Origin of the sequence: Marinobacter pelagius, from assembly GCF_900114925.1 — a bacterium.
In the GTDB taxonomy this organism is placed as follows: domain Bacteria; phylum Pseudomonadota; class Gammaproteobacteria; order Pseudomonadales; family Oleiphilaceae; genus Marinobacter; species Marinobacter pelagius.
Genome location: NZ_FOUR01000006.1, coordinates 230,686 through 288,183, shown reverse-complemented (window position 1 = coordinate 288,183; position 57,498 = coordinate 230,686). Strand labels below are relative to the sequence as shown.

Annotated in this window: 47 protein-coding genes (2 of these 47 cut by a window edge); 23 read left to right on the top strand and 24 right to left on the bottom strand. The window is 60.9% G+C overall.

The annotated features are described in order from the left end of the window. Window positions 1–999 carry the 3' portion of an FAD-dependent oxidoreductase gene (locus BM254_RS13550; protein WP_092004664.1) on the top strand. Its footprint begins 615 nt before the window's first position, so 999 of the gene's 1,614 nt are visible here — the last part of the coding sequence; its start codon lies off the left edge, out of view; it ends in the stop codon at window positions 997–999. Window positions 1,000–1,081: 82 nt separating this feature from the next. Beyond that, window positions 1,082–2,740 carry an acetolactate synthase large subunit gene (locus tag BM254_RS13545; RefSeq protein WP_092004661.1) on the top strand — a complete coding sequence of 553 codons (1,659 nt, stop codon included), beginning with the start codon at window positions 1,082–1,084 and terminating at the stop codon, window positions 2,738–2,740. Window positions 2,741–2,827: 87 nt separating this feature from the next. Here BM254_RS13545 and BM254_RS13540 read toward each other — a convergent pair whose 3' ends face one another. The 8 genes from BM254_RS13540 to BM254_RS13505 all read right to left on the bottom strand — a co-directional run bounded on the left by BM254_RS13540 (window position 2,828) and on the right by BM254_RS13505 (window position 12,391). Next, the gene (locus BM254_RS13540; protein WP_092004658.1) at window positions 2,828–4,516 is read right to left on the bottom strand and encodes an AMP-binding protein; all 1,689 of its coding nucleotides are present in this window, start codon (window positions 4,514–4,516) and stop codon (window positions 2,828–2,830) included. Window positions 4,517–4,569: 53 nt separating this feature from the next. Then, on the bottom strand, window positions 4,570–5,145 hold the full coding sequence (locus BM254_RS13535) for a peroxidase-related enzyme (protein ID WP_092004655.1): 576 nt from the start codon (window positions 5,143–5,145) through the stop codon (window positions 4,570–4,572). Between the two features lie 69 nt (window positions 5,146–5,214). After that, window positions 5,215–6,123, bottom strand: coding sequence for a hydroxymethylglutaryl-CoA lyase (locus BM254_RS13530; RefSeq protein ID WP_092004652.1), 909 nt, complete (start codon window positions 6,121–6,123; stop codon window positions 5,215–5,217). Beyond that, window positions 6,123–8,111 (bottom strand): acetyl/propionyl/methylcrotonyl-CoA carboxylase subunit alpha, encoded by a 1,989-nt coding sequence (locus tag BM254_RS13525; RefSeq protein WP_092004649.1) that lies wholly within the window; start codon window positions 8,109–8,111, stop codon window positions 6,123–6,125. Before BM254_RS13525 ends, BM254_RS13530 begins: the two co-directional genes overlap by 1 nt. Window positions 8,112–8,116: 5 nt before the next feature. Next, on the bottom strand, window positions 8,117–8,920 hold the full coding sequence (locus BM254_RS13520; RefSeq protein ID WP_092004646.1) for an enoyl-CoA hydratase-related protein: 804 nt from the start codon (window positions 8,918–8,920) through the stop codon (window positions 8,117–8,119). A gap of 15 nt (window positions 8,921–8,935) precedes the next feature. Beyond that, the gene (locus BM254_RS13515; RefSeq protein WP_092004643.1) at window positions 8,936–10,543 is read right to left on the bottom strand and encodes a carboxyl transferase domain-containing protein; all 1,608 of its coding nucleotides are present in this window, start codon (window positions 10,541–10,543) and stop codon (window positions 8,936–8,938) included. A gap of 190 nt (window positions 10,544–10,733) precedes the next feature. Then, window positions 10,734–11,900 carry an isovaleryl-CoA dehydrogenase gene (locus BM254_RS13510; protein WP_092004638.1) on the bottom strand — a complete coding sequence of 389 codons (1,167 nt, stop codon included), beginning with the start codon at window positions 11,898–11,900 and terminating at the stop codon, window positions 10,734–10,736. Window positions 11,901–11,944: 44 nt separating this feature from the next. Beyond that, window positions 11,945–12,391 carry a MerR family transcriptional regulator gene (locus BM254_RS13505; protein ID WP_092004635.1) on the bottom strand — a complete coding sequence of 149 codons (447 nt, stop codon included), beginning with the start codon at window positions 12,389–12,391 and terminating at the stop codon, window positions 11,945–11,947. A 103-nt stretch (window positions 12,392–12,494) separates the two neighbouring features. Between BM254_RS13505 and BM254_RS13500 the strand changes: the two genes are divergently transcribed. From BM254_RS13500 to BM254_RS13490, 3 genes are all read left to right on the top strand, one after another. Further along, entirely contained in the window at window positions 12,495–13,256 is a 762-nt protein-coding gene (locus BM254_RS13500; RefSeq protein ID WP_092004632.1) for an SDR family NAD(P)-dependent oxidoreductase, read from the top strand. An 84-nt stretch (window positions 13,257–13,340) separates the two neighbouring features. Then, window positions 13,341–14,492: an acyl-CoA dehydrogenase family protein gene (locus BM254_RS13495; RefSeq protein ID WP_092004630.1), complete on the top strand. Its 1,152-nt coding sequence runs from the start codon at window positions 13,341–13,343 to the stop codon at window positions 14,490–14,492. A 186-nt stretch (window positions 14,493–14,678) separates the two neighbouring features. After that, a complete protein-coding gene (locus BM254_RS13490; RefSeq protein ID WP_092004627.1) occupies window positions 14,679–15,860 on the top strand; it encodes a thiolase family protein in 1,182 nt (393 codons plus the stop codon). A 161-nt stretch (window positions 15,861–16,021) separates the two neighbouring features. Here the strand turns inward: BM254_RS13490 and BM254_RS13485 are convergent, their stop codons facing one another. Beyond that, window positions 16,022–17,947, bottom strand: coding sequence for a sigma 54-interacting transcriptional regulator (locus BM254_RS13485; protein ID WP_092004624.1), 1,926 nt, complete (start codon window positions 17,945–17,947; stop codon window positions 16,022–16,024). Between the two features lie 302 nt (window positions 17,948–18,249). Here BM254_RS13485 and BM254_RS13480 point away from each other — a divergent pair, with 302 nt between their 5' ends. The 4 genes from BM254_RS13480 to cynS are packed head-to-tail and all read left to right on the top strand — an operon-like array spanning window position 18,250 to window position 21,941. Next, window positions 18,250–19,674 carry an ABC transporter substrate-binding protein gene (locus tag BM254_RS13480; RefSeq protein ID WP_092004621.1) on the top strand — a complete coding sequence of 475 codons (1,425 nt, stop codon included), beginning with the start codon at window positions 18,250–18,252 and terminating at the stop codon, window positions 19,672–19,674. Between the two features lie 2 nt (window positions 19,675–19,676). Beyond that, on the top strand, window positions 19,677–20,504 hold the full coding sequence (gene ntrB, locus BM254_RS13475) for a nitrate ABC transporter permease (protein WP_008170590.1): 828 nt from the start codon (window positions 19,677–19,679) through the stop codon (window positions 20,502–20,504). Between the two features lie 57 nt (window positions 20,505–20,561). Beyond that, window positions 20,562–21,470, top strand: a complete 909-nt coding sequence (locus BM254_RS13470; RefSeq protein WP_092004618.1) for an ABC transporter ATP-binding protein — start codon at window positions 20,562–20,564, stop codon at window positions 21,468–21,470. A 27-nt stretch (window positions 21,471–21,497) separates the two neighbouring features. Continuing rightward, window positions 21,498–21,941, top strand: a complete 444-nt coding sequence (cynS, locus tag BM254_RS13465; RefSeq protein ID WP_092004615.1) for a cyanase — start codon at window positions 21,498–21,500, stop codon at window positions 21,939–21,941. 480 nt (window positions 21,942–22,421) lie between these two features. On the opposite strand, the gene BM254_RS13460 is transcribed toward cynS, so the two are convergent. Both BM254_RS13460 and ilvG read right to left on the bottom strand, forming a co-directional pair. After that, a complete protein-coding gene (locus BM254_RS13460; RefSeq protein ID WP_092004612.1) occupies window positions 22,422–22,700 on the bottom strand; it encodes an ACT domain-containing protein in 279 nt (92 codons plus the stop codon). Next, window positions 22,697–24,397, bottom strand: a complete 1,701-nt coding sequence (ilvG, locus tag BM254_RS13455) for an acetolactate synthase 2 catalytic subunit (protein WP_092004608.1) — start codon at window positions 24,395–24,397, stop codon at window positions 22,697–22,699. The genes BM254_RS13460 and ilvG overlap by 4 nt, the downstream gene beginning before the upstream one ends. 344 nt (window positions 24,398–24,741) lie before the next feature. On the opposite strand from ilvG, the gene BM254_RS13450 reads away from it, so the two are divergent. The 3 genes from BM254_RS13450 to BM254_RS13440 are packed head-to-tail and all read left to right on the top strand — an operon-like array spanning window position 24,742 to window position 29,682. Next, the gene (locus BM254_RS13450; protein WP_092004605.1) at window positions 24,742–25,824 is read left to right on the top strand and encodes an efflux RND transporter periplasmic adaptor subunit; all 1,083 of its coding nucleotides are present in this window, start codon (window positions 24,742–24,744) and stop codon (window positions 25,822–25,824) included. A 5-nt stretch (window positions 25,825–25,829) separates the two neighbouring features. Further along, window positions 25,830–28,919 carry an efflux RND transporter permease subunit gene (locus BM254_RS13445; RefSeq protein WP_092004602.1) on the top strand — a complete coding sequence of 1,030 codons (3,090 nt, stop codon included), beginning with the start codon at window positions 25,830–25,832 and terminating at the stop codon, window positions 28,917–28,919. 7 nt (window positions 28,920–28,926) lie between these two features. Beyond that, window positions 28,927–29,682, top strand: coding sequence for a pseudouridine synthase (locus BM254_RS13440; protein ID WP_092004599.1), 756 nt, complete (start codon window positions 28,927–28,929; stop codon window positions 29,680–29,682). Here the strand turns inward: BM254_RS13440 and BM254_RS13435 are convergent. Continuing rightward, window positions 29,649–31,136: an amidase gene (locus tag BM254_RS13435; RefSeq protein ID WP_092004596.1), complete on the bottom strand. Its 1,488-nt coding sequence runs from the start codon at window positions 31,134–31,136 to the stop codon at window positions 29,649–29,651. The genes BM254_RS13440 and BM254_RS13435 overlap by 34 nt on opposite strands. A 143-nt stretch (window positions 31,137–31,279) precedes the next feature. Between BM254_RS13435 and BM254_RS13430 the strand changes: the two genes are divergently transcribed. Then, entirely contained in the window at window positions 31,280–31,888 is a 609-nt protein-coding gene (locus tag BM254_RS13430) for a methyltransferase family protein (protein ID WP_092004593.1), read from the top strand. Window positions 31,889–31,906: 18 nt separating this feature from the next. Here the strand turns inward: BM254_RS13430 and djlA are convergent, their stop codons facing one another. Further along, window positions 31,907–32,686, bottom strand: a complete 780-nt coding sequence (gene djlA, locus BM254_RS13425; protein ID WP_092004590.1) for a co-chaperone DjlA — start codon at window positions 32,684–32,686, stop codon at window positions 31,907–31,909. A 50-nt stretch (window positions 32,687–32,736) separates the two neighbouring features. Continuing rightward, entirely contained in the window at window positions 32,737–35,565 is a 2,829-nt protein-coding gene (locus tag BM254_RS13420) for an HD domain-containing phosphohydrolase (RefSeq protein ID WP_092004587.1), read from the bottom strand. Window positions 35,566–35,649: 84 nt separating this feature from the next. Here BM254_RS13420 and alkB point away from each other — a divergent pair, with 84 nt between their 5' ends. Next, window positions 35,650–36,300, top strand: a complete 651-nt coding sequence (gene alkB / locus BM254_RS13415) for a DNA oxidative demethylase AlkB (RefSeq protein ID WP_092004585.1) — start codon at window positions 35,650–35,652, stop codon at window positions 36,298–36,300. An 11-nt stretch (window positions 36,301–36,311) separates the two neighbouring features. Here the strand turns inward: alkB and BM254_RS13410 are convergent, their stop codons facing one another. Then, on the bottom strand, window positions 36,312–37,592 hold the full coding sequence (locus tag BM254_RS13410; protein WP_092004582.1) for an MgtC/SapB family protein: 1,281 nt from the start codon (window positions 37,590–37,592) through the stop codon (window positions 36,312–36,314). Between the two features lie 238 nt (window positions 37,593–37,830). On the opposite strand from BM254_RS13410, the gene BM254_RS13405 reads away from it, so the two are divergent. After that, window positions 37,831–38,682 (top strand): universal stress protein, encoded by an 852-nt coding sequence (locus BM254_RS13405; protein ID WP_092004579.1) that lies wholly within the window; start codon window positions 37,831–37,833, stop codon window positions 38,680–38,682. Window positions 38,683–38,904: 222 nt separating this feature from the next. Beyond that, the gene (gene cfa, locus BM254_RS13400; RefSeq protein WP_092004576.1) at window positions 38,905–40,017 is read left to right on the top strand and encodes a cyclopropane fatty acyl phospholipid synthase; all 1,113 of its coding nucleotides are present in this window, start codon (window positions 38,905–38,907) and stop codon (window positions 40,015–40,017) included. 10 nt (window positions 40,018–40,027) lie between these two features. Here cfa and BM254_RS13395 read toward each other — a convergent pair whose 3' ends face one another. From BM254_RS13395 to BM254_RS13385, 3 genes are read right to left on the bottom strand one after another with little or no spacing between them, the layout of a single operon-like run. Further along, the gene (locus BM254_RS13395) at window positions 40,028–41,221 is read right to left on the bottom strand and encodes a BaiN/RdsA family NAD(P)/FAD-dependent oxidoreductase (RefSeq protein ID WP_092004573.1); all 1,194 of its coding nucleotides are present in this window, start codon (window positions 41,219–41,221) and stop codon (window positions 40,028–40,030) included. A 43-nt stretch (window positions 41,222–41,264) separates the two neighbouring features. Then, window positions 41,265–42,068: a PhzF family phenazine biosynthesis protein gene (locus BM254_RS13390; protein ID WP_092004569.1), complete on the bottom strand. Its 804-nt coding sequence runs from the start codon at window positions 42,066–42,068 to the stop codon at window positions 41,265–41,267. Then, window positions 42,065–42,382: a hypothetical protein gene (locus tag BM254_RS13385; RefSeq protein ID WP_092004566.1), complete on the bottom strand. Its 318-nt coding sequence runs from the start codon at window positions 42,380–42,382 to the stop codon at window positions 42,065–42,067. Before BM254_RS13385 ends, BM254_RS13390 begins: the two co-directional genes overlap by 4 nt. A gap of 204 nt (window positions 42,383–42,586) precedes the next feature. On the opposite strand from BM254_RS13385, the gene BM254_RS13380 reads away from it, so the two are divergent. Next, complete coding sequence (locus BM254_RS13380; RefSeq protein WP_092004563.1) at window positions 42,587–43,996, top strand: aminotransferase-like domain-containing protein; 1,410 nt, start codon at window positions 42,587–42,589, stop codon at window positions 43,994–43,996. On the opposite strand, the gene BM254_RS13375 is transcribed toward BM254_RS13380, so the two are convergent. Both BM254_RS13375 and BM254_RS13370 read right to left on the bottom strand, forming a co-directional pair. After that, a complete protein-coding gene (locus BM254_RS13375; protein ID WP_092004559.1) occupies window positions 43,993–44,643 on the bottom strand; it encodes a response regulator transcription factor in 651 nt (216 codons plus the stop codon). The genes BM254_RS13380 and BM254_RS13375 overlap by 4 nt on opposite strands. Beyond that, the gene (locus BM254_RS13370; protein WP_092004556.1) at window positions 44,640–46,142 is read right to left on the bottom strand and encodes a sensor histidine kinase; all 1,503 of its coding nucleotides are present in this window, start codon (window positions 46,140–46,142) and stop codon (window positions 44,640–44,642) included. Before BM254_RS13370 ends, BM254_RS13375 begins: the two co-directional genes overlap by 4 nt. A 154-nt stretch (window positions 46,143–46,296) precedes the next feature. Between BM254_RS13370 and BM254_RS13365 the strand changes: the two genes are divergently transcribed. Continuing rightward, on the top strand, window positions 46,297–47,925 hold the full coding sequence (locus BM254_RS13365) for an acyl-CoA synthetase (protein ID WP_092004553.1): 1,629 nt from the start codon (window positions 46,297–46,299) through the stop codon (window positions 47,923–47,925). Window positions 47,926–48,023: 98 nt separating this feature from the next. Here the strand turns inward: BM254_RS13365 and BM254_RS13360 are convergent, their stop codons facing one another. From BM254_RS13360 to BM254_RS13345, 4 genes are all read right to left on the bottom strand, one after another. Further along, the gene (locus BM254_RS13360; RefSeq protein WP_092004550.1) at window positions 48,024–48,611 is read right to left on the bottom strand and encodes a DUF6448 family protein; all 588 of its coding nucleotides are present in this window, start codon (window positions 48,609–48,611) and stop codon (window positions 48,024–48,026) included. A 205-nt stretch (window positions 48,612–48,816) separates the two neighbouring features. Beyond that, the gene (locus BM254_RS13355) at window positions 48,817–49,965 is read right to left on the bottom strand and encodes a helix-turn-helix domain-containing protein (RefSeq protein WP_092004547.1); all 1,149 of its coding nucleotides are present in this window, start codon (window positions 49,963–49,965) and stop codon (window positions 48,817–48,819) included. Further along, on the bottom strand, window positions 49,956–51,305 hold the full coding sequence (locus BM254_RS13350; protein WP_092004544.1) for an ATP-binding protein: 1,350 nt from the start codon (window positions 51,303–51,305) through the stop codon (window positions 49,956–49,958). The genes BM254_RS13355 and BM254_RS13350 overlap by 10 nt, the downstream gene beginning before the upstream one ends. Continuing rightward, on the bottom strand, window positions 51,295–51,960 hold the full coding sequence (locus BM254_RS13345) for a response regulator (protein WP_092004541.1): 666 nt from the start codon (window positions 51,958–51,960) through the stop codon (window positions 51,295–51,297). Before BM254_RS13345 ends, BM254_RS13350 begins: the two co-directional genes overlap by 11 nt. A gap of 164 nt (window positions 51,961–52,124) precedes the next feature. Between BM254_RS13345 and BM254_RS13340 the strand changes: the two genes are divergently transcribed. From BM254_RS13340 to BM254_RS13320, 5 genes are all read left to right on the top strand, one after another. Continuing rightward, the gene (locus BM254_RS13340) at window positions 52,125–53,429 is read left to right on the top strand and encodes a ferredoxin reductase family protein (RefSeq protein WP_092004538.1); all 1,305 of its coding nucleotides are present in this window, start codon (window positions 52,125–52,127) and stop codon (window positions 53,427–53,429) included. A 76-nt stretch (window positions 53,430–53,505) separates the two neighbouring features. After that, window positions 53,506–53,907 (top strand): PepSY domain-containing protein, encoded by a 402-nt coding sequence (locus BM254_RS13335; RefSeq protein ID WP_092004535.1) that lies wholly within the window; start codon window positions 53,506–53,508, stop codon window positions 53,905–53,907. A 72-nt stretch (window positions 53,908–53,979) separates the two neighbouring features. Beyond that, on the top strand, window positions 53,980–54,450 hold the full coding sequence (locus BM254_RS13330; protein WP_092004532.1) for a DUF2271 domain-containing protein: 471 nt from the start codon (window positions 53,980–53,982) through the stop codon (window positions 54,448–54,450). Window positions 54,451–54,472: 22 nt separating this feature from the next. Beyond that, on the top strand, window positions 54,473–56,701 hold the full coding sequence (locus tag BM254_RS13325; protein WP_092004529.1) for a PepSY domain-containing protein: 2,229 nt from the start codon (window positions 54,473–54,475) through the stop codon (window positions 56,699–56,701). Between the two features lie 214 nt (window positions 56,702–56,915). Continuing rightward, a protein-coding gene (locus BM254_RS13320; RefSeq protein WP_092004526.1) for a metal-dependent hydrolase crosses the window boundary here: on the top strand, window positions 56,916–57,498 show its 5' portion. It continues 251 nt past the right edge of the window; 583 of the gene's 834 nt are visible here — the first part of the coding sequence; its start codon is at window positions 56,916–56,918; the stop codon falls past the right edge of the window.

The following is a 57,498-nucleotide window of genomic DNA, read 5'->3' as shown; positions in this document are numbered from 1 at the left end:
CTGGCCACCGGCGGCATCAACGGTAGCCATGAGCAATGCCGGGCCAACTGGCCCGGTGACCGGCCACAACCCACCAGCATGCTGAACGGGGCTCACCCTTACGCGGATGGCCGAATGCATCACTGGGTCGCCGATAGGCTGAATGGCCAGATCACCCACGCGGGGGAAATGTGGAACTACGCCGCCGGTTTCCCGCACCCGTATCCGCATTTTCCCGGCCACGGCCTTTCCACCATCCCCTGCAAATCGGCCCTGTGGCTGAACCACTGGGGAGAACGGATCGGCCCGGAGCCCCTGGTGACCGGTTTTGACACCCACTGGCTGTGCCAGCGGGTGGCGGAGCAGGAAAAGCCCTGGACCTGGCACCTGCTGAACTGGCGCATTGCCGCCAAGGAATTTGCCATCTCCGGTGCCGAGCACAACGCCCGGATCCGGGACAAGCAATTCCCGTTATTCGTGAAAGAACTGCTACTGGGTAACCACGCCCTGGTTCGTCAGATGCAGCATGAAAGCCGTGATTTCCTGGTTGCGGATACCCTGGCCGACCTGGCCGGCAAAATGAACGCACTGACCTGCTCCCATGACGTCAACCCGCAGACGCTCCAGGCCACGGCAGATGCCTTCGACGCCAACTTTGCCACCGGCACCAGCCTTCATAACGACCCCCAGATCCGCATGATCGAGCATGCCCGGGAATGGAAACCGGACCGACTGCGTACCTGTAAACCCGCACCGCTGCAAAAACCGGGCGCCGGCCCCTACATTGCCATCCGCATGCAGCTGATTACCCGCAAGAGCCTGGGCGGCCTGCAAACCGATCTGCTCAGCCGAGTCCTGGATGGGCAGGGTGCACCCGTACAGGGTCTGTACTGTGTGGGAGAGGCCGCCGGCTTTGGTGGCGGTGGTGCCAACGGCAAACGCTCATTGGAGGGCACCTTCCTGCCCGGTTGCATCATGACCGCGCGGGCGGCAGTTCGCTCGATTGTTTCCGGAGGCTGACATCAGGTTGTCCAGAAATTGCAGATCCTTTAAGAACGAGAATATTTACTAATCCCGAATGCGGAAAGGTTGGAGAACAACAATGACAAACGGCGCACAAGCCCTGATGAAAACCCTGGTGGATGCCGGCGTGGAAGTGTGTTTCAGCAACCCAGGCACCAGTGAAATGCATTTCGTGGCGGCACTGGATGATGAGCCAAAAATGCGGGCGGTCCTCGCCCTGTTTGAGGGTGTAGCCACCGGCGCGGCCGATGGATACGCCCGCATGGCCGACAAACCCGCCGCCACCTTGCTGCACCTGGGCTGCGGGCTGGGCAATGGGCTGGCCAACCTGCATAACGCCCGAAAGGGTAAGGTGCCCGTGGTGAACATTGTTGGCGACCACGCCACCTACCACGTGAAATACGATGCTCAGCTGCAGTCCGATATCGAGACCGTCGCCCGCAACGTTTCTCCGGGGTTTGTGCGCACCGCAAAGAGCACGGAAACCCTGTGCCAGGATGCTGCTGAGGCCATCGCCGCGGCCCGGAGCGCTCCCGGCCAGGTGGCAACCTTGATTCTGCCGGCCGACGTTTCCTGGGGTGAGGGTGGGGTGCCGAGCGCGCCCCTTGCGCCACCAGTGCCACAGCGGGCGGATGATGACGTTGTGGAGGAAATTGCCTCCGTCATTCGCTCGGGCAAGAAAGTGGCCCTGCTGATGGGTGGGCGCGCCCTGCGTGAGCCCGGCCTGATGGCGGCAGCGAAACTTGCCGCCCACAGTGGCGTTACCCTGCTGGGGGAAACCTTCCCGACCCGCATGGAGCGGGGTGCCGGCCTGCCGTACGTGGAGCGTCTGGCTTACCTGGCCGAACTGGCCACGGTGCAGCTGACAGACGTGGAACACTTGGTGATCGTGGACTCCAAGGCGCCGGTTTCCTTCTTTGCCTATCCGGGCAAGCAAAGCTACCTGGTACCCGATAGCTGCCAGGTCCATACCCTGGCGGCGCCGGACCAGGACGTGACGGCAAGCCTGGACAAGCTCAACAAAGCCCTGGGCGCTGTCGAAGCCCAACCGCAGCTGCAGGCGGAAAAACGCCCCGGCCGGCCGCGGGGCAAGCTCACGGCAGAAAAAGTCTGCAAAGCCGTCGGCCACCTGATGCCTGAAAACGCCATCATCGTGGACGAAGGCATCACCTCCAGCCTCATGCTCTCGGTCATGACGGCAGGCGCACCCCGCCACGACATGATCACCCTCACCGGGGGCGCTATCGGTCAGGGACTGCCGAACGCGGTCGGCGCCGCCGTGGCCTGCCCGGAGCGGCCGGTAATAGCGCTGATCGGCGATGGCACCGCGATGTACACCATCCAGGCGCTGTGGACCATGGCCCGGGAACAGCTCAACGTCACCTCCATTATTTTCAACAACGCCTCCTATTCGGTGTTGAACATCGAGCTGGAGCGGGTGGGCGCGGAAGAGGCAGGCGAAAAAGCCAAGTCCCAGCTGGACCTGCGCGGCCCGGTGATCAATTTCGCGGAAATGGCCAACGGCATGGGCGTCCACGCTGTGCGGGTACACACCGCCGAAGAGATGGCAAAAGCCCTGGAATATGCCCAGAAAATGCCCGGCCCCCACCTGATCGAGGCGATGATTCCGGAGTCCCTGAGCGGCGTGAAGCGTAAGATTCTGCCGTGGATGCTGCGTTCGCTGCCAAGCCTGCCGTTATCGGTTTCGAAGGCATTGAAGCGAAAACTGGCGCCTTAAGCGGGAGTGGTTTTTCAGGTCAGTATGAAGAAGAAAGCCCCCGGCTGAATGCCGGGGGCTGTTGTTTTCCGGGGGCAGAATAGTGGATTACTTCTTCAGCCCCATCTCCTCGATCGAGATCTCCCGCATCTTGAACTTCTGGATCTTCCCGGTGACGGTCATCGGGAATTCGTCCACGAACTTGTAGTTCTTCGGGATCTTGAAGTGGGCAATCTTGCCCTTGCAGAAGGCCTGCAGGTCGTCTGCGTCTACAGGGTCCGCATCCGGGCGCAACTTGACCCAGGCAATCAGCTCCTCGCCGTATTTCTCGTCGGGGATGCCGGTGACCTGTACTTCCTCGATGGACGGATGGGTGTAAAGGAACTCCTCGATCTCTTTCGGGTAGATGTTTTCCCCGCCGCGGATCACCATGTCCTTGATGCGGCCAACGATCTGGATGTAGCCGTCCTCGTCCATGGTGGCCAGGTCGCCGGTGTGCATCCAGCCGGCGTCGTCGATGGCTTCGCGGGTTTTTTCCTCGTTGTTCCAGTACTTCAGCATCACGCTGTAGCCACGGGTACACAGTTCACCGATCTCACCACGGGGGACCACGTTACCGGTGCCCGGATCAACGATCTTGGTCTCCAGGTGTGGCTGGGTGCGGCCCACGGTGGTGACCTGCTTCTCGAACGGGTCGAGGGAGCTGGTCTGGGTGGAAACCGGGCTGGTCTCGGTCATGCCATAGGCAATCTGGACCTCCTTCATGTTCATCTTGCCGTTGACCTTCTTCATCACCTCTGCCGGGCAGATGGAGCCGGCCATGATGCCGGTGCGCAGGGTGGAGAGGTCGTAGGTCTCGAACTCGGGCTCGGCCAGTTCGGCGATGAACATGGTGGGCACGCCGTAAAGGGCGGTGGCCTTTTCCTGGTGCACGGCCTGCAGGACTGACTTGGGCTCGAAGCCTTCACCCGGGTAGATCATGGTGGACCCGTGGGTGATACAGCCCAGGTTGCCCATGACCATGCCGAAGCAGTGGTAAAGGGGCACCGGGATCACCAGGCGGTCTTTTTCGGTCAGGCGCTGGCTCTCACCCACGAAGTAGCCGTTGTTGAGGATGTTGTGGTGGGTGAGGGTGGCGCCCTTCGGATTGCCGGTGGTGCCGGAGGTGAACTGGATGTTGATGGGATCATCGAACTGCAGTTCGCCCTGGCGTTTTTCCAGATCAGCCTGGGGAACGTCGCTGGCGAAGCCGAGGAATTCCTTCCAGGTCCACATGCCGTCGTGCTTGTCTTCGTGCACGTTGATCACGGCACGTAGTTCCGGAACGTGGTCGGCCTTGAGCTTGCCGGGAGCACTGCGCTTCAGTTCCGGCGCCAGCTCGTAGATCATCTCCCGGTAATTGGATGCCTTGAAGCTGTCTGCGGTGACCAGTGTGGTGATACCGGCCAGGTTTAGCGCGTACTGCAATTCGTGCACGCCGTAGGCCGGGTTGATGTTCACCAGAATAGCGCCCACTTTTGCGGTGGCGAACTGGGTCACGGTCCACTCGTAACGGTTGGGGGACCAGATACCCACCCGGTCGCCACGCTTGACGCCGATGGCCATGAAGGCGCGGGCGGCCTCGTCGACCTTTTCCACGAACTCCTTGTAGGTCCAGCGGATGTCCTGGTGCAGGCACACCAGGGCTTCGGTATCCGGATACTTCTCCGCGGTACGATCCAGCATTTCACCGATGGTCATGCCCAGCAGGGGCACTTCTGCGGTTCCGCTGGTGTAGCTTGGTAGAGTCTTGCTCATATCTCTGCCTCCAATTGTTGTTGTATTCGAGGGCAAGCAAGTCTGCGTACTTGCTAGCGACTCTGGCTGTGATACTCGGGGTTTGGTTGCATATCGCTGGCAATGGCCACGCGGTTGGACATGTTGTAGAAGCCCACCAGGTTGCTCAGGTCCCAGATGCCCCGGTCGCTGAGACCGGCATCCCGCAGGGCCTGGATGTGGTCTTCGGTGACGGTGGCCGGTGAGCGGGTGAGGTGGGATGCGAAATCCAGCATCGCCCGCTGGCGCTTGTCGAGTTTGGCGCTGCGGTAGTTCATCACCATGTGCTCACCCAGCTGGGGATCGCCGCTCAGTACCCGCACGGCGGCGCCGTGGGCTACCAGGCAGTAGAAGCACTTGTTCTCGGAGGAGACCACCACGGCCACCATTTCCCGCTCGAGCTTGGAGAGTTCGCCTTCGCCGAGCATGAGCTCGTTGTAGAGGCGGGTGAAGCCTTCCAGCTGCTTGAGGTTCTGGCTGTAGGCGGTCAGTACGTTCGGGATCATGCCGAGTTTTTCCTGGCAGATCTGGAAGTACTTTTGGGTGTCTTCGGGCATGTCGCTGATCTCCGGGATGGGGAGATCGAGGGCTACTACATTTTTGTTGGTCATTCTTGGCTCCCAGCCTTCTTGTTTTTGGTGCTATGACGGGCGGGTACAGCTTCCCGCCCGCCAATTTAATCATTGGCAGTTACCGCCCATGGCCTGGCCGACTTTAGAGCCGTTATGGCGATTCAGCTGCTGGCAAATCCAGTCGCCGGTGGCCACGAGCTTCTCGAGATCGACACCGGTTTCGATGCCCAGACCGTTAAGCAGGTATAGCACGTCTTCGGTTGCCACATTACCGGAAGCGCCTTTGGCATACGGGCAGCCGCCCAGGCCGGCGACGGAGGCGTCGATTACGCTCACGCCTTCTTCCAGCACCGCGTACAGGTTGGCCAGGGCCTGACCATAGGTGTCGTGGAAGTGGGCAGCGAGGCGTTCCATGGGAACGTATGCGGCCACTGCTTCCAGCATACGCTTTGCTTTGAGCGGCGTACCTACGCCAATGGTATCGCCCAGGGAAATCTCGTAGCAGCCCATGTCGTAGAGGGCTTTGGCGACAGTGGCGACCTGTTCCGGGGCAATGTCACCCTCGTAAGGGCAGCCCAGGACGGTCGAGACGTAGCCCCGCACGGGGATGTTGTACTTGCGAGCTTCTTCGACCACGGGGGCAAAGCGCTCCAGGCTTTCGGCGATGGTGCAGTTGATGTTCTTCTTGGTGAAGGACTCGGAGGCGGCACCGAAAACGGCTACCTCGTCCACCTTCGCGGCCAGCGCGCCCTCGAAACCCTTCAGGTTGGGGGTGAGGGCGGAGTACCGGACGCCGGCCTTGCGGTTGATGCCGGCCATGACGGCGGCGGCATCGCCCATTTGTGGCACCCACTTGGGCGACACAAAACTGGCGGCCTCGATGTGGCTCAGGCCGCAGTCGGCAAGCTGGTTGATCAGGCCGGTCTTGATGTCGGTGGCGATGACCGGGCCGGGTTCGTTCTGCAGACCGTCCCGGGGGCTCATCTCCACCAGTCGAACCTGTTTCGGAAACGCCATCACTCAGCCTCCTCGGTTTCGATGGCAATGAGTTCGGCACCTTCGGAGACCTGGTCACCTTCGGCGAAGAAGATCTCGCTCACCACGCCGTCGGCCGGGGCCTTGATGGCATGCTCCATTTTCATGGCTTCCATGATGACCAGGGTCTGGCCGGCGCTGACCTTGTCGCCCACCTTGGCCTGAACCGCAACGATCGCGCCGTTCATGGGAGCAGCCAGGCTGCCTTCACCGGCCATTTCCTCGAAACCGTAGGTCTCGCGGTAGACGGTGCACTTGAAGGTGTCGCCTTCGTAGAACAGGACCAGCTGATCCTCGTGCAGGTTCCCGTGAACGCTGATCCGGTGGCCGTTGACCACCGCCTGCAGGTAGTCGTCGTCCAGTTTCGCGTTCAGGTGGTACACGCTGTCGCCCACGAACACCTGGTAGCGGTCGTCCCGCTCGAGGATCTTGAGTTCGTGGATGTCGTCACCCACCTGCAGTTTCAGCGGCTGGGCGTATTCCGAGTTCATGCGCCAGCTGTTCTTGCGGCTGAACGGCGACCAGGGGTCCGCGGTCACCGGCTCGGAGGATTTGCGCTGCTCCAGCACGAAGCCGGCGGCCAGTACCAGGGCCTTGTGGGTGTCGAGCCTGGATTTGGGGAACAGCAGTTCCTCGTGGGCGCTGATGAAGTTGGTGGTCAGGTCCGCTTCCCGGAACGGCTGGGCATCGGCCAGGGCGTGCAGGAACCGGATGTTGGTCTTCACGCCGGCGATGCGGTAGTGCTCCAGCGCCTGGACCATGCGGTTGATGGCCTGGTCCCGGGTTTCGTCCCAGACGATCAGCTTGGCGATCATCGGGTCGTAGTGGATGCTGATCTCGTCGCCTTCGGTGACGCCGGTGTCTACCCGCACGTGGGCGGATTCGTCCGGGGTGCTCAGGTAGCGCAGGGTGCCGGTGGCCGGCAGGAAGTCCTGGTCCGGGTCCTCGGCGTAGATCCGCGCTTCCAGGGCATGGCCGCGGGTTTTGACCTGGTCCTGGTGCAGCGGCAGGGGCTCGCCCCAGGCGACCTTGAGCTGCCATTCCACCAGGTCCTGGCCGGTGACCATTTCGGTGACCGGATGTTCCACCTGCAGGCGGGTGTTCATCTCCATGAAGAAGAAAGAACCGTCCACGTCGTACAGGAACTCCACGGTGCCGGCACCCACGTAGTTGATGGCTTGGGCCGCACGGACGGCGGCTTCGCCCATGGCCTTGCGGGTTTCCTCGGTCAGGCCCGGGGCCGGCGCTTCCTCCAGGACTTTCTGGTGGCGGCGCTGGACGGAGCAGTCCCGTTCGGCCAGGTAGATGCCGTTGCCGTCCTGGTCACAGAAGACCTGGATCTCCACGTGCCTGGGCTGGGTCAGGTAGCGCTCGATGAGCATGTCCGGGTTGCCGAAGGCGTTCCTGGCCTCACGCTGGGCGGCGGCCAGGGCATCGTCGAATTCGGACATGTTCTCGACCACCCGCATGCCCTTGCCGCCACCGCCGGCGACGGCTTTCAGCAGTAGCGGGAAGCCGCATTTCTCGGCTTCGGCGCGGAGCACATCCGGGGACTGGTCCTTGCCATGGTAACCGGGCACCAGAGGCACGCCGGCTTTCTCCATGATGGCCTTGGCGGCGGACTTGGAACCCATGGCCGCGATGGCGGAAGAGGGCGGACCGATAAAGACGATACCGTTGGCTTCACAGGCTTCGGCGAACCCGGTGTTCTCGGACAGGAAGCCATAGCCCGGGTGGATGGCCTGGGCGCCGCTCTGTTTGGCAATCTCGATGATCTTTTCGCCACGGAGGTAGCTCTCGGAGCTGGGCGCCGGGCCGATATGAAACGCTTCGTCGGCCATGGCCACATGCCGGGCGCTGGCGTCCGCGTCGGAGTAGACCGCGACACAGCGGATTCCCATGCGGTGGGCGGTCTGGATGATCCGGCAGGCGATCTCGCCCCGGTTGGCAATCAGAATCTTGCTGAACATTGTTGTTATTCCTCCGGAACCCAGTTGGCCTTGCGTTTGTTCAGGAAAGCGCTCAGTCCTTCCTGGCCTTCCACGCCCACTCGGATATCTGCGATGCGATGTGCGGTATCGTCGATCACGGTTTCATCGATTGGCTTGTGACTGACGGCAAACACTAGGTCTTTGGCGGCTTTCATGGCTTCGGGGCCGTTGCTGGCCAGCTGCTGGAGCATTTCGTTACAGCGCTGCTCCATGGCCTCCACGTCGTCGCACACGATGTGCACCAGGCCAAACTCCTGAGCCTGCTTTGCGGTAAAGACTTCGGCGGAGATGAAGTACCGGCGGGCCTGGCGTTCACCAATGGCGCGCACCACGTAGGGGCTGATGACCGCCGGAATCAGGCCGAGCTTCACTTCGCTCAGGCAGAAGCTGGATTTCTCGGTGGCGAGGACGATGTCGCAGCAGGCGGCAAGACCCACCGCACCGCCGAAGGCCGCGCCCTGCACCAGGCCGATCACTGGCTTGGACAGGTGGTTGAGTACACTCATCAGCCGCGCCAGTTCCCGGGAATCGTCCAGGTTTTCCTGGTGGGTATTCTCGGCCATGCGGCGCATCCAGCCCAGGTCCGCGCCGGCGGAGAAGTGTTTGCCTTCGGAGCGCAGGATCACCACTTTGGTCTGGCTGTCGGCATTTACGTCGGTCAGCGTATGGATAAGCTGCTGGATGATGACGTCGTCAAAGGCGTTGCGCTTGTCCGGGCGGTTCAGCACAACCTCGGTCACACCGCCTTCGCGGCGTCTCAGCAGAACCGCAGATTCCTGTTCTGACATGATCTTTCTCCTCGGTTACATGCGGAACACGCCGAAGCGCGTGGGCTTCGCGGGCCGGTTCAGCGTGGCGGACAGGCTCAGGGCAACCACTTCCCGGGTCTGGGCCGGGTCGATCACGCCGTCGTCCCAAAGGCGGGCACTGGCGTAGTAGGGGTGGCCCTGGTGCTCGTATTTGTCGGCGATGGGCTTCTTGTACGCCGCCTCATCTTCTTCGCTCCAGCTTTCGCCCTTGCGTTCGAGGCCTTCGCGGCGAACCTGGGCCATCACGTTGGCAGCCTGTTCGCCGCCCATGACGGAGATACGGGCGTTCGGCCACATCCACAGGAAGTCGGGACTGTAGGCGCGGCCGCACATGCCGTAGTTGCCGGCGCCATAGCTGCCGCCGATCAGCACGGTGATCTTGGGTACGTTGGCGCAGGCCACGGCCATGACCATCTTGGCACCGTGCTTGGCGATGCCTTCAGACTCGTACTTCTGGCCCACCATGAAGCCGGTGATGTTCTGCAGGAACAGCAGCGGGATGTTGCGCTGGCAGCATAGTTCGATGAAGTGGGCGCCTTTCTGGGCGGACTCGCTGAACAGGATGCCGTTGTTGGCGACGATGCCTACCGGGTAGCCGTGAATATGGGCAAAACCGGTGACCAGGGTCTGACCGTAGTAGCGTTTGAATTCGTCGAATTCGGAGCCGTCGACGATACGGGCGATCACGTCGCGCACGTCGAATTGCTTGCGCAGGTCGGTGCCGACGATGCCGTAGATTTCCTCCGGATCGTACAGCGGCGCCCGGGGTTTCTGGACTTCCACCGGAACCGGCTTGCGGCGGTTCAGGTTGGCCACGCAGCGGCGGGCGATTTCCAGGGCGTGGGCGTCGTTTTCGGCGTAGTGGTCGGCGACGCCGGAGATCTTGCAGTGCACATCGGCCCCACCCAGATCTTCGGCGGTGACCACTTCACCGGTGGCGGCTTTTACCAGGGGCGGACCGGCCAGGAAGATGGTGCCCTGGTTGCGGACGATGATGGATTCGTCGGCCATGGCGGGCACGTAGGCGCCCCCGGCGGTGCACAGGCCCATGACCACGGCGATCTGGGGGATGTCGTCGGCGGACATGCGGGCCTGGTTGTAGAAGATGCGGCCGAAGTGGTCGCGGTCCGGGAAGACTTCGTCCTGTCTTGGCAGGTTGGCGCCGCCGGAGTCGACCAGGTAGATGCAGGGTAGGCGGTTTTCCAGGGCGATTTCCTGGGCACGCAGGTGTTTTTTCACGGTGAGCGGGTAGTAGCTGCCGCCTTTTACCGTGGCATCGTTGGCGATGATCATGCATTCGGTGCCGGAGACGCGGCCGACGCCGGCGACGACGCCCGCAGCGGGGACTTCTTCGTCGTAAACGTTGTAGGCGGCGAACTGACCGACCTCGAGGAACGGGGAGCCGTCGTCGAGCAGGCGGTTGATGCGTTCCCTGGGCAGGAGTTTGCCGCGGTCGGTGTGGCGCTTCTGGTAGTCGGGGCCACCGCCTTGCTGGATCTTGGTGACTTTTTCCCGCAGGTCCGCTACGGCTGCTGCCATGGACTCTTTGTTGACCTGAAACTCTTCAGATCTTGGGTTTATTTTGCTTTGGAGTATGGTCATAAGTCTGACTTCCATGCATTCGGGGGCATCGGGCCTGGTGGCAGGGCGGTCCGGGAACCGCTACGGGCACGTCCGTGTGCGCTTGTTTCAGGCCATCCTTGGCCTTCAACATTCCCGGACCGCCCTGCCACCAGACCCTCGTCATACATTGGGTGCTGGTTTCCGCTCTCGAGCGGTGTTCGTCAGCGCCTTACTTGTTCAGGAACAGCTCGCGACCGATCAGCATTCGGCGGATTTCGGACGTACCGGCACCGATTTCATACAGCTTGGCGTCCCGCAGCAGGCGGCCTGTCGGGTATTCGTTGATGTAACCGTTGCCGCCGAGCAGCTGGATGGCGTCCAGGGCCAGTTTGGTGGCCATTTCGGCGGAGTAGAGGATGGCGCCGGCGGCGTCTTTGCGGGTGGTCTCGCCGCGGTCGGCGGATTGGGCCACCATGTAGACGTAGGACTTGGAGGTGTTCATGAAGGTGTACATATCCGCCACTTTGCCTTGTACCAGTTCGAATTCGCCGATGGCCTGGCCGAACTGTTTGCGCTCGCGGATGTAGGGGACGACGACGTCCATGGCGGCTTGCATGATGCCCAGGGGGCCGCCGGAGAGCACGAGGCGTTCGTAGTCGAGGCCGCTCATGAGGACTTTGGCGCCGTTGCCTTCGCCACCGAGGATGTTTTCCTTGGGAACCTTGCAGTCTTCGAACACCAGCTCACAGGTGTTGGAGCCGCGCATGCCGAGTTTGTCGAGTTTCTGGTGGCGGCTGAAGCCCGGGTAGTCGCGTTCGACGATGAACGCGGTAATGCCCTTGGAACCGCCTTTCGGGTCGGTCTTGGCGTAGATGACGTAGGTGTTGGCGTCCGGGCCGTTGGTGATCCACATCTTGTTGCCGTTGAGGACGTAGTGGTCGCCTTCGTCTCGGGCGTGGAGTTTCATGGAGACGACGTCGGAGCCGGCGTTGGGCTCGGACATGGCGAGAGCGCCGATGTGTTCGCCGCTGACCAGTTTGGGCAGGTATTTCTGTTTCTGTTCTTCGGTGCCGTTGCGGTGAATCTGGTTAACACACAGGTTGGAGTGGGCACCGTAGGAGAGGCCAACGGAGGCGGAGGCACGGCTGATTTCTTCCATGGCGATGACGTGGGCCAGGTAACCCATGTCGGAGCCGCCGTATTCCTCGCTCACGGTAATACCCAGCAGGCCCATGTCGCCCATTTTCCGCCACAGGTCCATGGGGAACTCGTTGTTGCGGTCGATCTCTTCGGCGCGCGGGGCGATTTCGGAGGCAGCAAAGCCGTTGACTTGCTCACGCAGCATGTCGAGGGTTTCACCGAGGCCGAAATTCAGCTCTGAGTATTGTGATTTCATCGTTGGCTACCTTCTTGTTAGGAACGCTTCGTGTTTGGTTTCCGTCACTTCTGGGCAACGGCTTCTTCTGTCTCTTTTGGCACCAGTCCCTGTTCTTTCTTCTTTTTCTCGAGGTCGGCCAGGGCTTCTCGGCACCGGGCCTCGGCGGTATCTATTTCCATTTCCGCCTGGGCTATGTCGTTCTTCTGCTGTTCCAGCATGGCCTTACGGGCTTCCAGAATTTCCAGCATTTTCAGCAGCTGTTTTTCATTGCCGGTCAGGGTCTCGTCCCAGAGGTCGAAAAGTTCCTTGGTTTCTGCAAGGGTGAAGCCCATGCGTTTGCCGCGGAGAATCAACTTCAGGCGCACCCGGTCCTTGGTGCTGAAAATGCGTGTCTGCCCGCGGCGCCTGGGTTTGAGCAGGCCCTGATCCTCATAGAAGCGGATGCTTCGCGTTGTGACATCGAACTCCTGGGAGAGCTCGCTGATGCTGAAGGTTCTTTTTTCGACCATGACGATTTCCTTTTTCGACTAAGGTTAGATAAAGTTTACGTAAACGTAAAGTGGTTTTCTGGTCCGATTTCACACAAGCGGATTACAAAAAGAGGAGTGAACGATGGATTTCAATAATGTACCGGCCATTGTAACAGGTGGAGCCTCCGGTCTTGGTGAGGCGTCGGCCCGCGCACTGGCGGCTGCAGGCTGCAAGGTGGCGATCCTGGATGTGAATAAGGAGCAGGGTGAGAAGGTGGCAGCCGAGCTTGGTGGCATCTTCGTTGAGTGCGACGTGACCTCTCCTGAGAGCGCCGAGGCAGCCCTCAGCGCGGCCCGGGATGCACACGGCCCCTGCGGCATCGCCGTCAACTGCGCCGGTATTGCCCCGGCCTCGAAGATTCTGGGTCGCGATGGCGTGATGCCTCTGGAGAAGTTCAGCAAGGTTATCCAGGTCAATCTGATTGGTACCTTCAATATCCTGAGACTGGCGGCAGCGGATATGGCCCAGCGTGAGCCCAATGCCGATGGCGAGCGGGGTGTGATCATCAACACCGCTTCCGTGGCGGCGTTTGAAGGCCAGATCGGGCAATCCGCCTACAGCGCCTCCAAGGGCGGTGTGGTGGCTCTTACCCTGCAGGCTGCCCGTGAGCTGGCCCGGGAAGGCATCCGTGTGAACACCATCGCGCCGGGTATCTTCATGACTCCCATGATGGCCGGTATGCCCCAGGAAGTTCAGGACAGCCTGGCCGCCACCCTGCCGTTCCCGAAGCGCCTTGGCAAGCCGGAGGAATTTGGCATGATGGTGGACCAGATGGTGCGCAACCCGATTCTCAATGGTGAGGTGATCCGCCTCGACTGTGCGCTGCGCATGGCACCCAAGTGATTTGACGAACAGGATCTGCCACAAGCGGATCCTCAATACCCACGTGATCTGCCAAAAGCGATCTGATAACCACAGGTGAGCGACATGACCAATCCTGTCGATCAAGAAGAACTGGCGATGTTCCGGGACTCTGTTATCAAAGCCCTGGAAACCGAAGTGGCGCCCCATTACGAAGCCTGGGAAAAGTCCGGCATCGTCCCCCGGGAACTCTGGAACACACTCGGCAACGCCGGGATGTTGTGCGTGGATGTGCCCGAGGAGTGCGGTGGCTGCGGCGCGCCTTTCCAGTACTCGGTTGTCGTCGGTGAAGAGCTGGCCCGCATGGGCTTCGGTGCGCTTTCCACCAACGTCATGGTGCATTCCGACATCGTCGCGCCGTACCTCAGCCACATCGGTAACGATGAACAGAAGCAGCAGTGGCTGTCGAAAATGGTCTCCGGCGAAGCCGTCGGCGCCATCGCCATGACCGAACCAGGCGCCGGCAGTGACCTCCAGGCCATCCGCACCAGTGCGGTCCGGGACGGGGATGATTACATCCTGAACGGCTCCAAGACCTTCATCACCAACGGCCAGCATGCCGACATGGTGATCGTCGCGGCCAAGACCGACCCGAGTGCCGGTGCCAGGGGTATCAGCCTGTTCCTGGTGGACACCTCTTTGCCGGGCTACAGCAAAGGCCGGAACCTGGACAAGATCGGCCAGCACTCCGGTGATACCTCCGAACTGTTCTTCTCGGACATGCGTATCCCGGCCTCGGCGTTACTCGGCGAAGAAGGGCAGGGCTTCGTTTACCTGATGCGTGAGCTGCCACGGGAACGCCTGGTTATCGGTGCCCTCGGCGTTGCCGCCGCCCGCGGCTCCCTGGACATGACCATCACCTACACCCAGGAACGGGAACTGTTCGGCCAGAAGCTGGCCCAATTGCAGAACACCCGTTTCGAAATCGCCCGCATGGAAACCGATTACCGGGTAAACAAGGCGTTCGTGGACCAGTGCATCCGAGAGTACGAAGAAGGCAAACTCGATGCCCCCACCGCTTCCATGGCCAAGTACAGCGCCACGGAAATGCAGTGCCGGGTGGCCGATGGCTGCCTGCAGCTGTTCGGTGGTTACGGCTACACCACGGAGTACCCGATTTCCCGCAACTTCATCGACGCCCGGGTGCAGCGGATTTACGGCGGTACGTCCGAAGTAATGAAAGAAATTATTGCCCGCTCTGTACTGGGCAAAGCCTGACATCCAGTCGTTTAACCAGGATTCGTTGAAGGCAACTCGAAATTCTGGGGTCCGAGCAGGGGGATGCCTTGCCGGGACCGTCCAAAACATGGATGTTTTGGTCGAGCGTACAGGGACGTATTCACAGCGTGTCTCGGCAAGGCATCCCCCTGATCGGGCCCTCCCCCAATTCAGGAGGATTACCAGATGAACAGCAATGACGTAGTAATCGCAGGATCAGCAAGAACCCCGATGGGCGGCATGATGGGCTCCCTGAGCTCCGTCCGCTCCCCGGATCTGGGCGCCATCTCCATCAAGGCGGCCATAGAACGTTCCGGTCTCCAACCGGCGGACATCCAGGAAGTCATCATGGGCTGCGTACTGCCCGCCGGTCTCGGCCAGGCACCGGCACGCCAGGCATCCCGTGCCTCGGGCATCCCCGACAGCTCCGGTTGTACCACCATCAACAAGATGTGCGGCTCCGGCATGCAGGCGGTCATCATGGCCCACGACCAGATCAAGGCCGGTACCAACAACATCATGATTGCCGGCGGCATGGAAAACATGAGCCAGGCGCCGTACCTGTTGCCGAAGGCTCGCGCCGGCATGCGCATGGGCCATGGCCAAGTGATGGACAGCATGTTCCTGGACGGGTTGGAAGACGCCTATGAAGGCGGACTGATGGGCGTGTTCGCCCAGCGCACCGCCGACAAGTTCGACATCAGCCGTCAGGCCATGGACGAATTTGCCATCGGCTCCCTGCAGAAATCCCTAGCCGCCATCGAAAACGGCTGGTTCAAGGACGAGATTGTTCCGGTGACTGTTTCCGGCCGTGGCGGTGACACCGAAGTGGATACCGACGAGCAGCCGGGCAACGCCAAGCCGGAGAAAATCCCCCAGCTGAAGCCGGCGTTCGCCAAAGACGGCTCCGTGACCGCCGCCAACTCCAGCTCCATCAGCGACGGCGCTTCCGCCCTGGTGCTGACCTCCGCGGCCGAAGCCGACGCTCGCGGTCTGACTCCCCAGGCCCGGATCGTGGCCCACGCCACCAATGCACGCCTGCCGTCCGAGTTCACCATCGCGCCGATCGGCTCCATCGAGAAGGTGCTCAAGAAAGCGGGGTGGACGCTGGACGATGTCGACCTGTTCGAGATCAACGAAGCCTTCGCCGTGGTCACCCTGGCGGCGATCAACGAGCTGAAGCTTCCGGCGGAGAAGGTGAACGTCCATGGCGGCGCCTGCGCCCTCGGTCACCCGATCGGCTCCTCCGGTTCCCGGATCATCGTCACTCTGATCAATGCGCTGAAACAGCGAGGGCTCAAGCGTGGCGTGGCTTCGCTCTGCATCGGCGGTGGTGAGGCCACGGCTGTGGCCATCGAACTGATCTGATTTGGCGTTTTGTTTCTTCTAGCCTGCTTGTATAGGGGCGGGCTTGCGGGGTGGCAGGTGGAGTTTTTCTTGGAAAAAGAACTCGCTTCGCTCAGACACCTTTTTCCAGCGAAAAATCCACCTGCCACCCCGCGCCGACGTACCTTGGCTGTTTCACGCAGTTAATGATTCCTCACCTGAAATTGTCGCGGTTCGATTTTCAGTTTTTTCAGGCGTGAGGACAGGGTGGTCGGTTTGACACCCAGCAGTGCCGCGGCACCGTCGTCGCCGAACACCCGGCCGCTACTGATTTTCAGGGCCTGTCTGAGGTTCTGTTTCTCCAGCTCCCTGAGCTCCTGTTCCGTCATCAGCTCACCGTTGAAATGCCTCGCCGGCGGTATGGGTTCCGACGTGGGTCTGGCCGCGGAATCCGGACCCTGCAGGTCCAGATCCAGCCGGCCATCGGCTGTGATCACCTGACGTTCGATCACGTTTTCCAGTTCGCGGACATTGCCCGGCCAGTGGTAGGCTTTCAGGGTTTCGACGTCCCGCTCTCGCAGTGCCAGTGTTGGCCGGTTGAATTTCTGACAGGCCCGATTCAGGAATTCCTGGGCGAGCATCGGGATGTCTTCCAGTCGCCGGCGCAGCGGCACGGATTCAATCGGGAAGACATTCAGACGAAAATAGAGGTCCTCCCGGAAGGTTTTCTGCTGAACCTCCGATTTCAGATCCCGGTTGGTGGCCGCGATCACCCGCACATCCACTGCCCGGGTGCGGTTTTCGCCCACGCGCTCGAACTGTTGATCCTGAAGCACCCGGAGCAGTTTGCCCTGCAGTTCCAGCGGGATTTCACCCACCTCATCCAGAAACAGGGTGCCACCGTCGGCCAGTTCGAACCGGCCGACGCGGTCACTGACGGCGCCGGTGAACGCGCCTTTGATGTGGCCGAAGAACTCGCTCTCGAACAGGTCCTTGGGAATCGCGGCGCAGTTTACCCGGATCAGGGGGCGGTCCCGGCGGGTGCTGGACTGGTGGATGGCGCGGGCAATCAGTTCCTTGCCGGTGCCGGATTCGCCGGTGACCAGCACGTTGGCATCGGTGGGGGCGACCATGCCGATCCGCCGGACGATGGCCTTGATGGCGTCGCTCTGGCCAAAGATTTCGTGGAAGTGGTATTCGGCGCTGAGTTCCTCCTGCAGGTAGGCGTTTTCCATTTCCAGCCGGTGCTTGAGACTCTCCACTTCCTCGAGGGCCTGCTGCAACTCCTTTTGTGCCTGCAGGCGGGGAGAAATATCCCGGAACACCACCACAGCACCCACCGGGTGGCCGTTATCCAGGATGGGTGTACTGGTGTACTCGACCGGAAACCCGGTGCCGTCCTTGCGCCAGAACCAGTCTTCGCCCACCCGTTTCACGCTGGCGTCCCGGAAGGCGGCGTAAATGGGGCACTCTTTCAGGGGGTAGAGACTGCCATCCTCGTGGGAGTGATGTACCACCCGGTGGATGACCCGGCCCATGAGTTCGTCAATACGCCAGCCGAGCATCCGTTCTGCCGCCGGGTTGGCGAAGGTCGTGCGGCCCTCGGCATCCACCCCGTAAATGCCTTCCCCCACGGCGTGCAGGATCAGCTGGTTTTCACGCTCCATGTCCTTGAACAGTTCCTCTACCCGCCGCCATTCCAGCAGGCCGCCCCGGTGGTAGTGGTTGGCGTCGTGCCGCTCGCGCAGTGTGCGCAGATGGCGCCGGTCGCGAAGCAATAGCAGCACGTTCTGGGATTCGGCCTCGCCAACCCGGGAGGAGGATATTTCCAGCTCTAGGGTGTGGCCGTCCCGGTGTTTGATCACGAAATCCCGGCTCCAGCCATGGCTGCGGAACAGGGTTTCCTCGGTGAAGGTAATGAGTTGTGGTCGCTGGTCCGCGAACAGGTGGGTGCAGGGGGTATCGGTCAGGGATTGCCGGTCGGTGCCGATCATCCGGCCCATGGCGCTATTTGCGGCGAGGATCAGATCCCGGGCGGCATCCACAAGTAGCGCCGCCTCTGGAAGGTGGTCAATCCAGCTTGTCGTTCTGATAGGGGCAATCGGGGCAATGGTGGTCTCGGTGTTCATGGGGGTGTCCTGTGCTGTTCCGAAAAGAACAGAACAAACCCCGTGCCAACTACGAAAATTCGGTGTTCCAGCCACGAAAAATCGTGAATTACGAAAAATCGTAGCTGTGCCCACTCGTCAGATCTTTCTGAAACATCAATAAAAACAGATAAATATAAAAACATCCGTAGTTGGCACGAACCCTGCGATAGCTCTCCCAGAACGCGTAGCCCGAGCCGAATGAGTCTTGCTGACGGTCCCGAGCCGCAACCTTGTCGCACCGTATGTGTGCAAAAACAGTCCGAGAGTAGGGAGAGTGCCCCATGACTACGAAAAGCCTTGGCAATCCGTTTGACGGTGACCAGTCACTGATCCACGCCAAAACCTGCGGTTGTCCGGAATGTAAACCCGGACAGGAAACGCCGTCGGTGTCTCTGAATCTTCAGCAATCACCAAGCCAGGATGCGGTGGTCTCTGAAAGCGCCATGGATTCCGAGGCCATGATGGATCGTGCCATCGAGAGCGCTGTGGTCCGATCCGTGTTCGGTCACAACGACCACAGCCGCCGGAGCTTCATGAAGATGATGGGGGCAGGCACCGCGGCCGCGCTGCTGGGCAGCGTGTTCCCCATGGAGAAGGCCAAAGCAGCCGTGAAGGAATCCCTGGGCAAGCTGGAGAAAACCAGGCTGAATGTCGGCTTTGTGCCCATCACCTGTGCCACTCCGATCATCATGGCACACCCCATGGGGTTCTATGAGCGCTACGGCCTGGATGTGACCGTCACCAAAACGGCGGGCTGGGCGGTGGCCCGGGATAAATCCCTGGCGGGCGAGTACGACGCGTCCCACATGCTCACACCCATGCCCCTGGCGATGACCATGGGCGCGGGCTCCACACCGGAGCCGTTCATCATGCCGGCGGTTGAGAACATCAACGGCCAGGCCATCGTTCTGCACGTGGATCACAAGGACAAGCGGGACCCGAAGCAGTGGAAAGGCTTCAAATTCGGCGTACCGTTCGAGTACTCCATGCACAACTTCCTGTTGCGCTACTACCTGGCCGAGAACGGCATCGACCCGGACAAGGATGTGCAGATCCGTGTGGTACCGCCACCCGAGATGGTCGCCAACCTGCGCGCCGGTAACCTCGATGGCTACCTGTCGCCGGACCCCTTCAACCAGCGTGCCGTGTGGGAGAAGGTAGGCTTCATCCACATGCTTACCAAGGACATCTGGGAAGGTCACCCGTGCTGCGCCTTTGCCTGCAGCCAGCAGTTCGCCACCCAGAATCCGAATACCTACGGGGCCCTGCTGCGGGCCATCATCGACGCCACCCAGTACTCCAACAACCCGGATAACCGCAAGGAAATCTCCGAGGCCATTGCCCCGAAGAACTACCTGAACCAGCCGGTGCCGGTGATCCAGCAGGTGCTGACCGGCTACTACGCCGATGGCCTGGGCGAGGTTCAGAGCGTACCGGATCGGATCGACTTCGACCCATTCCCCTGGCACTCCATGGGTGTCTGGATCCTTACCCAGATGAAGCGCTGGGGTTATATCGAGGGTGATGTGGACTACAAGGGCATCGCCGAGCAGGTATACCTCGCGGGCGAGACCGGCAAGCTCATGGAAGAAATGGGTTACACCGCTCCGGACAACACCTACAAGACCCACACCATCATGGGCAAGACCTTCGATCCGGACAGCCCGGAAGAGTATGCCCGCAGCTTCGCGATCGGGAGGGTGTAACCATGGCTTCCCTGAACGTCCGGGCAGCACTGCTGTCGGTGTCGTTCCTGATTCTGGCCCTGGGGCTCTGGGAAATGGCAACCCAGCCCCCGGAGGCCCAGACAGGACTGACTGAATACGAAATGCTGATGGGTGGTGTAGAGCAGGAATCCCGAGTGCCGCCACCCTCGGCGGTGATCAAGCTGGCCTGGGCGGAGTTGTCCGACCCGTTCTATGACGCCGGCGCCAACGACAAGGGTATCGGCATCCAGCTGGCCTATTCGGTGTACCGGGTGCTGACCGGCTACCTTGCGGCCATGGCCATTGCGCTGCCAGTCGGGTTTCTGATCGGCATGTCGCCGCTGATGTACAAGGCCCTGAACCCGTATATCCAGGTGCTGCGGCCGATCTCGCCGCTGGCCTGGATGCCCCTGGCCCTGTTCATTATCCAGGACTCTGATGCCTCGGCGATCTTCGTGATCTTCATCTGCTCGATCTGGCCCATGTTGCTGAACACCGCCTTTGGTGTGGCGAACGTGAGGCAGGACTGGGTCAACGTGGCCCGCACCCACGAACTCGGGCCGCTGCGCACTGCCATTACGGTGATACTGCCGGCCGCCGCGCCCACCATCCTGACCGGTATGCGCATTTCCATCGGCATTGCCTGGCTGGTCATCGTGGCGGCGGAAATGCTCGTGGGCGGCACCGGCATCGGCTACTACGTGTGGAACGAGTGGAACAACCTGGATCTTGCCAGTGTGATCTTCTCCATCCTGATGATCGGGGTGGTGGGCATGCTGCTGGACCTGGCCCTGGGCAAGGCCCAGAAACTGGTGGAATACAAAGAATGAGCGGCCCGGCACCGGGCAAACCGGTGCCGGCCTCAACCCTCCGAACGGAGACCTGTTATGAGTAAATCATTCCTGGAAGTAGATGGCCTGTCCAAAGTCTACCCGGACGGCCAGGGCGGCGAGCTGACCGTCTTCGAGGATATCCGCTTTGCCCTGGAGAAAGGCGAGTTCGTCTGCATCATCGGCCACTCCGGTTGCGGCAAGTCCACCATCCTGAACGTACTGGCAGGCCTGGACGAAGCCAGTGCCGGCAACGTGGTGATGAACGGCAAGGAAGTGAAAGGGCCGGGCCTTGAGCGCGGCGTGGTGTTCCAGAACTACAGCCTGCTGCCCTGGAAAACAGCCCTGAACAACATCGTGTTTGCGGTCCAGGCCCGCTGGCCCAAGTGGTCCAAGGAAAAGGTGAAGGAGCACAGCGAACGCTATCTGAAAATGGTGGGCCTGGACCACGCCCTCAATCGGAAACCGTCTCAGCTTTCCGGCGGCATGCGCCAGCGGGTCAGTATCGCCCGGGCCTTCGCCACCCAACCGGAACTCCTGCTGCTGGACGAACCCTTCGGGGCGCTTGATGCGCTGACCCGGGGCGTGATTCAGGACGAGCTGGTCAAGATCTGGGAAGAAACCCGCCAGACCGTGTTCATGATTACCCACGATGTGGACGAAGCCATCCTGCTCTCCGACAGGATCTTCCTGATGTCCAACGGCCCCAATGCCCGCATCGCCGAAAGCGTGAAAGTGGACATCCCTCATCCACGGGCCCGGGCCACCATCTTCCAGAACCCGGCCTACCACAAAACCCGGGACTACCTGGTGGACTTCCTGGTCAACCGAAGCGGTTCGGCCCTGCCGGAAAAAGACGGCAGCCCGAAATTCGTCGAGCCCGCCAGGGATGTCAGCCAGTCCAAGCCGGTGTCTGCCGGCTCTGAAACCGAATCTGAAACTGCCGCCCGTGCGGTGAATGCCTGACGTTAAAAGCCAAGAGAGGAAACAGCCATGATGAACAAAGAACTGATGACCGCAAAAATCCTGGAAGCCAAAGTGTCCAAAGGTATGACCTGGGAAGCCATCGCCGAGGCCATCGGCATGTCCCCGGTGTTCACCACCTCGGCGGCCCTGGGTATGAACAGCCTCACCGAAGACAAGGCTTTCGCCTTATGTGAAATCCTGGGCCTCGACAAGCCCGTGGCGGAAGCGCTGCAGGTGTGTCCAAAGAAAGCCTGGGACAGCGCCATCCCGCAGGATCCGCTGATCTACCGTCTGTATGAAATTGTCGGTGTCTACGGAGACACCATGAAGGAACTCATCCACGAGAAGTTCGGCGACGGCATCATGAGTGCCATCGATTTCACCATGGACATAGAGAAGGAGGAGAACCCCAAGGGTGACCGTGTGGTTGTGACCATGAACGGGAAGTTCCTGCCCTACAAGGCTTGGTGAACGGCCTTTTCACCGGAGTCTGCCTGTTTGGCCCGTCCCCAGACTGTTGATTTGAGGGCGGGCTTGCGGGGTGGCAGGTGGAGTTTTTCTTGGAAAAAGAACTCGCTTCGCTCAGACACCTTTTTCCGGCGAAAAATCCACCTACCACCCCGCGCCGACGTGCAACACGGGTTCACCGACTTAAAGACTTTTGAAATGCTTTTGGGATCGCCTTGTGAGTGCAAGTCGAAACCTCAAACAACCTGACAGAAAAGTCAGTGCCCTCGTCTTTGTTTTTTTCTTTTCCCCTGACATTTCGTTTCTGCCCGTCGGTAGGGGGTGGGGGTATCTTTTCTGACAGGGAAAAGATGTCTGAGCGAAGCGAGTTGTTTTCCCCGAAGAAAAGATACCCCCACCCCCGTACCTGCCCGCCAAATCTCAGGCTACAGAAAGACCATGCCCGCCAAACTTCAGGCTACGAAAAGATCAGCCCCCCAAGCCTCAGGCCGAACGAGACCGAGCCACAGACCCAGACGCGAGGGCAACCTCGGCAACCGTATGAAGCTTCTCCAGTTGCGACTGCAACATGGCAATCGGCCGGGTACCCTCCAGGGTAAGGGCAATATCCAGATGCTCGCCGGCAGTCTCCACGGCCATGGTGGCGATCCGGAACCCGCGGATGCGGACCACCTGACAAAGCCGCTCCAGGGACGCGGCCTCCCGGGTCATCCGGCAGTTGATGGTATAGCTTCGCATTGAAGACTGGCTTTGCGGGTTCATGCAACTTGCTCCTTGCTGGCTTTGGACGGGCGTCGGGTCTCGTCGATCATTTCACGGTTGCTGGCGCCGGGTTTGACGATGGGCCAGACGTTGTCTTCACGGCTGATGGCCACGTGCAGCAGCATCGGGCCGTTGTAGGCCAGAATGGTTTCGATGCCACGGCGGATCTGGTCGGTGCGTTCGATGTGCAGGGCCGGGATGTCGAAGGCCCGGGCCATGGCCACGAAGTCGGGGTTGTCGTCCAGATTTATCTGGCTCTCCCGGTTGTCGTAGAACAATTCCTGCTGCTGGCGGACCATGCCCAGGCACTGGTTGTCCATGATGATCAGTTTCAGCGGCAGGTTGTAGCGGCGGATGGTGGCCAGTTCCTGGGCGTTCATCATGAACGAGCCGTCGCCGGTGACGTTGATCACGGTGCTGTTGCGGTCCGCAAACTGGGCGCCGATGGCTGCGGGCAGGCCGAAGCCCATGGTGCCCAGGCCGCCGCTGGTGAGATGGTGGCGGGGGTGATCGAACTCGTAGTGCTGGGCCACCCACATCTGATGCTGGCCAACGTCGCAGGCGATCACGGTGTCGTCCGGGGCGATGCGGGAAAGCTGGCGGATGAAGGCCGGTCCGGTGATCGGGGCCAGGGGCTCTTCGTTGTCGGCCGCATGGAAGCCGCCGGTGGTGTGCCAGGTGCGACATTGCTTCTGCCAGTCACTGATGGCCAGCGGTTTGCTCTCCAGGGCGGTGGTCAACTCTTCCAGGATGGTATTCAGGTCCCCGCGGACGGCCAGGTCGGCCGGGCGCAGTTTGTTGATTTCGGCAGCGTCAGCATCGATGTGGATCATCTTCGCGTTGGGGGCGAAGCCGTCCAGTTTGCCGGTGGCCCGGTCGTCCAGGCGGGCGCCGATGACCAGCAACAGGTCGCTCTCGTCTACGGCTTTGTTGGCAGCACGGGAGCCGTGCATGCCCAGCATGCCCAAGTTGTAGGGATTGTGTTTGCCCGGGTTACCAATACCCTTGAGGGTTACAACCGCCGGCAAGGCTGATGTTTCAGCGAAAATGCGGAAGCTGGCCTCGGCGTGGGCCAGGCTGACGCCGCCACCGCTGTAGAGCAGAGGCTTGCGGGCGGAGCGCAGCATGGCCACGGCTTCAGTCAGGTCCGGGCAGGCTGCATTACAGGACTCGGGCTGAGAGAAGGGTGCGTCGGCCACTTCGCTCAGTAACAGGTCCTTGGGAATATCAATCCACACTGGCCCCGGCCGGCCACTCTGGGCCAATTCGATGGCTTCTTCCATGATCGCGGGCAGGGTGTCCGCGTCGTCCACCAGGTAACTGTGTTTGACGATGCCCAGGGTCATGCCCAGCACGTCGGTTTCCTGGAAAGCGTCGGTGCCGATCAGGCCGGAGGGCACCTGGCCGGTGATCACAAGCATGGGAATGGAATCCCGGTGGGCGTTGGCCACGCCGGTGATCAGGTTGGTGGCACCGGGGCCGGAGGTGGCAATGCATACCCCCAGCTTGCCACTGGCCCGGGCATAGCCGTCGGCTGCCAGGGCGCAGCCCTGTTCATGGCGGCACAGCACGTGTTCCACACCCACATCATCCACCAGCGCGTCGTATAGCGGCATGATGCAGCCGCCCGGATACCCGAAAACCGTGCTGATGTTGTGGCGGTGGAACGCTTCAAGAATGTGCTGTGCGCCGTTCATGGTCGTTTTTCCCTTTTTCTTTGCCGCAAAAAAGAAACCCCCGGGACCTTTCGGTGCCGGGGGTTTCTGGTGTCTTGTCAGGTTTGTCGCTATCTCACCCGCTTGTCCACGCAAAAGCCCCCGGACGGTACCACGACCACCAGGACAAGCTTCACAAGGACAATCACTGCGTTGAGATTCATGAAATCGACTTTCTGCTCTGAATTCGTAAAAAGATTCTGTGTAGAATCTACCCCACGTTTTTAATCGGATGCAACCGTTAATTGCCGGTTTTTTTGACAAGCCGGCGACTGGTTCCTCAATCCGTCTTCCTGTTCACCGATTTCAGGCACAGCGAGCATTCAATGACGAAAGCAAGATGGGGATCCCTCGGGTTATCCCTGCTGGTGGTGGTTCTCCTGGTTATCTGGATGATGACTGGCGAGGTCAAGGTTTCATCGGATCAGGCGCCCGAGCGGCAACAGGAGCCGGAAACGGGGCTGACCAGCGTGGAAGTGGAAACGCTGCAGGCGCGCCTGCATGAGCCGGGAATCCAGCTTCAGGGTCAGCTTGAACCCTGGTTTTCCGTAAGCCTGGGCGCCCGGGTGCCGGGAACGGTTGAAGAAGTTGCCGCTGATCTCGGGGAAAGCGTGACGAAAGGCCAGGTCCTTGCGCGGCTCTCTGACGACGGCCGTTCGGCCCTGGTGGATCGCTGGAACGCACGGGTGAAACAGCTGGAGGCCGACCTTGCGGCTGCACGCCGGCTGCGCTCGGACAATTTCACATCGCAGTCGCAGTTGCTCGACCTTGAGAGTGAGCTTGCCGCTGCCCGTGCCGAACTGACGTCAGCCCGCCTGGCGGTTCAGCATCTGACGCCGGCCGCGCCATTCAGCGGTATCATCAACGCCAGGCATGTGGACCCGGGTACCCTGGTACAGGTTGGCTCGCCGCTGTTTGAACTGGTTCGTATCGACCGTCTGAAGGCCACCGGCCAGGTTCCGCAGCAGTCGGTTAGTCAGGTCGCCGTGGGGCAGCCGGTCCGGATTGATCTGCTGGACGGCGGCCAGCTCCAGGGCGTGGTGACTTTCGTCGCCAGTTCAGCCAATCCCCAGACCCGCAGTTTCGCGGTCGAGATCGCCGTGGAGAATCCCGAGCTGAAACGGGTTGCCGGGGGCAGCGCCAGCTTGCGGATTGCCCTGCCGGAGGTCAAAGCCCTTTTCATTTCTCCGGCCTACCTCAGCCTGGGTGATGACGGCCGGCCCGGTATCAAATATGTGGATGGAAACAACCGGGTGGTCTTTGAGACCGTGCGTTTGCTGAGCGTGTCCACCGAGGGCGCCTGGGTGACAGGGCTTCCCGATGAGATCCGTCTGATCACCCGGGGTGGTGGCTTCGTGAGCGAAGGCGAGGAAGTGGCTCCGGTCGATCGTTCGGACAACAGGGGCTGACCGGTATGCGGGGACTGATCTTTGCCGCCATGGACCGTAGCCGGACGACACTGCTGACTTTGTTGTTCCTGATACTCGGTGGCATCGCGGCGTTCAACACCATTCCCAAGGAAGCCAATCCGGATGTCACCATTCCCATCATTTACGTCTCCATGACCCTGGACGGCATCAGCCCCGAGGATGCCGAGCGCCTGCTGGTGCGACCGATGGAGCAGGAGCTTCGGTCACTGGAGGGCATCAAGGAGATGCGCAGCACCGCCTCCGAGGGCCATGCGTCGGTGATGCTGGAGTTCGATGCCGGCTTCGATCCGGACATGGCGCTGCAGGATGTACGGGAGAAAGTAGATACCGCGCGGACCAAATTACCCCAGGAAGCGGACGAACCGCGCGTGAACGAGATCAATGTGTCCCTGTTCCCGGTGCTGTCCGTGGGCCTCTCCGGGCCGCTGTCCGAGAGGGAGCTGATCACCATCGCCCGGCGGCTCCAGGATGCCATGGAAGCCATTCCCGAAGTGCTGGAAGTGGAGATCGGCGGTGACCGGGAGGATCAGCTGGAAGTCGTGGTGGACCCCCAGGTTCTGGAGAGCTATGGCATCGATTTTGACCGGCTTGCCTCCCTGGTGACCCGCAACAACCAGCTGGTGGCTGCGGGTTCTCTCGATACCGGCAACGGCCGCATGGCCCTGAAAGTGCCCGGAGTTATCGAGAACATCGAGGATGTCATGTCCATGCCGGTGAAAGTGGACGGCGACACCGTGGTGACCTTCGGTGACGTTGCCATGCTCCAGCGCACCTTCAAGGACCCCACCGGCTTTGCCCGCATCAACGGGGAGCCGGCACTGGTGCTGGAAGTATCCAAGCGCTCCGGTGCCAACATCATCGAAACGGTGGACCAGGTGCGGGAGCTGATCGAGCAGGCCCGCCCGCGCCTGCCGGAGACGCTTGATATACGTTACATCATGGATCAGTCGGACGAGGTCCAGGACATTCTCTCGGACCTGCTCAACAACGTGCTGACCGCCATTGTTCTGGTGATCATCGTGGTGATAGCGGCCATGGGTCCGCGCTCGGCGTTGCTGGTCGGGTTGACCATTCCCGGCGCCTTCCTCACCGGGATCCTGGTGATCTGGGGTATGGGCCTTACCCTGAACATCGTCGTGTTGTTCAGTTTGATTCTGGTGGCCGGCATGCTGGTGGATGGCGCGATTGTAGTGTCGGAGCTGGCGGACCGGAATCTGTCCGAGGGCGGCACCGTGCGTTCCGCCTGGGCCGAGGCAGCCAGCCGGATGGCCTGGCCGATCATTGCCTCCACCGCGACCACCCTGGCGGTGTTTGTGCCGCTGTTGTTCTGGCCGGGCGTGGTGGGCGAGTTCATGAAATTCCTGCCGATCACCGTGATCATCTGCCTGAGCGCGTCCCTGGCCATGGCTCTGGTCTTCCTGCCGGTGCTGGGTGGTGTCAGTGGTGGGCGCCGGGCCCGGGCGTCCCATGCCGATGGCCGTATGATGGCCTGGTACCGGCTGGTGCTGTCCAGGCTGCTGCAGTTCCCGGGGCTCACCCTGGTGGGTGTACTGGTGGTCATTCTGGTGATCTACGCCGCCTACGCCCGCTTCAACCACGGCGTGGAATTTTTCCCCAGCGTGGAGCCGGATTCGGCCCAGGTTCAGGTTCGGGCCCGGGGCGATCTGTCCGTATGGGAGCGCGATGCCATTGTCCGGGAGGTTGAGCGGCGTCTGCAGGGAATGCCAGAGGTGAAGGCCCTCTACGCCCGGTCCATGCTCAGTAACAACACCCGGATGGCGCCGGATGTCATCGGGGTGTTGCAGTTCCAGTTCACCGACTGGTTCACCCGCCGGCCTGCCAGTGCGATTCTGGAGGACTTCCGGGAACGGACGGCCGATATCCCCGGCATCGAGCTGGAGTTCCGCAAACAGGAAGGCGGGCCGGCTGAGGGCAAGCCGATCGAGATCCAGCTCAGCAGTCGCGATAACGGTCAGCTAAACGGTTTTGTGGATGCCGTCGAGGAGCGCATGCGCACCCTGGATGGGTTCGTTGAAATCGAGGACGACCGCAGCCTGCCGGGCATTGAGTGGCAGTTGAAGGTGGACCGGGAAGCAGCGGCACGCTTCGGCACCGATGTGCTCAGTATCGGCAGTGCGGTGCGCCTGGTCACCAATGGCCTGGTGTTGGCGACCTATCGGCCCGAGGATGTCCGGGACGAGGTAGACATTGCCGTGCGGGTTCCCAACAACTGGCGGGAGCTGGATCAGTTGCAACGCCAGACCATCAATACCTCCAGAGGCCAGGTGCCGCTCTCGGAGTTCGTCAACCTGGAGCCCGGAGCCAAGACCGGCAGCATCGTGCGGGTTGACGGTCAACGCACGGTGACCATCAAATCGGATCTGGCACCGGGCCGGCAGGTCGATGAAATGCTGCGGGTGCTGCAGGAGAAAATCCCGGAAACACCAGAGGGCATCACGGTCGCTTTTGCGGGTGAGAGCGAGGATCAGCAGCAGGCGGCGTCGTTCCTGACCACCGCGTTCCTGGTGGCCATCGGCATGATGCTCCTGATCCTGGTGACCCAGTTCAATTCCCTGTACCAGACCTTCCTGATTCTCTCGGCCATCGTGTTGTCCACTGCCGGTGTGCTGATCGGGCTGCTGCTTAATGGCCAACCCTTCGGCATCGTCATGGTCGGGATGGGGATCATTGCCCTGGCGGGCATCGTGGTGAACAACAACATCATCCTGATCGACACCTACAACCAGATGCGCCGGGACGGGCTAGCGCCGTATGAGGCGGCCTTGGAAACCGGTTGCCTGCGTCTACGGCCGGTGCTGCTGACGGCGATCACAACGGTGCTGGGACTGATGCCCATGGTGCTGGGCATCAACGTCGATCTGCTCAGCCCGTCACTGGGCCTTGGTGCGCCTTCCACCCAGTGGTGGACGCAGCTCTCCAGTGCTATTGCCGGTGGCCTGGGCTTTGCGACCATCCTGACCTTGCTGCTGACTCCGTCCCTTCTGGTGCTTGGTGAGAAAGCCGGGCGGAAGGTGCGGCAGATCAACGGCCGGTTGCAGCCGGAGGCGGGGTAGGGGCAAGATGAAAGGTAACCCGCTCCTGGAGTTGTACCGCGACGAGCAGCTGCTGGTGGTCCACAAACCTGCCGGCCTGCTCGTTCATCGCAGTCCGATCGACAAACATGAAACCGAGTTCGCCCTGCAGTATGCCCGCTCGCTGAACGGGGGCGAGCATGTCTATCCGGTGCATCGTCTGGATCGGCCCACGTCGGGAGTCATGGTGTTTGCCCGGGATCCGGAGACCGCCCGCAGCGTCGGTCTGGCCATGATGTCCGGGGAAGTGAGCAAGACCTACCTGGCCATGGTTCGTGGCTGGCCGCCCGGTGAGGGGGAAATTGATCACCCGCTGCGGGAGGAGCCGGAAGACCGGCGGCTCAAAGGGCAGGAGCAGCCGGTCCGGGAGGCCCGGACGCGGTACCGAATCCTGGCCACCACCGAGATCCCGGTGGCTATCGAGAAATATCCGACCAGCCGCTACGCCATGGTGGAGCTGTATCCGGAAACGGGACGTAAGCACCAGTTGCGCCGGCACATGAAGCACATCAGTCATCCCATCATTGGCGATGCCAATCACGGGCGCGGGCGTCACAACCGTTATTTTGCCGAGCGTTTCGGGGAGGGACGGCTGATGCTGGCCGCCACACGGATGGCTTTTGTCCACCCCGTGACCGGCAACCTGATGACCTTCGAGGCTCCGCTGGAACAGAGTTTTCTGCAGGTGATGTCGATATTCCCGGGCTTCCGTTACCCGCCGGCCGATGCGGTTTCTTCCGCCTGAACCTGTCGAGCCTGCTGCCAGAGTGTCGGCCAGGGCTGCTCCGCCTCAAGGGCAAAGGCGAGGTCCAACAAGGTGGCCTCGCCGCCGTGCCTGCCCATCAACTGGACCGACACCGGCAGGTTGTCTTCTGTCAGCCCCGCCGGCAGTGAAATGGCCGGTGCGCCGGTAGCATTGGCCAGAGGGGTGAAGTTGACGTATCGGGTGAGCCGGTCGAACAGGGTCTCGAAGGGCACATCGGGGCTCAGATAGCCCAGGGGCGGCGTGGTGTGGCCCAGCACCGGGGTCAGCACCGCGTCATAGCCGTCCATGGCCCGGGCATAGTCCTTCGTCGAGCGCCTGAGCCGCCACAGGGCGCCGGGTAAACGCCAGAAGTTGCGTTTGAACATCGTCGCCAGGCCATTGGTGAGGCCGTCCACCTTGCGCTTGTCGAATCCCGGGTTGAGCAGTTTGTGGCCGTTGGCCTTCACGCCAAAGGCAAGCAGGGCCCAGTACAGGGCAAAATCATCCGGGAAGCTCTCAGGCACCGGCACCGCAACGGGAACCACCTGATGGCCCAGGCGTTCCAGTCGCCGGGCGGTCTCCTCCACGGTTTTCCGGGTCGTATTGTCGGTCCGGTGGCCATTGATCGAATCGACCACCAGTCCGATCCGCAACTTTCGGCCGGAGGGGCCGTCAACCCGGCCCACACGAGGCAGTTTCGGGTTGCGGAACCAGAGTTCGGACTCGGCCAGGAAATTCGCGGTGTCCCGCACCGAACGGCTGACAATACCATCGCTGATGATGTTGATGGGCAGGGAGTGAACCGCATCGTTGTCCACCAGGCGGCCGCGGGTGGGTTTGAGCCCCACCAGGCCGCAGCAGGCAGCGGGGATACGGATCGAACCGCCGCCGTCATTGGCGTGGGCCACAGGCACCACGCCGGCAGCCACCAGGGCGGCGGAGCCACCTGAGGAAGCGCCCGTGGAGTAAGCCAGATTCCAGGGATTGCGGGTCGGTTCGGCGTGGGCCGGTTCCGTTGTCGCGTTGAAGCCGAACTCGGGCAGCGAGCTCTTGCCCAGGCACACGTACCCCTGAACCAGCAGCTGCTGGGCAAAAGGGCTGGTGGCCTTTGCGGTGTTGTCGGGGATGGCTGCCGAGCCGTGTCGGGTGGGCAGCCCGGCCACGTTGAGGTTGTCCTTGATGAAGGTGGGCACGCCCCGGAAGAACCCTGGATTGCCGCCCGGGCGTTCATTGTCCAGGCGCCTGGCCGCGTCCAGGGCCAGATCATAGTTCTCCGCCACCACGCCATGCAGCCGTGGCTCGACCAGCCGGGCCCGCCGGGTCGCCGCTTCGGCTACCTCGGCATTGGAGACTTCCCGGCGGCGGAGTCTTTGCGCCAGCCCGGTGGCGTCGTCATGGCCGAGGGCGTCATCGGAGAAGGCGTGGACACGCTCTGGCAGGTCTGGGCTGGACATGGGATAAGCTCCTTGAGAATTCTTCTGCAACTCTATCCCAATCCCTAACGTGACGACATGTCATTTCAGGTAGTAAAAAGACACTTTTCATCAGTGGTTTCAGATAATAAGCTTGCAGATCAATTCTGCAGTAAGCGCACCTGATGGATCTTATCGAACCGCTGGTCAGGCATTTCCTGGGCATCTTTTTCCTGATGATCGGCCTGCAATTCGCCGGCCGGACGCTCGGGCTCTATGACCGGCTCAAGTTTTCCCATATCAGTTATGGCAAGCGTGGCTCCGCGCCCTGGTGGCACCGCCATACCTTTAACCTGTTCCGTGCGGCTATCCTCGGCGTGTGCGTGGTGCGCGTGTTTGCGGATATTGATCCGTGGTTGGGAGTGTTTGGCCCGCTGTACCATTGGCCGGTGTTGCTGGTGGGGATGCTGTTGCTGCTGGCGTCCTTTGCCGGCATAAACTACCTGCAGGCCTACATGCATGAGGACTGGCGCTCCGGCATTGACGCCGGGGGAGGACGCCAGAAACTTATCACGGAAGGCCCGTTTGCCCGCAGCCGAAATCCGCTGTTCCTCGCCGTCATCACCGGCCAGCTGGGCTTCTTCCTGGCATTGCCAAGCGTCTTTTCGCTGGTTTGCCTGATCACCGGGGTCACGGTGATCATGAGGCAGGCGAGGGAAGAGGAGAAGGCATTGGCACGGCAGTTCGGTGATGCCTATGAGCATTACCGGAACCGGGTGCCACGCTGGTTCTGAGGGTTCAGGAGTCTCTGATTAACCCGCTTTCTTGCGGGCGTCCTTGATCACGTCGTAGGCGTGGCTGATCTCGCGGGTACGTTCTTCGGCCATTTCCCGCATGCTCTCGGGTAGTCCCTTGCCGGCGAGTTTGTCCGGATGGTTTTCACTCATCAGTTTGCGGTAGACCTTCTTGATTTCCTCGTCACTGGCGGATGGTGATACACCCAGTGCCTTGTAGGCATCGTCGAGCTGGTCGCTGGTGGAGCGCTGGCCGGCGCCCGCCTGGCCTGCATGGGCACCGCGCAGCATGGCTTCGAGCTGGTCGACCTGGCTTTCCGGCAGTCCCAGCCGGCGGGCGATACGCACCAGCATCTGGTGCTCTTCCGGATGGACCACGCCGTCGGCAGCCACCGCAGACACCTGTACCTGGAGAAACATCTGCAGCAGGGCCGGTTGGCGTGCGCTCAGGCGCATGAACCGGTCCAGCTCGGCATCCAGGTCAAAACCCTCTGATTTGCCCCGGTTGAAGGCCTGTTTGGCAGCTTCCCGCTGCTTATGATTGAGCCGGAACCGAGCGAACATGGACTCGGCCATCTGGATCTCGTCCCGGGTGACCACCCCGTCAGCCTTGCACAGCGCCCCCATCACTGCGAACACCGACTCCAGGAATCCACTCTGGATGTTCTGGAGTTTGCCGATCAGGCGGGCCTTGGCGCGGTTGAACAGAAACGCGCCGATGGCGGCACCGATGAGAAATCCGGTGAATTTTCCGAATGCATAGCCAATCAGGCCGCCGATAATGATTGCAAACAGCATCAGGTTGTCCTTGCTCCAGCGAAAATACGACTTGAGAATATACGTGTTTTTCAGTTCCGATTCATGAACTGGCTTTCATCCACCTGATCGATCTGTTCCGGTCGCAGGTGTTGCTCACCATAGCGCAGGTAGGTACCGGAGCACACAAACAGCTCAAAGGTCTCGCGATCGATGTGGCCGTTATCCACCATGCCCGACATGATGGTCAGCGCCTGGGTCAGGGTCTTGCCTTCCTTGTAAGGCCGGTCGACGGCTGTCAGTGCCTCGAACACATCGGCCACAGCCATGATTCTTTCCGGGATACCCATCTGCTCGGCGGTCAGGCCGCAGGGATAGCCCTGGCCATCCATCCTCTCATGGTGGGTGCCGGCAAGGCGGGGCACATTGGCCAGGCGATCGGGCAGGGGCAGGGCGTCGAGCATGCAGATGGTCTGGACGATGTGCTCATTGATCTTGAACCGCTCCTCATCGGTGAGGGTGCCTTTTGCAACGGTCAGATTGTGGATTTCGCCCCGGTTATAGGCATATTCGGGCAGTTCCATGTCAAAGCCCCAGACATTGCGTGGGTCGTCCTTCTCAACCGGCGGGCGGTGATCCCCCCAGGGCTGGAGATGTCCTGGCTTGTCGGCCAGCAGGTGCTCCTCGGCGGGCAGGTCAGGCTCTGGCACATCGTCCAGTCGTCGCTGTTCGTCGGAGGACAGGCCCAGGCGGTCGCTGAAATGCCTTTGCCAGGTCTGCTGGCCAATGGCCCGGATGCGTTCGATATCCTCGTCACTCATGGATTCGCCGCCCCTGTTGGCCCGCGCCAGGAAGGCAAACTCTTCCTGCAGCCGTGATTGGACGTGGTCACGTTGCTGTCGGGCAACGCTTTCATCCCCGCCATCAAGCACGGCCTGCAGGCAGGCGATTTCCGCATCACGGTGTAGTACCTCGAATCGCGTGCGAATCTCGTGGATGCGGTTGTGCAGGGTTTCCAGCTTCACCGCCTTGTCCACCACGTATTCCGGGCTGGTGATCTTGCCGCAGTCATGGAGCCAGGCCGCCAGTTCGAATTCATGGCGTTCGTCATCGCTCATGGAGAAACCGGCAAACCGGCCCTCGTTGCTGGCCTCGGCTTCCGCCAGGATCATTTGCGCCAGTTTCGGAACCCGTTCGCAGTGCCCGCCGGTGTACGGGGATTTGGCGTCGATGGCGTTGGCCACCAGCCGGATGATGCCTTCCAGCAGGGCCTGCTGGCTCTCCAGCAACTCCCGTGTCTCGATGGCAACGGCGGCGGAACCGGCGATTTCATCGACAAAGACGATAAGATCATCGCTGAGGTGGGTGTGTTCTCCGTGCTCCATTTCGATCACCAGCACACCCACCAGTTTTTTCCGGCGGTTGCGCAGGATCGCGAACACCGGGTGGCCGCCTATATGCTGGCGTAGTTCGCGAATCAGGTCACTGTCGTCGATGCTGGTGTTGATGTTTTCGATGCGGTCCGGGAGTTCGGAGTGCTGGTCCACAGCCAGCCGCAGCTCCTGCTCCTGTTTGCTGAACAGGTAGATGCCACCGCGCTCCTGGCCGACGATGTGGACGATCTGTTCGAGGATATCCTGCAGCAGCTGGTTCAGATCCTGGCCCCGGTTCAGGACCGAGGCAATGTTCTGGAAGCTGCGAATGGTGCTGGACATGTCGTCCAGGGCCACGCCCAGCTGATGCGCTTCACGGATATGGGAGTCCGAGCGGACCTGGGTATCGAACCGGAAGCGGGACAGCCTGCCAACCTGTTCGGTCAGCCTCTCCAGGGGGCGCCCCACGCGCCGTCCGAGGAACCAGGCGACAACGAGCAGGGCGACACCAATGCCCCCGGCGATCAGGGTTTGCCGGGTCAGCGCGGCCCAGACATCGGCCAGCAATTCGTCCGAGGGAATGGCCACGGCCACCTGGAGCTGTTCGTCCGCCAGAGCGTTCAGTGGTTCGCGAATGCCATACCAGTTCCTATCTTCTGCGTTGAAAAGGCGGACCGCAGCACCGGCTACCGGCTGTCCACCCTGGTCCAGTACCGTTGAGACGATGTTGCCTGCTTCCGTCCGGCCGGAAGAATCGGCGAGCACCTGGCCCTGCTGGTTGACGATGGCAATGCGGGTGCCTGGTGTCTGGCGCAGCTGGTTCAGATGGCTGCTCAGGTCGGTGACGGTGACATCGATTCCGAACACGGCCGAACCAGCCCCGGAATCGAAGCCGGAGCTGCGGCGCGAGAGAGTAAGGCCGGTTTCGTGGGTGGTAAAGAACACATAGGGAGTGGAAAGCTCGGTCTTGGGGGAGTCTGCTGCCGCCTCGAACCAGGGTCGCGTTCTCGGGTCAAAGGTGTAGTCGGGCACCTCCCTGCGACCAATCAGTTTCATTCCGGCATCGTAGAACTGCCATTCACCGGTAACACTGCCGGCTTCCCGGGTAACGGACTGCAGCAGGTAGTGGGTGCCGTCAGGCGCATCCGGGAACTGCAGGGCTCCGGAACTGCGAACCTTGCGCAGCAGGAAGAAATCCCCGTCGCTCCAGCCGGCGTAGACAGCACTGACAATGTCGCTGCTTTGCAGTATGTCAGCCAGTACGTCGATCCGTTCAATCCGCTCGTCGTCGGTCTGGCTTGTGGCCAGGGGATCATGGCTCAGAACAGCAAGGGCCGTCGAGGGTGGGGCGGTGATGGCATTGATACGGTCGTCGACGCTGACAGCCAGCTGCCTTGCGGTAGCGCTGGCTGCCGAGACCTTGGCGCTCTCCATGCCATGGAAACTCTGCCCGAGCAGCACCAGGGCCAATACCAGCATGCCGGAGGTAATCGCCGAGGCGATCAGTAAAGCCAGGGAAATCTGGGCCGACTGGCTCTTGAGGTACATCGTTCATCCTTACTTGAAAACCCGGTTAAAAGGGTAGACTGTTTAGTCGGAACTTTCCGGTTTTTCCATACAAAGTCGTAAGTTATGACACTTGATCTGTTTGATGGCGAGGGCGTTGAACCGCGCCGGGAAACCATTGCCGAAGGCGCGGTGGTGCTTAGGGGATTTGCAGGAAAGGCGGGGCCGGGATTACTGGCCGCCATTGATCTGGTCGCCTCACAGTCGCCGTTCCGCCACATGCAAACGCCGGGTGGCCATACCATGTCGGCGGCGATGACCTGCTGCGGTGAGCTTGGCTGGGTCACCGATCGGCGGGGGTATCGCTACGAACCCCGGGATCCGGTCACCGGCCAAGCCTGGCCCCGGATGCCGGAGCTGTTTCTGAAGCTTGCGTCAGAGGCGGCGGCCGAGGCCGGCTTCGAGAACTTCGTGCCGGATGCCTGCCTGATCAACCGTTACCAGCCGGGGGCGAAAATGGGTTTGCATCAGGATCGGGATGAGCAGGATTTCAGCCAGCCCATTGTGTCCGTGTCATTGGGGCTGCCCATTGTTTTCCAGTTTGGCGGGCCCCGGCGCAGTGACCGGCCGGTGCGAGTGCCGCTCGGTCATGGCGATGTGGTGGTCTGGGGTGGCCTGGCCCGACGCCATTACCATGGGGTTCTGACCCTGAAGGCTGGTGATCACCCGTTGACCGGCGCTTGCCGTTACAACCTGACATTCCGGAAGGCCGGTTAGCTTTTTCCAGGCTACTGAAACCAGGCAACCGCAAGACCCGCCACCAGAGAAATCACCATCGGTCCGGCAACAAGCAGTCCCAGCCGCCGGTTACCTATGCCCCAGGCCATGCCCGATTTGACCAGGTTGTTGACGGCAGCGGCCAGGACGATCCCGACAACCGCAGTGCCCATTGCCAGGGAGTCGTTGGACATGCGGGTGAGTGACAGGGTGATGGCATCGACATCGGCGACACCGGAGCTGGCCGCCAACAGGTAAATACCGGCATCGCCGAGCCAGTTCTTCAGGAATTCCCCGAGCAGGAGAATGGCGGTCAGCAGCAGGCCGAACACCAGGGCTGAAGTCAGATCCAGCGGGTTCTGGTTCAGGGTCGGCTGGGAAACTTTCAGTTTCTCCGAGTTGCGACGCCAGATGACCAGGGCCGGACCATAAAGCAGGGCTGTCATGATCACAACCGGCCAGAACAGCAGTGGCAGCAGATCGCGGTTGATGACAAAGCAGTACACCAGGATGCGGGGAAACATGGTGCCGCAGGCGATCAGGATACCGGTGGCAAACTGCGGGCTCAGTTCCGGATTACGGGCTGACTGCCGGGCGAAATGCAGGGTCAGTGCCGTGGACGAACTGAGCCCGGCAAACAGGCTGGTAAAGAGGATGCCCTTGCGGGTGCCTGCCACCCGGATCGCGAAATAGCCGACGAAGGAGATGGAGGCAATCATCACCACCATCCACCAGATTTCACGGGGGTTCAGAACCCCTCCGGGCCCCATGGCTTCGTTCGGCAGCAGAGGCAGCATCACGACCGAGATCAGCAGCAGTTTCAAGGCTGCGTCGAGTTCATGAGCCTTGAGTTTGTTGACCCAGCCGTGAATCTCTTCCTTGTTGTCCAGAATGATGGCCGTCACCACGGCTGCTGCTGTCGCCATGACCGGGTCCACGACCACTGCGATGGTGCCGAAACAGAACGTCAGCACCATGCCGACCATGCCTGTGATGCTGAAGTTGCGGATGTGCTCCAGCCGTTCGCTATAGGCAACAATGGCCATAGCCACGACACAGACCAGCAGGACCGGGAAGGCCCATTCGGTGATCTCCCGTGCCAGTACCCCCGAGACGCCACCAAGCAAACCGATAAGGGCAAAGGTTCGGATTCCGGCGATGCGCTCCCCGGACTTCTGTTCCCGGGCATCCCACCCCCGTTCCAGGCCGATAATGGCACCGAGGAGCAGGGCTACCGCAAGGTTGATGATGGTCTGGTTGGACGTGATGAACTGGCTCGCTACGTCATCCATGTGTGGGCAGGAACTCCGGGTTTTGCTGTCGCTGGCGATTAATTCGACGGGCTTTTTTCAAGAGTTTTACTGTAATGGCAGGTGTTTGCAAACCCGCCCGGTGGTTCTGTTGATGCGGCTCACGTCTGTCCCGATAAATGCCGGGATTTGTTTGACTTCGAACAGGCGGCAGATAAGGTGGTTATTGGCATGAAACGGACACAAAAACGATCATAACGATCCCGGAGGCGAGGTAGACATGTTGAATGTAGTGGCCTGTATCGATGGCTCCCGCGCGGCTCCGGCAGTGTGTGATTACGCAGCCTGGGCAGGGCGGCACATGGATGCGCCCCTGGTGCTCCTGCACGTTCTGGACCAGGAACGTTATCCGGCGGAACCGGACCTTGCCGGCAGCATCGGCCTTGGTAGCCGGGAACACCTGCTGGATGAGCTGGCAGATCTGGATCGCAAACGGGCAAAGCTTGCACTGGAGCACGGCCATCACCTGCTTGACGAGGCGGAGCAGCGTGTCAAACAGGCCGGCATTGCCGACGTGACCAAACGCCAACGCCACGACGAGTTGACTGAATCCCTGCTGGCACTGGAGAACCAGACCCGCTTGCTGGTCATGGGGTTGCATGGCGAGAGCAGTTCGGACCGGGACATTCACATCGGCAGCCAGCTGGAGACCGTAATCCGCAGTGTCCATCGGCCGATCCTGCTGGTGCCGGATGAATACGCCGAGCCGAAGAGTGCGATGCTGGCGTTCGATGGCAGCGCGACTGCATTCAAGGGTGTTGAGCTGCTGGCGGGCAGCCCGGTATTGAAGGGCATGCCGCTGCATCTGGTGATGATTGGCCCCGATACCAGCGATCGGTGGGAGCAGCTGAAAAAGGCGGAAAGCATGCTTTCGGGACTGGAGAGCGAGATTACCCTTGCGATCCGTGCCGGCGATGTTGAACCGGCCCTGCATCAATACCAGCAAGAGCACGATATCGACATCCTGGTGATGGGGGCTTACGGCCACTCCCGTATTCGTCAGTTCCTGGTGGGCAGCACCACCACAACCATGCTCAAGACTGCAAAAAAGCCCCTGGTCATCCTGCGCTGATCTCATACCTTGACCTCTCTGCCGGGGTACACCAGCCCCGGCTATTGTTCTTATTGAGAAATTCAAACCCCGGCCTCCCGATTTTTGACTAAGGTTATCGTTAAGGAAGCTTTCTTTTTCACGGCAACCGTGTCGTCACGTTTGTTCTGGATCTGGAAAGGAGGAGCGGTTTTGCCTCAAGTTGCGTCGAACCAGCGTCTGACCAATCTGCGGGAACGGAGAATGCCCGCATCCGAGCGTTACATGGCGGAGTTGCTGACCGAGGCAGGCATTCGCCTGGACGGCCAAGCCCCCTGGGACATGCGGCTCAATGCGCCCGGTGTCGCCGACCGGGTGTTTGCCCGGGGCAACCTGGGGCTTGGTGAAAGCTACATGGACGGCGACTGGGAGTGTGACCGGCTCGACGAGTTCTTCCATCGCCTGCTCCGGGCGCGACTGCATCACAAGGTACGGCCTTCCCGCGTCATGTTTCATGCCCTCAAGGCAAGATTGCTGAACCGCCAGGATTCACGGCGGTCCTGGCAGGTAGGGGAGCAGCACTACGATCTGGGCAACGCGTTCTATGGCGCCATGCTCGACTCCCGGATGACCTACACCTGTGGTTACTGGAAAAACGCCAGCAACCTGGAGCAGGCGCAGGAAGCAAAGCTCGACCTGATCTGCCAGAAACTCAAGCTGGAGCCCGGAATGCGGGTGCTGGACATCGGCTGCGGCTGGGGCAGCTTCATGAGCTACGCCGCCGAGCACTATGGCGTGGAATGCGTCGGGGTGACCATCTCGAAGGAGCAGACCGCCTGGGCCCGTGACCGTTATCCGGACCTGCCACTGGAGTTTCGTCTGCAGGATTACCGGGAAGTGAACGAGAAGTTTGACCGGGTGGTCAGTGTCGGCATGTTCGAACATGTCGGGCGCAAGAACTACCGCACGTTCATGGATGTGGCCCATCGCTGCCTGAAAGAGGATGGCCTGTTCCTGCTGCATACCATTGGCAGCAATAACCGGTCCGGGGGCGCCGATCCCTGGATTGACAAGTACATCTTCCCCAACGGGGAATTGCCCTCACTGAGCCAGATCACCGATGCCGCCGATCGACTGTTCGTGGTGGAAGACCTGCACAACTTCGGCGCCGACTATGACCGGACCCTGATGGCCTGGTACGACAACTTCAAGGTGGCCTGGCCACAGTTCCGGGAGCAGCTCGGCAAGCGCTTTTACCGGATGTGGGAGTATTACCTGCTGTCCTGTGCCGGGGCCTTTCGGTCCCGGGATATCCAGCTGTGGCAGTGGGTATTGTCGAAAAATGGCCTGGAAGGCGGTTATCGTCGGGTCAGCTGATCAGCCGGCCTCAGGCCACATTCCCGGCGGCAACGCCGGACGCCCAGGCCCACTGGAAATTGTGGCCGCCCAGATGGCCGGTGACATCCACCACTTCCCCGATGAAGTAAAGATTCGGCCGGTCCAGCACCGCCATGGTCTTTGACGAGAGCTGGCGGGTGTCGATGCCACCCAGGGTGACTTCCGCGGTGCGGTAACCCTCGGTGCCTGCGGGCTTGATGGTCCAGTCTCCCAGGGTGTTTGCCACCTGTTCGATATCGGCGTTCTTGTATTCCTGCAGCGGGCCGGTCCAGCCGTGGAGTTCGTTGAAAGCGCTGGCAAAGCGTTTCGGCAGATACTCCGCCAGATACTGGGCGACGGTGGTGCGCGGTTTCTGCTTGCGCAGGCCCATCAGATCGTCCTCGATCTGTTGAGTCGGCAGCAGGTTGATACTGATGTCATCCCCCGGATACCAGTAACTGGAAATCTGCAGCATGGCCGGACCACTCAGGCCCCGGTGGGTGACCAGCATGGGTTCCCGGAAATGCTGGCGGTTGCATTCGGCATCCACCGGGCAGCTGATCCCGGCCAACGGTGCCAGCTGGGTTTTCAGCTCCGGCTGGAGCGTGAAAGGCACCAGGCCGGCACGGGTGGGGAGCACCTCCAGGCCGAATTGCCGGGCGATCTCGTACCCGAAGCCGGTCGCGCCCATGGTCGGAATCGAGAGCCCGCCGGTGGCAATCACCAGGGCTTCGCAGGTCAGTGGGCCACTGCCGGTTTTCAGTCGATAGCCCGCATCTGTTTCGCTGACGGCAGTGACGGCGGTCTTCAGTCGGATTTCAGCCCCGGCCCATTCGCATTCGGTCAGCAGCATGTTCAGGATATCTTTGGCGCTGTCCTTGCAGAACAGCTGTCCCGGGGCTTTCTCTTCGTGATCGATACCGTGGCGATCCACCAGTTCCAGGAAATCCTGGGGGGTATAGCGCTTCAGCGCCGATATGCAGTAGTGCGGGTTGTCGGACAGGAAATTGGCCGGCGTGCTGTTCAGGTTGGTGAAATTGCAGCGCCCCCCGCCGGACATGAGGATCTTTTTCCCGGGCTTGTTGGCGTGGTCGATCACCAGTACCCGGCGCCCCCGGTAGCCCGCGGTGGCGGCACACATGAGCCCGGCAGCACCGGCGCCGATGATGATTACGTCGTAGTGGGATGCCGAGGATGCTGTCATTACTGCCCGCCGGTGTGAGTGAACGGCGGGCAGTATATCAGTCTCAGGGCAGGTGTACGGAACCTTCCATGAAGAACGCGGCCTGGCCGGCGATATCGATCCGGTCACCTTTCAGCTCACAGCGCAGCAGACCGCCCCGGGCTGACAGCTGTCTTGCCTCGAGGGACGATTTTCCCAGCTGGTTTGCCCAGTAGGGCACCAGCACGCTGTGGATGGAGCCGGTGACCGGGTCCTCGTCGATGCCCGCGCCGGGGGCAAAATAGCGGCTGACAAAGTCGCAGCCCTCCCCCCGGGCGGTGACGATCAGTCCCTGATTGCCGAGGGTTTTGAGCTTGCGAAGATCCGGCTCGGCCGACCGGACCGCCGCTTCGTTTTCCAGTACCACCATGTAGTTGGTGTCGTTGGGCACGTAGAAGGCGGTCTCCGGAGCGCCCTCAAGGGCTTCATGAATGATCGCGGGTGTCTGGCGCTCCTCAAAGGCCAGGTTGGGAAAGTCGAGCACCAACCAGTCATTGTCCCTGCGAACGCCCAGATGGCCGCTCTTTGACTGCAGGATGATTCTCTCCCCGGTCCAGTCCAGCATGTTGAAGATGACCCATGCGCTGGCCAGCGTGGCATGGCCGCACAGGGGCACCTCCACCGTGGGCGTAAACCAGCGGATGTGGAAGTCGGCCTCATCTGCCTCCGGCAGCCGGACCAGGAAGGCGGTTTCGGACAGGTTGTTCTCCATCGCCAGGGCCCGGAGGGTGTCATCCGGCAACCATTGATCCAGAGGCATGACGGCGGCCGGATTGCCGCCGAAAACACGGTCGGTGAAAGCGTCGACCTGGAAGATCGGGTGCATCATCGGTTTGTCTCCTCGAGTGTGCGTCCAGCGTAATCATGAGCTTTGTATCTGGCAAACTGTTCCAGTTCGCCCTCGCTGTACAGGTGCAGCTCCGGCGTGGGGCGGCCGAGTGTCAGAATCCAGTGCCCGTGGCTTTCCCGGCGGATGGTGAACCCGAGGTCTTCCAGCCATTTCCGGGTGACTTCCGGCCGGATAGTGCCCAGGGGCAGGGTGGGTGAGGCCAGTCCCAGGAGATCCTTGCGGGTAGAGGCAGGGATGTCCGGGAGCAGGACAGGAACGGCTGAGTGCCGTGCAGGAACAATGGCGGATCCCATGGTGAAACTCCTTCTTCAATGAGCTTGTCATCATTGTCCTGCTTCGCTGACAGGCATAACAGATTCAGTTAATCTGTTTTTGAATCGGTACAGATGAGTCTCACGCGAGTCTGTACCGGTTCATTTGCTGCCGATCTGTACTGCCCCATTGCCGGACAGGTCTGGTGCAATAACAAGGGAGATACAAGGCAGGAGGGAGACCGCATGGGCGTTCTATACAGCCAGGTGGCGGATCAGCTGCAGGCGCTGATCCAGGAAGGGGTGTACCGGCAAGGTGACCGGTTGCCCGGTGTACGGGTATTGAGCCGGCAGTTCGGGGTCTCGATTTCGACGGTATTGCAGGCCCACCAGACCCTGGAGGCTCGGGGGTACCTGGAAGCCCGGGAGCGCAGCGGCTATTTCGTGCGTCTGCCGGTCCAGGATGTGCCCGAGCCGTCCATGCTAAAGCACCGGAGCCGGCCGGTCCCGGTGACCGCGCGGGAAATGACCCTGGATCTGTGTGCTGATGAACAGAAACGAATGGTTCCTTTGGCCACCGCGATTCCCCACCCGGATTACCTGCCTGTACGGCAGATCCAGCAGAGCACACTGTGGGCGGCACGAAGGGGGCTGGAAACCCTGGATTACGCCTTTCCCGGCAAGGAATCGTTCCGCCGCCAGATTGCCCAGCGCATGGCCGCCATCGGCGTGCCGGTGACACCGGATGATATCCTGGCAACCAACGGCGCCCAGGAAGCCATCATTCTGGCCCTGCGGGCGGTGACCCAGCCCGGTGACATCGTAGCGGTGGAGTCACCGTCGTTCCCCGGTATTCTCCAGGCCCTGGAAGTAGTGGGCTTGCGGGTGATTGAAATCCCCACTCACCCCTCGGAAGGTCTGAGTCTCGAGGGACTCGAACTGGCCCTGGAACAGTGGCCCCTGAAAGCCTGTGTGGTGGTGACCAATCACAGCAATCCCATGGGGGCGCGCATGTCCGATGAGCGCAAGAAGCAGCTGGTGTCCATGCTGGCGGCGGCTGATGTGCCCCTGATCGAGGATGATATCTACGGCGACCTGTACCACACCGGTGAGCGGCCCCGACCCGCCAAGGCCTTCGACCGGGCTGACAACGTGATCTATTGCAGTTCCTTTTCCAAGACCATTTCCCCGGGCCTGCGCCTGGGCTGGATGATCCCCGGTCGTCACATGGCCAGCGCCCGCCAGCACAAGTACTTCGTAAACCTGGCAACCTCCTCCATTCCCCAGCTGGCGGTTGCCCACTTCCTGGAGCAGGGCGGCTATGACCGATACCTGCGGTCAGCGCGGCAGCACTACCGGGAAGCGACCGAGCGCATGCGATCGGCGGTGGCCCGGTCATTCCCGGAAGGGACGGCAGTGAGCCGGCCCCAGGGCGGGTTTGTGCTCTGGGTACAACTACCGGAGGGGGTATCGGGCACAGAGGTGTACCAGCGGGCACGGGCGGAGAACATCAACGTGGCGCCCGGGCTGATGTTCTCCACCACCAACAAGTTCGATAACTGCCTCCGCCTGAACGGCGGAAACCCCTGGACCGGAACCATCGAAAAGGCCGTCGCCAGGCTCGGTGCGCTGGTCCACGAGGAGATGGGACGCTAACTGTCGCGGCGCAGATCCAGAGGATCAACCAGTCCCGCCGCAATGGCGATGCCGGTCACGTCCGGCAACCGTTCGGCGCCCAGGCGTTTCATGACCCGGGCCCGGTACAGGTCGATGGTCTTGACGCTCACTCCCAGCTGATCGGCAATCTCACGGCTGGTGTAGCCCTGGGCCAGGGGCAGGAAGACGTCCCGTTCCCGGCGGGTGAGGGTGTCGATCAGTGCCTCGGTGCGGGCATTGCCATGGAAACGCTGGCCGCTCTGCCGCTCCTGGAGGGCCTGCTGGACACTGTCGAGCAGAAGCTGCTCGTTGAACGGCTTCTCGATGAAGTCGAATGCACCGGATTTGAAGGCCCGGACCACGATGGGGACGTCGGCATGGCCGGAGACAAAAATGATCGGCACCTCCAGTCCCCGCTTCTGCAATTCTTCCTGGACGTTGAGGCCGCCAAGCCCGGGCATCCGCACATCCAGCACCACACAGCCGGCGTTGGTATGCCCTACCGCATCCAGGAATTTCCGGCCGTCGCTGTAGGCTTCGACGTTCAGTCCCACGGACTCGAGCAGCCATTGGGTCGACTCGAGCATGCCGGCGTCGTCGTCAACCACGTAGACGGTGGTGGGCGGGTTACTGGGTGATTCAGTCATTCCGGGGAAATCTCCATTGTTGCAGTCTTGTTCTTGTTAGTGCTCGCGGGGAAGCGGCAGGTGAGGGTAAGGCCACCGGTCTTCGCCAGCCTGGCATCCAGGAAGCCGCCAAAGCCTTCGATAATGGAGCGACTCATGGACAGGCCAAGGCCCAGGCCCTGGGGCTTGCTTGTGTAAAAGGGCTGGAACATCTGGCGAATTTCCTGCTCGCCCAGCCCATCGCCCTGGTCGGTGACTTCGATGAGGGTCTCTTTGCAATCATTGATACAGGTGGTCAGGGTGATCTCGGCCGGGTTTCCCGAGTCCGTGCTCTTCGTTTTCCGGGACTCGACAGTGGCCTCGATCCCGTTACGGATGAGGTTGATCAGGACCTGCTCGAGCAACACGGGGTCGGCGGTGATCACCGGGGCAGCCTCGCACAGCCGCTCCCGGATCCTGACCCGGTTCTTGTCCGCTTCCCACTGGCACAGCCTGGCCACGTTGCCGACCACGTCATTGACGGAAATCGGCGCGGTTCTTTTCTGACCCTTGCGCAGGAACGCCCGGAGCCGCTTGATCACTTCCGAGGCCCGGTTGGCGTGGTGAACAATCTTCTGCAGTCCATCGTCTACCCGGTCCAGGCATTCCGGATTGGTTCGGGCGTTCTTCAGGTAGCGCTGGCTGGCACTGGCAAAGTTCACGATGGTGGCCAGTGGCTGGTTCATCTCGTGGGCGATGCTGGAGGCCAGTTCGCCCAGGGTTGCAAGCCGTGCGGCATGGGCCAGTTCGTCCGCCAGCCGCCGGTTGTTCTCCTCGGATTCTACCCGGGCAGTGATGTCGCGGGACACGCTGATGACTTCCACCACTGCGCCGGTGTAGGTCTCACGGATGGCGCGGCTGGCAATCTCGAACCAGCGCTTGCTGCCGTCCCGGTGCAGGATTTCCAGGGTCAGGGTGGCGTAGCCGTCGTCCCGCAGGCGGTTGCGGGCTTCTACCAGTTGTTCGACCACATGATCGCCCCGGAACACCTCTTCCAACGGCTTGCCCCGCAGCTCCTCGGGCCAGTAGCCGAGCAATCGCCACGACGCCGGTGTCGCGTCGATGAACCGACCGTCCGGGGCGTGGCGGGAAATCAGATCGGTGGTGTTCTCGGTAATCAGCCGGTACAGGCGGTTGGACTGCACAGCCTGCTCCCGGGTGCGAACTTCCTCGGTGGCATCCCGGCCCCGGAGTAAGACCTGGTTGCTGGCCTGATCCGGTATCAGCGTCCAGAGCAGGATATGGCCGGGTATCCGGGATTCGACATTCTCGATGGCCCGGTTCTGTTGCAGGGAAGAATGAATCAGGGCCTGTGTGTTGCTCGGGAGCAGGTCCAGGGCGCTCTCAAGGCCGGCACTGCTGACCAGATCGGTGGCACTGCGACTTGCCTTCAGCAGGGCAGTATCCCGGTCAAGGACCAAACCAGGTTGCGGGTCGGCGTCCGGGAAACTAAATACGGTATCAGGGGGGAAATCGGTCATATCATCGTTGTTATAGTAAATACACTATAATACCTTGGTGTAGTTTCTAGTATTTGTCCCATCAAATACCATTTTGACCAGCGTGAATTATAGCCAGATTAGCGATTTTCCTGAATACGCCATAAGAACAACAGAGCTCCAAGAGGAACCCGTTATGACCTCGATTTTTGACCAGGGCCTGGCGCCCGTCGATGCCAACTACGCCGTCCAGTCGCCGATTGATTTCATCGAGCGCACCGCGAGTGTTTATCCGGAATACCCGGCCATCATTCACGGCGCGATCCGTTACAACTGGGCACAAACCTACGAGCGCTGCCGTCGCCTGGCTTCGGCCCTGCAGGGGCGAGGGATCGGTCGTGGCGATACGGTCGCCGTGATGCTGCCGAACATCCCCGCGATGGTGGAATGCCACTTCGGCGTGCCCATGATCGGCGCCGTACTCAATACCCTGAACGTACGCCTGGACGCCGATGCCATCGCCTTCATGCTGGAACATGGAGAAGCCAAGGTGGTGGTTGCCGACCGCGAGTTCGGTCAGGTCATCAAGGACGCCATCCGTCACCTGGAGCACAAACCGCTGGTCATTGATGTGGATGACCCGGAATACGGTGAGGGCGTGCAGGTCAGCGATCTGGATTACGAGGCGTTCCTGCAGGAGGGTGACCCGCAGTTCCAGTGGAGCTTCCCCGAAAACGAGTGGGATGCGGTTTCCCTGAACTACACCTCCGGTACCACCGGTAACCCCAAGGGTGTGGTCTATCACCACCGCGGGGCCTACCTCAATGCCCTGGGTAACCAGGCCGTCTGGTCCATGGACATGCATCCGGTCTATCTGTGGACCCTGCCGATGTTCCACTGCAACGGCTGGTGTTTCCCCTGGACGGTTACCGCCATGGCCGGCACCCATGTTTGCCTGCGCAGGGTGGACCCGGAGAAGATCCTGCAGCTGATCCGCGATCACCAGGTCACCCACATGTGCGGCGCCCCGATCGTTCTGAACGCGCTGCTCAATGCGCCGGCAGCCGCCAAGGCCGGGATCGATCACGAAGTGAAATCCATGACCGCCGGTGCGGCACCCCCCGCCCAGGTGATCGGGGCGGTAGAAGAAATGGGTATCAAGGTGACCCACGTTTACGGCCTGACCGAAGTCTATGGCCCGGTAACCGTGTGTGCCTGGAAGTCCGAGTGGGATGAGCTTCCGCTCCATGACCGTGCCCGGAAAAAGGCACGCCAGGGCGTTCGCTACCATACCCTGGCCGGCACCATGGTCGGTGATCCCAACACCATGGAACCGGTGCCCAAAGATGGCAAGACCATCGGCGAGATCTTCCTGCGTGGCAACACCGTGATGAAGGGTTACCTGAAGAACCCGAGCGCCACCGAAGAGGCGTTCCGCGGTGGCTGGTTCCACACCGGTGACCTGGCGGTGTGGCACGAGGACGGTTACCTGGAAATCAAGGACCGCCTGAAGGACATCATCATCTCCGGGGGCGAGAACATCTCCACCATCGAGGTGGAAGATACCCTGTACCGCCATCCGGCTGTGCTGGAAGCAGCGGTGGTTGCCCGACCGGACGAGAAGTGGGGCGAGACTCCCTGCGCGTTCATTACCCTGAAGCCGGAAGCCGGCGAGGTCAGCGAAGAGGACATCATCACCTTCTGCCGCGAGCATCTGGCCCGCTTCAAGGTACCGAAAACGGTCGTCTTCACGGAGCTGCCCAAGACCTCCACGGGCAAGATCCAGAAGTTCGTGCTGCGGGATCAGGCCAAAGAGCTGGACTGATCTGCTGACCGGCTGCGCCAGCCCGGCGCAGCCAGTTATTCCCTCTGTGTGTCCTTGGGAGGCCCTTAGCGCCTCCCTTTTTTGTTGCTCGGGCAGCTTCAGTGCCCGTGCTTACCTGCTCCAGCCGCCCCGTGAACGGCTTCTACGTAATGGATGTAGTCAACGTAGTCGGTCACGAAGTGGCGCCCTTCCTTGACACTCTGATCGGCGCTGGCCGACGAACTGTGGGCCTGATCGTAGCGTTCCCGAATCCCGGTCTCTATTTTCCGGGTAATGTTTGCAATCAGCTGGTCAATCTCGCCGTTGCTTAGTGCTGCATCTGCCGCCTTCAGTCCGGGGTCGATGTTCCCTGCCGGCTTGATCCCGGTAAAGGGTGCACCCTCGGAGGCACGATGAACCTTTACCAGTGTTGCAAAGAGGTGCTTGTCTGCAATTTTGCGTACCTTCTCGCTCTGGCCCCGGATGTCGCGGACATCGGCGAATACCCGCCTGATCTCGGCCTCGTCCTCGGCGGGAACCCATTTCAGTAGTGGGGTAACATCACCGGCGTCGAGCGCTGCCCGGGCTTCGGTAATGACAGGGCCATCCATCGCATCGCAATGGGCCTGGGCATTACCTGCCAGCATGAGTCCCAGCAGGACGGCAGCACTTGCGGTAAAGGTGGCTTTTCGTAGTTTGGTTTTCATGGACGTTTCCTCGCGTCTTGTTGACTAGGACAGGTTCCGATTTCGCTGGAACCTGAGAACCAGCTTAGGGAGAACGCCCGGGGGAATCGTTCGCAAACGTGAAGTCAGACCTGGAGAGCGGCAGGTGTAAAAGATATATAAAACAACGTATTACAGGTTCTCGTTTGCGAGTGCGAAAAGTCGAACGCCATGGCTGCTCTCGCGATCACGGTTGGGGACTGTTGTTTTCTTTGCGAGCGTGCATACGGCGGTAATTGCTGGGGGTCAGGCCAGTGTTGTTTTTGAAAGCCGTATTGAAAACGGACTTGGAATTGAAGCCGGAATCGTACATCACCTGCAGGATATTGGAAGTGTCCGCAGGATCGGCCAGCCGGCGCTTCGCCTCCTGTACGCGGTAGCCACTGACAAATTCGAAGAAATTGCAGCCGAACCCCTGGTTAATCGCTCGGGAGACCTCTCTGGGGTGGGCTCCGACTTTTTGAGCGAGCTGCTCCAGCGTGAGGTTCGAATGAAGATAGGGTTTCTCCTCTTCGATAAACTGTTCCAGCTTCTGTTTCAGGTTCTGATCAAACTCGGGAACTGTGGTGTCGTCCAGCAGGTTAGCCTGGTCGGCTGCCAGCCCCGTGAAAATAACTGGCTGTCGAAGTGCATTAACCATCAAGAAGTTGATGAACAGAAACCCGGTAACAGCGCCGGCCCCGGCCACCCACTCGGTTCCCGGCGCGCTCTTGAAGACATGGGCCGTCATGCAGTAGAACATGCTGACCGTCCAGGCTATTGCGTAGCCAATCAGAAGTAGTCTCAACCATGAGAGCTGTTTGTTTTCGATACTTGAAAAGACCTGTCGGAGGCTGAGGCCGAAGCGGTTGATGGTGCGAATGGTGGCGTACAGGTACCCGAGGAAAACGGCGTGAATGGCGACAGCGAGTAGAGGCGAGGTCAACACGCCCGGATGATCGCGTTCGTTCAGAATGCGGAGTTTTTCACCGGTTGGCTGCAAATAGTACTCGACAAGGAAAATGGCACCGACGACCCAGAACAGTAGGGTGTGGACGAAATGCTCCTTACGCAGGCGGAAATCCTGATACATCAGAGCCCGGGCGTATAAAAAGAGCGTGCCCGCCTGCAATAGCCCGACAAGGGTGCCGAGGTACGCCAGGTTGGGATGCAAAAGCGCCAGTCCGCTGCTGTAGAGAAAAATCTCTCCAAGCCCGGCCGCGAAGAAAACCAGTGTCGCCACAAGAAGCTGGTTGCTTACCAGTCGACTATTGGGAGGCAGCAACAAGAATACGGCCAAGCTTAGCGCCTGAATAATGCTGGTCAGCAGAATGAGGTCGGTCAAGGTCAGGTACACGGGCCAGGATTCCTGCCGGCATCGGTCACATTGAGTTCTACCTCAAAACCATCCGCCCGGCCGGTTGCCGGCGAACGTAAATGCAGGGTCATACCAGCACCCGAAGCAATGGCATCGGCTATGGCGAGCCCCAGGCCAGAGCCGGCTGCCCTGGTGTCGTGGCGGGAAAACCGATTTCGTAGCACGGCCAGTTGGTCAGGTGGCACGATGTCGCCTCCGTTGCAGACTCTCATTCTGCCATCGTCGGTCATGATGACGTCGACGGGCTGTTGCACGGAGCCGTGTTTCATCGCGTTCTCGATCAGGTTGCGGGCCAGAATGGCAAAAGCATCCGGATCGAGGAGGGAGTTCACCTTATGGTCCGGCACCGTCAGGCGAATCCGGCCAGGTGCCAGAGGTTCAAAGTCGCGGCTGATCATGGCGAGTATCGGCACAAGGTCATGCGGTTGTTGTGAAAGTGCGCCTCCGCCTTCGGCCTTCGCGAGCTCAAGCAGCTTGCCGGACAATGTGGACAGGCCGCGCAACGCCTGTTCAACCTCAACCACATTCTTCTTCAGGTGCTGATCCTCAAGCTGGGTTTTCAGCCGCTGCACCTTGGCCAAAGCCGTGGCCAGAGGGGTGCGCAATTCGTGAGCGCTGTTGGCGGTGAAACTCCGTTCTGCGTCAAGCGCGCGGTTCAGCCGCTCCAGCAGCCGATTGACGGCAACCGCTGTTGGTTCGAATTCTTCGGGGAGCCGGTCTTTGTTCACGGGTGACAGGTCGCTGGCTCCCCGGGCTTCAATCGAGTGCTGGAATTCGATCACCGGGCGCAGGGAGAGCCGGACAACCCACCAGATTCCGAACAGACTGACCGGAATCAGGACAAACAGCGGTACCAGCAAAGCGATACCAGCTTCCAGAGCGGCCTCGCGCCGGTGGGCCAAAGGTTCGGCGACTTCGATGTAGAGGGTGTCGCTGACCGCCGACGCCCCATAAATCCGATGCGTGGATGTGTTGGTGAAGCCTTCGCGGGGCAGTGCTGCAAATATACCGGGGTCGGCGTCGTGGGACTGGAGCAGGAGGTTGCCCTGGCGGTCCCTGACCACATAGGTGAGGTATTCGTCATGCTCTTTCAGGGCAGGCGCAGTCCGGTTTCCGGTATTGCTTTCCCGATTCAGGATGTCGGTAACTGCCAGCGGCAGAATGCGTTGGGCCGTTTCCTCAAGAGCACTGTCGAAGACCTCGTTCATTTCGTGCTGCGCCACCAACCCGGACGCGGCAACGCCCAGCAGCCACAGGACAGTGGCTCCCAGGGTGAGGCCAATACCCAGACGTTTTTGCAGGCTGCTGTTACGACTCATGGGTTTCCAGACGGTAGCCCATGCCCCGTACCGTTACGATGGCGTCGCGCCCCAGCTTTTTCCTCAAGCGGCTGACATAGACTTCAATGGTGTTGCTCTCGATTTCCGCCCCGAAGGCATACAGCCGATCCTCCAGTTGCTGCCTCGATAGCAGCATTCCGGGTCGCTGGATGAAGCCCTCGAACAGGGCCCACTCGCGGGCCGTCAGTTCCACCGGCTGACCATTGCACTGAATGCGGTGATCGCGAAGGTCCACCTCCAGGTTGCCCACCTGTATCAGCGGATTGGGGTTGCCCCTGTAACGACGGGCGACGGCAGCCACACGGGCGGACAGTTCGGACAGATCAAAGGGTTTTATCAGGTAGTCGTCGGCACCGGCATTCAGTCCCTCAATACGGTCGGATACCTGGTCCCTGGCCGTAAGAATAATCACCGGGGTGCTATTTCTGCTGGCTCTGATCGTTTTCAGAAAATCCAGACCGTGGCCATCCGGCAGCATCAGGTCGAGAAGAATCAGATCGTAGGTGGTGGTTCGGAAGCTGGCTTCAGCAAATCTCAGTGACTGCACCCAGTCCACGGCATGGCCATCGTCGGTGATCTGATCCCGCACAGCCTCGCCCAGGCCCACAGTATCCTCTACCAGCAATATCCGCATAGCTCACCTTTGATGCAATTTCCGAAGAAGATACTACAGCCAGAACCTGACAGCAGTCTTAAAAGTCAAGGAACGGCCCTGTTTTCTCATCAGCTTCAGCTGGCTGTCAGGTTCCGGCGCTAGCCTGATCGTGAAGATTCCCGGAGCTGATCGGAGGAGACACCATGATCCGGCTGATATTACCTTTCATTCTTGTGGTTACCGGCCTGTGGGCATGGAGCCTGGCAACATCCGGCGGGCCGTGGTCCGTCTATGACCAGGGCCTCTTGCTCAGCGGCTGGTTATCCATCGCCTTACTGTCCCTGACCATGATGCTGGCCCTTCGCCCGGCCTGGCTTGAACGACCCATGGGCGGGCTGGACAAGATCTACCGCACCCATAAATGGGCGGGCATTCTTGCGGTGACCTTCGCGGCGGCCCACTGGTTGATCGAGATGGGGGACGATGTCATTGAAGCGATCTTCGGTGGAGTCAGCCGGCTCGATGACCTGCACTATTCGGGGTTGATCGAAGCCATGCGAGATGCGGCAGAAGAGGTGGGCGAGTTTGCCATTTACCTGTTGTTCGCCATGTTGCTGATCACCCTGTGGCGCAAGTTTCCCTACCGGTACTGGCGGTATCTGCACCGGGCAATGCCTGCGCTTTACCTGCTGCTTGCCTTCCATGCGGCCTGGCTTGCTCCGCTCGACTGGTGGCAGCAACCCATCGGTTGGCTGATGGCAGCCCTGTTGGCAGGCGGCAGCCTTGCCAGCGTGCTGTCACTGGCCGGAAGAGTCGGCCGACACCGTCAGGTGCAGGGCACCATCGCAGCCATCGGTACCCCGGAACCGAATATTACCGAGGTGACTTTGGACCTGGGCCAGGCCTGGCAGGGGCACCGGCCCGGGCAGTTTGCCATGGTGACGTTCAACAAGCTGGAAGGCTCACATCCCTTCACCATTGCCAGTGCCGATGGCGGTGATGGCCGAGTCACTTTCCTGATCAAGTCCCTGGGCGACTTCACCCGCAACCTTGCCCATAAGATCAGGGTGGGTCAGCCGGTGACCGTGGAAGGTCCATACGGTTGTTTCGATTTCAACCGAAGAAATCGCAAGGCACACCAGATCTGGATTGCCGGCGGTATTGGTGTCACGCCGTTTCTCGCCTGGCTCGAAGCGGCTAGTGCCGCCAACCAGCCTGCTCCCGAAGCGGATTTGCATTACTGCACCCGCAACGCGGACCAGGACCCGGTGGTAGGTCGGCTTCAAGAGCTTTGCCAGGATTTTCCGGGCATCAATCTGCAGATTCACGACAGCAGCAAAGGGGAGAGCCTTTCGGCAGAAGTCTTGTCTGCCAGTGAGCCCTCGGGTGCGAGGACGGAAGTGTGGTTCTGTGGCCCGGCAGGACTGGGACGGGCCCTGGAGCGGGGATTGCGGGCGGCACCTTTGCGTCGCTCGCGCTTCCACAAGGAAGCCTTCCAGTTCCGTTAACCATTCCTGACGCGTTCAGGCCAGTGTCAGGTCTGCGCCCCAGAATAGATGTTGTGGACTCAACAGGAGACATCCCATGAAAACCAAACCTGTGATTATCAGCCTCGCGCTACTGTGCCTCAGCGCACCGGTGCTGGCGGACGATGACTGTGACGACCCGATGGCTGACTGGCAGCCACGGGAGCAGCTGCGTCAGAAACTGGAGGCGGAGGGCTGGACGGTATACCGCATCAAGGTGGATGACGGTTGTTATGAAGTGAAGGGTATGGCCCCGGAAGGTTTTAGTGCCGAGGCATCGTTTGCACCGGCTACTTTCGAGCTGATGAATCTGGAGCGGGAAGACGATGACGACGAAGACGACGATGACGATAACAGACATGACCGAGGTGACGGCCAGGCCCGGGACAAGGCTCAAACCGATCGTCCGGTTCCCAGTAATGGCATCGTCAAGGGGCGCCCGACAGTGACCGTGGAATAACCCAGCCATTGTTTTACCCGCTGTTTCTGCAATTCAACGTGATACCGGAAGTACGGTACGAAGAGGTACGGTATGAAAAAGATTCTTCTTGCTCTGGGCCTGGCTGTCTCAGTCGCCTTGCCCGCTCTTGCTCAGGCTCGTGAAGTGACCTTCACAACCGAGTTACTCGACTACGGCGGAGATGGCGCCTACATGGCCCTCTACCTTACGGATGCGTCTGGAGCGTACCGGGGGACGCTCTGGGTTGCCGGCAAAAAGTCCAAGTACTACAAGCATCTGAGCGGCTGGGCCCGTGGCAGCAGGTTGGACCCTGCGGAATACGACGGGCTTACCGGAGCCAGCATCACCAGCGGCCGGACCCTGAAAATCACGCTTGATCTTGATGACGCTTTGATCGACAGCGGCCATGAAGTTCGTGTCGACACTGCGGTTGAGGATATGCGGGACAACCGGGCCGATGTTGCGGTACCGCTGACCACCGAGGGCGCGGGCAAGCCGGTGTCCGGGCGGGGTTATGTTCGCTCGTTCCGCTACGATTTTTGATGGTTAGCCAGGAGCAAATTTGATGTTGCGTATATTGCACGGTCTGCCCGGTCTGTTTGCGGTGGTGTTTCTGGCGACACTGGCTGTTACCGGTTCAATCCTGGCCCTCGCGCCAGCGTTGGACAGGGCAGGCGCAGTGGTTCCGCCGGCTGGCGATGTCAGCGTTGCGCAGATGGCAGGACGGGTGGTGTCAAACTACCCGGGAACTGAACAGATTGTGCGTGACCTTTCCGGCCAGGTAGTCGTTTACTACAGCCGGGATGGCCAGGCCGGGGCCAATCGGGTCAACCCGGTGACCGGCGAGCGTCTGGGGGCTTACCAGCCATCCGCGTTCTTTGTCTGGATCAGGGACCTGCACCGCTCGTTCCTGCTGGATACACCCGGGCGGATGGTAGCGGGCATCTCGGCCGCATTGATGTTGCTTATATGTCTATCGGGCATGGTGCTGCTGGCCCGTCGGAGCGGTGGCTGGAGAGCATTGATGCGGCCGTTGGCCGGCACCGGCAGTAAACGGGTTCACGCCGAAATTGCCCGGTTGGCGGTTCTGGGGCTGTTGTTGTCGGCACTGACCGGCAGTTTCCTGTCGGCCCAGCGATTTGGGCTGCTACCCGAGGTCTCCGACCCGGGGCCAGGTTTCCCGGCCAAGGTTTCCGGGGGCCAACCGCGTCCGGTGGACCAGCTTCAGGCACTGTCAGAAGTTGATCTTAACGATCTCCGGGAACTCGTGTTTCCTTACCCTGATGACCCTCAGGACGTGTACTCCCTGACCACCACCGGCGGGTCCGGGTTCGTTGATCAGGCTACCGGCGAGCTGCTGCAGTTCCAGCCCCGGTCCACCGGCAGTGTGGTCCAGCAATGGATCATGAGGTTGCATACCGGTGAGGGCCTCTGGTGGCTGGGCCTGATACTTGGTGTGGCTGCGCTTGGCGTGCCGGCGCTGTCGGTGACCGGAGCTATCATCTGGTGGCAGCGGCGGCGGTCGTCGGTACAGGTCCAAGACAACGTCACTGTCGCCGAGGCCGATGTCGTTGTTCTGGTGGGGTCAGAGGCCGGTGCCACCTGGGGCTTCACCCGGGCGTTGCAGACGGAGCTGACCAAGGCGGGATTTCGGGTGCATTGCGCGGAGATGAACGCACTGGCGCATTCTTATCCAAGGGCCGCCATGCTCTTTGTACTGACCTCCACCTACGGTGATGGTGATGCGCCAGCCTCGGCCCGACAGTTTATGACCCGGCTTCGCGACTTCAGGGCCGGAAGCGCGCTGAAATATGCCGTACTGGGGTTTGGTGACCGGCAGTTCCCGAACTTCTGTCAGTTTGCCCTGGAGGCAGATGAAGCACTCGCCGGCAAGGGGCTGAGCCGGATACAGCCCGTTGAGCTGATTGACCGCTGCTCCGCTGCCCGGTTCAGCGAGTGGGGTGACCGGCTTGGCACTGCGATCGGGACTCCGCTTTCCCTGAGCCATGATCCGGTTCCGCCGCGCACCTTCCGGCTGGAGCTTGCACAACGTGTGGATTACGGGCTCGCAGTGCAGGCGCCGACCAGCATCCTGCGTTTCCGGCTGGCAGATGCGGGGCAGGGATGGCGGTCCTGGTTTTTCCGGGCTCGCCGCCATAGCCTGCCTGCGTTCGAGGCGGGTGACCTGCTTGGCATCCTGCCGCCACAGGAGGGGCAGGATGCGCGGTTTTACTCATTGGCTTCGTCGGCCAGTGAAGGTGTGTTTGAGATCTGCGTTCGCAAACAGCCCGGTGGCCTTTGCTCCGGTTACCTGCATGGCCTGAAACCGGGTGACAGTGTTGAGGCCTTTATTCGCCAGAATCCGGGGTTTCGCCCGGCCACTGGCACGGTGCCCGTCATTCTGATTGGCGCCGGTGCGGGGATCGGCCCGCTGACCGGATTTATCCGGAAGAACACCGCCCGCAACCCCATGTACCTGTACTGGGGCGGGCGAAGTGCGAATTCGGACTTTCTCTATCAACCGGAACTGGGGCACTACCTGAAGGATCGTCGGCTAACAGGGCTGAGTACCGCGTTCTCAAGATCCGATGAAAGGGCCTACGTGCAGGACAGGCTCCGCCAGGATGAGAGGGCCTTGCGCAAGTTGGTCGAAACCGGTGCCCAGGTTCTGGTGTGTGGCGGCAGGGACATGGCTGCGGGGGTGAAACAGGTTTTCGAAGAGATTCTTCAACCCTTGAGGCTTGAGGTGGATGATTTGAGAGTACAGGGGCGTTATCTGGAGGATGTCTACTGAGCCGGGTCTGGCCTTGATCCCGGCTCTCCATGAGCTATTCGCGCACGATAATGGCGCTGCACAATGACAATTTGTCATATCGTGACAAATTGTCTCATTTATCCCGTCGTTGTCTTTCCGGCAGAATCCGGGGGAGGTTAAACTGGCTCTACCGGTTAGAAAGAAGACGAAGTTCAACGCGATGATAACAATAACCTGACGACAGGAGGCCACCATGTCAGTCAGCTCGACCCCGGAAGGGGTGTCTGTCTCACCCAGGCACATCCACTTTGATGTCAGCGAGGATCTGAAATCCTTCTGGCATGGCAACGACGCCTTCCGCACCGCCTTTTTCAATGCGTTGTCGCTCCAGTTTCCCGATGGCGAGCAGCAGTTCATCAATGCGGTGCGTCTGTACCGGGACCGGATTGATGATCCCAAGCTCAAGCAGGAGATCCGGGGCTTTATCGGCCAGGAGGCCCTGCACAGTCGCGAGCACAAGAACTACAACGAGGCGCTTAAGGCCCGGGGCTATGACATTGATGCAATTGACCGGCGTTTCCTGAAGCACATGGAGTGGGTCGGCAAGTTGCGCCCGAGCCGGCAGCTGGCGGGCACCTGTGGCGCAGAGCACTACACGGCGGTCCTGGCCAATGCGATCCTGAAGAATCCGGAGTGGATGGAGGGCGCCACGCCTGCCATGAAGCAGCTCTGGCGCTGGCATGCCATCGAGGAAACCGAGCACAAGTCGGTCGCGTTTGATGTCTACCGGGCCTGTGTGGGCAATGAGCGGCTGCGCAGGATCGTGTTCCTGTTCG

Bases quoted from the DNA above. Each gene is read 5' to 3' on its own strand.
- BM254_RS13545 (WP_092004661.1), top strand. From the start codon at position 1,082: ATGACAAACGGCGCACAAGCCCTGATGAAAACCCTGGTGGATGCCGGC.
- BM254_RS13540 (WP_092004658.1), bottom strand. From the start codon at position 4,516: ATGAGCAAGACTCTACCAAGCTACACCAGCGGAACCGCAGAAGTGCCC.
- BM254_RS13535 (WP_092004655.1), bottom strand. From the start codon at position 5,145: ATGACCAACAAAAATGTAGTAGCCCTCGATCTCCCCATCCCGGAGATC.
- BM254_RS13530 (WP_092004652.1), bottom strand. From the start codon at position 6,123: ATGGCGTTTCCGAAACAGGTTCGACTGGTGGAGATGAGCCCCCGGGAC.
- BM254_RS13525 (WP_092004649.1), bottom strand. From the start codon at position 8,111: ATGTTCAGCAAGATTCTGATTGCCAACCGGGGCGAGATCGCCTGCCGG.
- BM254_RS13520 (WP_092004646.1), bottom strand. From the start codon at position 8,920: ATGTCAGAACAGGAATCTGCGGTTCTGCTGAGACGCCGCGAAGGCGGT.
- BM254_RS13515 (WP_092004643.1), bottom strand. From the start codon at position 10,543: ATGACCATACTCCAAAGCAAAATAAACCCAAGATCTGAAGAGTTTCAG.
- BM254_RS13510 (WP_092004638.1), bottom strand. From the start codon at position 11,900: ATGAAATCACAATACTCAGAGCTGAATTTCGGCCTCGGTGAAACCCTC.
- BM254_RS13505 (WP_092004635.1), bottom strand. From the start codon at position 12,391: ATGGTCGAAAAAAGAACCTTCAGCATCAGCGAGCTCTCCCAGGAGTTC.
- BM254_RS13500 (WP_092004632.1), top strand. From the start codon at position 12,495: ATGGATTTCAATAATGTACCGGCCATTGTAACAGGTGGAGCCTCCGGT.
- BM254_RS13495 (WP_092004630.1), top strand. From the start codon at position 13,341: ATGACCAATCCTGTCGATCAAGAAGAACTGGCGATGTTCCGGGACTCT.
- BM254_RS13490 (WP_092004627.1), top strand. From the start codon at position 14,679: ATGAACAGCAATGACGTAGTAATCGCAGGATCAGCAAGAACCCCGATG.
- BM254_RS13485 (WP_092004624.1), bottom strand. From the start codon at position 17,947: ATGAACACCGAGACCACCATTGCCCCGATTGCCCCTATCAGAACGACA.
- BM254_RS13480 (WP_092004621.1), top strand. From the start codon at position 18,250: ATGACTACGAAAAGCCTTGGCAATCCGTTTGACGGTGACCAGTCACTG.
- ntrB (WP_008170590.1), top strand. From the start codon at position 19,677: ATGGCTTCCCTGAACGTCCGGGCAGCACTGCTGTCGGTGTCGTTCCTG.
- BM254_RS13470 (WP_092004618.1), top strand. From the start codon at position 20,562: ATGAGTAAATCATTCCTGGAAGTAGATGGCCTGTCCAAAGTCTACCCG.
- cynS (WP_092004615.1), top strand. From the start codon at position 21,498: ATGATGAACAAAGAACTGATGACCGCAAAAATCCTGGAAGCCAAAGTG.
- BM254_RS13460 (WP_092004612.1), bottom strand. From the start codon at position 22,700: ATGAACCCGCAAAGCCAGTCTTCAATGCGAAGCTATACCATCAACTGC.
- ilvG (WP_092004608.1), bottom strand. From the start codon at position 24,397: ATGAACGGCGCACAGCACATTCTTGAAGCGTTCCACCGCCACAACATC.
- BM254_RS13450 (WP_092004605.1), top strand. From the start codon at position 24,742: ATGACGAAAGCAAGATGGGGATCCCTCGGGTTATCCCTGCTGGTGGTG.
- BM254_RS13445 (WP_092004602.1), top strand. From the start codon at position 25,830: ATGCGGGGACTGATCTTTGCCGCCATGGACCGTAGCCGGACGACACTG.
- BM254_RS13440 (WP_092004599.1), top strand. From the start codon at position 28,927: ATGAAAGGTAACCCGCTCCTGGAGTTGTACCGCGACGAGCAGCTGCTG.
- BM254_RS13435 (WP_092004596.1), bottom strand. From the start codon at position 31,136: ATGTCCAGCCCAGACCTGCCAGAGCGTGTCCACGCCTTCTCCGATGAC.
- BM254_RS13430 (WP_092004593.1), top strand. From the start codon at position 31,280: ATGGATCTTATCGAACCGCTGGTCAGGCATTTCCTGGGCATCTTTTTC.
- djlA (WP_092004590.1), bottom strand. From the start codon at position 32,686: ATGCTGTTTGCAATCATTATCGGCGGCCTGATTGGCTATGCATTCGGA.
- BM254_RS13420 (WP_092004587.1), bottom strand. From the start codon at position 35,565: ATGTACCTCAAGAGCCAGTCGGCCCAGATTTCCCTGGCTTTACTGATC.
- alkB (WP_092004585.1), top strand. From the start codon at position 35,650: ATGACACTTGATCTGTTTGATGGCGAGGGCGTTGAACCGCGCCGGGAA.
- BM254_RS13410 (WP_092004582.1), bottom strand. From the start codon at position 37,592: ATGGATGACGTAGCGAGCCAGTTCATCACGTCCAACCAGACCATCATC.
- BM254_RS13405 (WP_092004579.1), top strand. From the start codon at position 37,831: ATGTTGAATGTAGTGGCCTGTATCGATGGCTCCCGCGCGGCTCCGGCA.
- cfa (WP_092004576.1), top strand. From the start codon at position 38,905: ATGCCCGCATCCGAGCGTTACATGGCGGAGTTGCTGACCGAGGCAGGC.
- BM254_RS13395 (WP_092004573.1), bottom strand. From the start codon at position 41,221: ATGACAGCATCCTCGGCATCCCACTACGACGTAATCATCATCGGCGCC.
- BM254_RS13390 (WP_092004569.1), bottom strand. From the start codon at position 42,068: ATGATGCACCCGATCTTCCAGGTCGACGCTTTCACCGACCGTGTTTTC.
- BM254_RS13385 (WP_092004566.1), bottom strand. From the start codon at position 42,382: ATGGGATCCGCCATTGTTCCTGCACGGCACTCAGCCGTTCCTGTCCTG.
- BM254_RS13380 (WP_092004563.1), top strand. From the start codon at position 42,587: ATGGGCGTTCTATACAGCCAGGTGGCGGATCAGCTGCAGGCGCTGATC.
- BM254_RS13375 (WP_092004559.1), bottom strand. From the start codon at position 44,643: ATGACTGAATCACCCAGTAACCCGCCCACCACCGTCTACGTGGTTGAC.
- BM254_RS13370 (WP_092004556.1), bottom strand. From the start codon at position 46,142: ATGACCGATTTCCCCCCTGATACCGTATTTAGTTTCCCGGACGCCGAC.
- BM254_RS13365 (WP_092004553.1), top strand. From the start codon at position 46,297: ATGACCTCGATTTTTGACCAGGGCCTGGCGCCCGTCGATGCCAACTAC.
- BM254_RS13360 (WP_092004550.1), bottom strand. From the start codon at position 48,611: ATGAAAACCAAACTACGAAAAGCCACCTTTACCGCAAGTGCTGCCGTC.
- BM254_RS13350 (WP_092004544.1), bottom strand. From the start codon at position 51,305: ATGAGTCGTAACAGCAGCCTGCAAAAACGTCTGGGTATTGGCCTCACC.
- BM254_RS13345 (WP_092004541.1), bottom strand. From the start codon at position 51,960: ATGCGGATATTGCTGGTAGAGGATACTGTGGGCCTGGGCGAGGCTGTG.
- BM254_RS13340 (WP_092004538.1), top strand. From the start codon at position 52,125: ATGATCCGGCTGATATTACCTTTCATTCTTGTGGTTACCGGCCTGTGG.
- BM254_RS13335 (WP_092004535.1), top strand. From the start codon at position 53,506: ATGAAAACCAAACCTGTGATTATCAGCCTCGCGCTACTGTGCCTCAGC.
- BM254_RS13330 (WP_092004532.1), top strand. From the start codon at position 53,980: ATGAAAAAGATTCTTCTTGCTCTGGGCCTGGCTGTCTCAGTCGCCTTG.
- BM254_RS13325 (WP_092004529.1), top strand. From the start codon at position 54,473: ATGTTGCGTATATTGCACGGTCTGCCCGGTCTGTTTGCGGTGGTGTTT.